The organism is Vibrio sp. 10N.222.55.C7, from assembly GCF_041473335.1.
GTDB classification, from domain to species: domain Bacteria; phylum Pseudomonadota; class Gammaproteobacteria; order Enterobacterales; family Vibrionaceae; genus Vibrio; species Vibrio crassostreae_C.
The window spans coordinates 1-44,046 of record NZ_JBFRSC010000057.1 but is presented as its reverse complement, the minus strand read 5'-3'; the positions used below and the strand labels follow the sequence as shown (position 1 = coordinate 44,046).

Annotated in this window: 42 protein-coding genes; 28 read left to right on the top strand and 14 right to left on the bottom strand. The window is 44.5% G+C overall.

Translation table 11 applies throughout. The features are described from left to right. The first annotated feature begins 436 nt into the window (after window positions 1-436). The 7 genes from AB4482_RS19505 (at window position 437) to AB4482_RS19475 (ending at window position 6,881) form a co-directional block, all read left to right on the top strand. Entirely contained in the window at window positions 437-2,182 is a 1,746-nt protein-coding gene (locus AB4482_RS19505) for an EAL domain-containing protein (protein ID WP_017066680.1), read from the top strand. Window positions 2,183-2,405: 223 nt separating this feature from the next. Next, window positions 2,406-2,777, top strand: a complete 372-nt coding sequence (locus tag AB4482_RS19500; protein WP_017060587.1) for a GntR family transcriptional regulator — start codon at window positions 2,406-2,408, stop codon at window positions 2,775-2,777. After that, the gene (locus tag AB4482_RS19495) at window positions 2,774-3,628 is read left to right on the top strand and encodes an ABC transporter ATP-binding protein (protein ID WP_102321049.1); all 855 of its coding nucleotides are present in this window, start codon (window positions 2,774-2,776) and stop codon (window positions 3,626-3,628) included. Before AB4482_RS19500 ends, AB4482_RS19495 begins: the two co-directional genes overlap by 4 nt. Continuing rightward, window positions 3,628-4,485, top strand: coding sequence for a hypothetical protein (locus AB4482_RS19490; RefSeq protein WP_017060585.1), 858 nt, complete (start codon window positions 3,628-3,630; stop codon window positions 4,483-4,485). Before AB4482_RS19495 ends, AB4482_RS19490 begins: the two co-directional genes overlap by 1 nt. A gap of 961 nt (window positions 4,486-5,446) precedes the next feature. Beyond that, the gene (locus AB4482_RS19485) at window positions 5,447-5,734 is read left to right on the top strand and encodes a putative quinol monooxygenase (RefSeq protein WP_017060584.1); all 288 of its coding nucleotides are present in this window, start codon (window positions 5,447-5,449) and stop codon (window positions 5,732-5,734) included. Next, entirely contained in the window at window positions 5,734-6,288 is a 555-nt protein-coding gene (locus tag AB4482_RS19480) for a nucleotidyltransferase family protein (RefSeq protein WP_372101046.1), read from the top strand. The genes AB4482_RS19485 and AB4482_RS19480 overlap by 1 nt, the downstream gene beginning before the upstream one ends. Before the next feature lie 155 nt (window positions 6,289-6,443). Beyond that, entirely contained in the window at window positions 6,444-6,881 is a 438-nt protein-coding gene (locus tag AB4482_RS19475; RefSeq protein ID WP_102394169.1) for a bifunctional diaminohydroxyphosphoribosylaminopyrimidine deaminase/5-amino-6-(5-phosphoribosylamino)uracil reductase RibD, read from the top strand. A gap of 17 nt (window positions 6,882-6,898) precedes the next feature. On the opposite strand, the gene AB4482_RS19470 is transcribed toward AB4482_RS19475, so the two are convergent. Continuing rightward, window positions 6,899-7,351: an NUDIX pyrophosphatase gene (locus AB4482_RS19470; protein ID WP_017060581.1), complete on the bottom strand. Its 453-nt coding sequence runs from the start codon at window positions 7,349-7,351 to the stop codon at window positions 6,899-6,901. A gap of 279 nt (window positions 7,352-7,630) precedes the next feature. Between AB4482_RS19470 and AB4482_RS19465 the strand changes: the two genes are divergently transcribed. From AB4482_RS19465 to AB4482_RS19445, 5 genes are all read left to right on the top strand, one after another. Then, the gene (locus tag AB4482_RS19465; protein WP_017060580.1) at window positions 7,631-9,343 is read left to right on the top strand and encodes an RluA family pseudouridine synthase; all 1,713 of its coding nucleotides are present in this window, start codon (window positions 7,631-7,633) and stop codon (window positions 9,341-9,343) included. 155 nt (window positions 9,344-9,498) lie between these two features. Further along, window positions 9,499-9,879, top strand: coding sequence for a hypothetical protein (locus AB4482_RS19460; protein WP_017060579.1), 381 nt, complete (start codon window positions 9,499-9,501; stop codon window positions 9,877-9,879). Between the two features lie 221 nt (window positions 9,880-10,100). Continuing rightward, window positions 10,101-10,958 (top strand): ABC transporter substrate-binding protein, encoded by an 858-nt coding sequence (locus tag AB4482_RS19455; RefSeq protein WP_102394170.1) that lies wholly within the window; start codon window positions 10,101-10,103, stop codon window positions 10,956-10,958. Then, on the top strand, window positions 10,948-12,441 hold the full coding sequence (locus tag AB4482_RS19450; RefSeq protein ID WP_372181453.1) for a methyl-accepting chemotaxis protein: 1,494 nt from the start codon (window positions 10,948-10,950) through the stop codon (window positions 12,439-12,441). Before AB4482_RS19455 ends, AB4482_RS19450 begins: the two co-directional genes overlap by 11 nt. 209 nt (window positions 12,442-12,650) lie before the next feature. Beyond that, window positions 12,651-13,811 (top strand): multidrug effflux MFS transporter, encoded by a 1,161-nt coding sequence (locus tag AB4482_RS19445; RefSeq protein ID WP_102428768.1) that lies wholly within the window; start codon window positions 12,651-12,653, stop codon window positions 13,809-13,811. A 201-nt stretch (window positions 13,812-14,012) separates the two neighbouring features. Here the strand turns inward: AB4482_RS19445 and AB4482_RS19440 are convergent, their stop codons facing one another. The 4 genes from AB4482_RS19440 to AB4482_RS19425 all read right to left on the bottom strand — a co-directional run bounded on the left by AB4482_RS19440 (window position 14,013) and on the right by AB4482_RS19425 (window position 17,362). Beyond that, a complete protein-coding gene (locus AB4482_RS19440; RefSeq protein WP_372181452.1) occupies window positions 14,013-15,371 on the bottom strand; it encodes a Na+/H+ antiporter NhaC family protein in 1,359 nt (452 codons plus the stop codon). A 189-nt stretch (window positions 15,372-15,560) separates the two neighbouring features. Further along, the gene (locus AB4482_RS19435; protein ID WP_372181451.1) at window positions 15,561-16,325 is read right to left on the bottom strand and encodes a hydratase; all 765 of its coding nucleotides are present in this window, start codon (window positions 16,323-16,325) and stop codon (window positions 15,561-15,563) included. A 205-nt stretch (window positions 16,326-16,530) separates the two neighbouring features. Further along, the gene (locus AB4482_RS19430) at window positions 16,531-16,836 is read right to left on the bottom strand and encodes a DUF3861 domain-containing protein (protein ID WP_372181449.1); all 306 of its coding nucleotides are present in this window, start codon (window positions 16,834-16,836) and stop codon (window positions 16,531-16,533) included. A gap of 34 nt (window positions 16,837-16,870) precedes the next feature. Then, window positions 16,871-17,362, bottom strand: coding sequence for a DUF2798 domain-containing protein (locus AB4482_RS19425; RefSeq protein WP_017081271.1), 492 nt, complete (start codon window positions 17,360-17,362; stop codon window positions 16,871-16,873). A gap of 97 nt (window positions 17,363-17,459) precedes the next feature. Here AB4482_RS19425 and AB4482_RS19420 point away from each other — a divergent pair, with 97 nt between their 5' ends. Next, entirely contained in the window at window positions 17,460-17,885 is a 426-nt protein-coding gene (locus AB4482_RS19420) for a MarR family winged helix-turn-helix transcriptional regulator (protein ID WP_017060573.1), read from the top strand. 111 nt (window positions 17,886-17,996) lie between these two features. Here AB4482_RS19420 and AB4482_RS19415 read toward each other — a convergent pair whose 3' ends face one another. After that, on the bottom strand, window positions 17,997-19,058 hold the full coding sequence (locus AB4482_RS19415) for an MBL fold metallo-hydrolase (RefSeq protein WP_372084341.1): 1,062 nt from the start codon (window positions 19,056-19,058) through the stop codon (window positions 17,997-17,999). Between the two features lie 187 nt (window positions 19,059-19,245). Next, complete coding sequence (locus AB4482_RS19410; RefSeq protein WP_102321058.1) at window positions 19,246-21,030, bottom strand: SgrR family transcriptional regulator; 1,785 nt, start codon at window positions 21,028-21,030, stop codon at window positions 19,246-19,248. 602 nt (window positions 21,031-21,632) lie between these two features. On the opposite strand from AB4482_RS19410, the gene rimK reads away from it, so the two are divergent. Both rimK and AB4482_RS19400 read left to right on the top strand, forming a co-directional pair. Continuing rightward, a complete protein-coding gene (gene rimK / locus AB4482_RS19405) occupies window positions 21,633-22,538 on the top strand; it encodes a 30S ribosomal protein S6--L-glutamate ligase (RefSeq protein WP_004740040.1) in 906 nt (301 codons plus the stop codon). A 32-nt stretch (window positions 22,539-22,570) separates the two neighbouring features. Continuing rightward, the gene (locus AB4482_RS19400; RefSeq protein WP_004740039.1) at window positions 22,571-22,999 is read left to right on the top strand and encodes a RimK/LysX family protein; all 429 of its coding nucleotides are present in this window, start codon (window positions 22,571-22,573) and stop codon (window positions 22,997-22,999) included. Between the two features lie 146 nt (window positions 23,000-23,145). Here AB4482_RS19400 and AB4482_RS19395 read toward each other — a convergent pair whose 3' ends face one another. Then, entirely contained in the window at window positions 23,146-23,934 is a 789-nt protein-coding gene (locus AB4482_RS19395) for an MBL fold metallo-hydrolase (protein WP_372181448.1), read from the bottom strand. Between the two features lie 202 nt (window positions 23,935-24,136). On the opposite strand from AB4482_RS19395, the gene AB4482_RS19390 reads away from it, so the two are divergent. From AB4482_RS19390 to AB4482_RS19360, 7 genes are all read left to right on the top strand, one after another. After that, the gene (locus tag AB4482_RS19390) at window positions 24,137-24,739 is read left to right on the top strand and encodes a 2OG-Fe(II) oxygenase (RefSeq protein WP_017071587.1); all 603 of its coding nucleotides are present in this window, start codon (window positions 24,137-24,139) and stop codon (window positions 24,737-24,739) included. A gap of 305 nt (window positions 24,740-25,044) precedes the next feature. After that, window positions 25,045-26,337 carry an extracellular solute-binding protein gene (locus AB4482_RS19385; protein ID WP_372181447.1) on the top strand — a complete coding sequence of 431 codons (1,293 nt, stop codon included), beginning with the start codon at window positions 25,045-25,047 and terminating at the stop codon, window positions 26,335-26,337. Window positions 26,338-26,579: 242 nt separating this feature from the next. Next, window positions 26,580-27,461 (top strand): ABC transporter permease subunit, encoded by an 882-nt coding sequence (locus AB4482_RS19380; RefSeq protein WP_372181446.1) that lies wholly within the window; start codon window positions 26,580-26,582, stop codon window positions 27,459-27,461. Between the two features lie 38 nt (window positions 27,462-27,499). Further along, complete coding sequence (ugpE, locus tag AB4482_RS19375) at window positions 27,500-28,342, top strand: sn-glycerol-3-phosphate ABC transporter permease UgpE (RefSeq protein WP_017071585.1); 843 nt, start codon at window positions 27,500-27,502, stop codon at window positions 28,340-28,342. Beyond that, window positions 28,332-29,642: a sn-glycerol-3-phosphate ABC transporter ATP-binding protein UgpC gene (gene ugpC, locus AB4482_RS19370; protein ID WP_372132555.1), complete on the top strand. Its 1,311-nt coding sequence runs from the start codon at window positions 28,332-28,334 to the stop codon at window positions 29,640-29,642. The genes ugpE and ugpC overlap by 11 nt, the downstream gene beginning before the upstream one ends. 56 nt (window positions 29,643-29,698) lie before the next feature. After that, window positions 29,699-30,418, top strand: coding sequence for a glycerophosphodiester phosphodiesterase family protein (locus tag AB4482_RS19365; protein ID WP_102398602.1), 720 nt, complete (start codon window positions 29,699-29,701; stop codon window positions 30,416-30,418). Between the two features lie 160 nt (window positions 30,419-30,578). Further along, window positions 30,579-31,316 (top strand): sulfite exporter TauE/SafE family protein, encoded by a 738-nt coding sequence (locus AB4482_RS19360; RefSeq protein ID WP_372181444.1) that lies wholly within the window; start codon window positions 30,579-30,581, stop codon window positions 31,314-31,316. A gap of 105 nt (window positions 31,317-31,421) precedes the next feature. Here the strand turns inward: AB4482_RS19360 and AB4482_RS19355 are convergent, their stop codons facing one another. After that, window positions 31,422-32,195: a murein L,D-transpeptidase family protein gene (locus AB4482_RS19355; protein ID WP_017067270.1), complete on the bottom strand. Its 774-nt coding sequence runs from the start codon at window positions 32,193-32,195 to the stop codon at window positions 31,422-31,424. Between the two features lie 2 nt (window positions 32,196-32,197). Beyond that, window positions 32,198-32,680 carry a GNAT family N-acetyltransferase gene (locus tag AB4482_RS19350; RefSeq protein WP_017064907.1) on the bottom strand — a complete coding sequence of 161 codons (483 nt, stop codon included), beginning with the start codon at window positions 32,678-32,680 and terminating at the stop codon, window positions 32,198-32,200. Window positions 32,681-32,899: 219 nt separating this feature from the next. Between AB4482_RS19350 and AB4482_RS19345 the strand changes: the two genes are divergently transcribed. From AB4482_RS19345 to grxB, 3 genes are all read left to right on the top strand, one after another. Then, window positions 32,900-33,880 carry a Gfo/Idh/MocA family protein gene (locus AB4482_RS19345; protein ID WP_017060561.1) on the top strand — a complete coding sequence of 327 codons (981 nt, stop codon included), beginning with the start codon at window positions 32,900-32,902 and terminating at the stop codon, window positions 33,878-33,880. Window positions 33,881-34,044: 164 nt separating this feature from the next. Then, entirely contained in the window at window positions 34,045-34,203 is a 159-nt protein-coding gene (locus AB4482_RS19340) for a hypothetical protein (RefSeq protein WP_004733064.1), read from the top strand. A gap of 347 nt (window positions 34,204-34,550) precedes the next feature. Next, on the top strand, window positions 34,551-35,183 hold the full coding sequence (grxB, locus tag AB4482_RS19335) for a glutaredoxin 2 (protein ID WP_102394180.1): 633 nt from the start codon (window positions 34,551-34,553) through the stop codon (window positions 35,181-35,183). A gap of 159 nt (window positions 35,184-35,342) precedes the next feature. Here the strand turns inward: grxB and AB4482_RS19330 are convergent, their stop codons facing one another. Next, complete coding sequence (locus tag AB4482_RS19330; protein WP_017060559.1) at window positions 35,343-36,176, bottom strand: pyruvate, water dikinase regulatory protein; 834 nt, start codon at window positions 36,174-36,176, stop codon at window positions 35,343-35,345. 178 nt (window positions 36,177-36,354) lie between these two features. On the opposite strand from AB4482_RS19330, the gene ppsA reads away from it, so the two are divergent. Beyond that, window positions 36,355-38,727, top strand: a complete 2,373-nt coding sequence (gene ppsA, locus AB4482_RS19325) for a phosphoenolpyruvate synthase (RefSeq protein WP_372181442.1) — start codon at window positions 36,355-36,357, stop codon at window positions 38,725-38,727. Between the two features lie 95 nt (window positions 38,728-38,822). Here the strand turns inward: ppsA and AB4482_RS19320 are convergent, their stop codons facing one another. Together AB4482_RS19320 and AB4482_RS19315 are read right to left on the bottom strand one after the other, a co-directional pair. Continuing rightward, the gene (locus AB4482_RS19320; RefSeq protein ID WP_372181441.1) at window positions 38,823-39,659 is read right to left on the bottom strand and encodes a hypothetical protein; all 837 of its coding nucleotides are present in this window, start codon (window positions 39,657-39,659) and stop codon (window positions 38,823-38,825) included. Between the two features lie 20 nt (window positions 39,660-39,679). Next, the gene (locus AB4482_RS19315; protein WP_108202781.1) at window positions 39,680-41,035 is read right to left on the bottom strand and encodes a serine hydrolase; all 1,356 of its coding nucleotides are present in this window, start codon (window positions 41,033-41,035) and stop codon (window positions 39,680-39,682) included. Between the two features lie 92 nt (window positions 41,036-41,127). Here AB4482_RS19315 and AB4482_RS19310 point away from each other — a divergent pair, with 92 nt between their 5' ends. Then, window positions 41,128-42,102 (top strand): AraC family transcriptional regulator, encoded by a 975-nt coding sequence (locus AB4482_RS19310; RefSeq protein ID WP_017071579.1) that lies wholly within the window; start codon window positions 41,128-41,130, stop codon window positions 42,100-42,102. Window positions 42,103-42,364: 262 nt separating this feature from the next. Next, window positions 42,365-43,699 (top strand): MATE family efflux transporter, encoded by a 1,335-nt coding sequence (locus AB4482_RS19305; protein ID WP_102321071.1) that lies wholly within the window; start codon window positions 42,365-42,367, stop codon window positions 43,697-43,699. A 141-nt stretch (window positions 43,700-43,840) separates the two neighbouring features. Here the strand turns inward: AB4482_RS19305 and AB4482_RS19300 are convergent, their stop codons facing one another. Beyond that, complete coding sequence (locus AB4482_RS19300; RefSeq protein WP_372181455.1) at window positions 43,841-44,020, bottom strand: phosphonate metabolism protein; 180 nt, start codon at window positions 44,018-44,020, stop codon at window positions 43,841-43,843. Between the last annotated feature and the right edge of the window lie 26 nt (window positions 44,021-44,046).

Here is a 44,046-nt window from a genome sequence, read left to right as displayed (position 1 = left end):
CACCAAAACAATACGCCACATAAATTATATTAATATCACATAAAATGACATAATTTAATTTTATCATGAAAAATTCTGATAAATCTCACACATCGATAAACCGAATGAATACCATCAGAAGCTACATTAGAAACCTCTAAATCCAGTCGCTAAACCTACCGCGTAGAAGCTGTGAAATGGATAAATACCAAAACAAATGGATAAATCCCCCTTACCCCTTGTAAATCATTGGCTTTCATTTATAAATTCAACTTTTGGGTGAACATCTCCATAACCTTTCATTAAAGCCCAAATTCTGCGATTAGTATCAACATCTTGAGATAAAATGGTGACATTTTGGTTATATTATTTAGATCGAACTCTTGTGTTGAATGAAAATCCCAGCCATCACATATCCATCACACAAATATAATAACTATCGCTTAGGAGTTAAGCTATGCACTGTTCTTTCAATATAAATAACAATAATGAGAGCTTGCAACTAATCTACAATGAAGAAAAAATATACATAAAAAGAGACAGTAATAAGATATCAGAGGAAACTCTTAATAGTAAAGAGAGTTTTGTTTTCAAATACCTTATTGAACACTCGTCAATATCAAACCCTCAATCTGCACGAGATGTTGAAGAATCTTTTAAATTACACTTTGACGAAGAGTTTAGCTTATACGCGTTAAAAAATATTATTGCTTCTATAAGAAAGAAATATCGAAGCTTATGTAAGAAAGCGAAGGTAGATAATAATAGCGAACTTATCTCTAACCTTTATAAGGTAGGTTACTTTATCGATCTCGATAAAAGCTCAACCAACCGTATCGCACCTAAGTACGACATCAACCAGTTCAAGCCCAGCCAGTTCGAGATGTTGAAACTGATGTTCAACACCTATCATCGAGAGCTGATTAAGGCTCTGATAGCCGTGTTCACCATCTCTTCCTTTTTCCTATTCGTTGTCTACTTTTCCCAAATCCTTTATACGACGAAGATTGCGAATGAATACAGTGAGAACACCAAACACATTGCCGCAGAAGTCATGGACTACGGTTGCGATAGCCACGGGGCTGTGCACTCGCTAAGGCACTCGCTCAACCTTGATTCTGTCGTCATGACCACACCTTATGACTCCTGCTATATCTCTAAAACACGTTCTAAGATGATAGAGCTCAATCAATTAGACGACTTCTACGATAGTGCTGACTTTGCCTATTCACGCTTCATGGATACCGAGCACGACATTGAGATGGTTGCTCGAATATCTAAACGATCTATCGAAGCTCGATACAAGAACTCACTATTGCCTCTATTAGTCGATTCGATTTCCATCCAGAAGAATGGTTACCACATCTTAAACCTTGGCGAAGAGAGTAAATCTATCTATCAAACCTCCCTACCAACGGGTGCAACCATCACCTTCTACAGTGACGACATTGTTGCACTATGGATTGCGCTTTCTCTGATACTCGCCACCCTGCTTTATCGCTCCTATATTCTGGGTTTCGTGATCTACCTGTTTCGTTGGAAACACATCTCCTTTGAAGAAGAGCCGATCATCAACACCGAAGACAACTGCGTTCTCTACTACGAGTTGTTATCTCGTGTGCGTAATGTTGGCGTTTTAAGCTTCATCAACACCATGAGACGCACCAATTTACTCACCTTTCATACTATTTTACTCATCGAGACAGTCAGAAAAGCGAAGTTAAACAACAGCCATGAGATCTATGGTGTCAACGTGTGTCCGAGTGCTTTGGTAGGGTCGAACTTCGCAAGGCTCAGAGAGCATTTAGCCGCGATGGAAGCGAATGAGTTTGTCGTAGAGATTACTGAATATTCGAACATTGGCTATGGGTGTGAGGTTATCGATAACATTAAGGATATCAAAAAGCTTGGTATCACTATCGCTCTGGATGACTTTGGTACGGGCAATAACAACATCGAAATCATCAATGTTATCTCTCCGGCCTATCTAAAACTGGATCGTTGCTTTGTTAAGGATATCGAGTCAGGAGAGCATCATCAGGGTGTATTGCTCAATATCTCGGAGATTGGACGCCTATCAAATATCACAATGATTTATGAAGGTGTCGAGACGCGTAGGCAGCAATATATCTTGTGTCAGTTAGGCTACAACTTACATCAAGGTTACCTATATAGCCGGCCTAATGACTCAAAGGAGCAATAGGCCCAGCCTAATAGAAATCTTGATCAGCAACCATTTCCTATTCAAATAATCATCGCTCATACAGCTGCTTGAGAGCCCACAAGGACGTAGGCTTCAAGTACCCTCCCCGCCAAACATGCTTTATCCAAATATAAAAATATCCGATCCATTTTCATAAAACCCTTGCCAATTCGAATAAAAAGGTTAGTGTTATACACATGTATATCACCATGCAGTTTTAATTATGACCGAATGGAAAGACGACCAACCGATCTTTAGGCAACTTGCCGCAAAGATCAGTGACCAAATTCTTCAGGGTGTTTGGCTAGAGCTACAAGCATTGCCCTCTGTGCGTGCGGTTGCCGCCGATCTCAAGATCAACCACCTTACTGTCATGAAAAGCTACCAGTTACTGGTGGATGAAGGCTTGGTAGAGAAAAAACGCGGCCAAGGCATGTATGTGGCCGAAGGGGCACTTCAAAAATTGAAAGAGTCCGCACACCAATCATTCATCAACACACAGATCCCAGCCATCGCTGAGACGCTAAGCATCATTGATATGAGTGTCGAAGAACTCGTGAAACAGCTAGCACAACATATAAAGGACAAGTCATGAGTACTTTACTTTCCGTGAAAAACGTAACCAAAACCTATTCAAATCAAGTGGGTGTCGAGAACATCAGCTTTGAGTTAAAACCGGGGCAAGTGCTTGGACTGCTGGGCCACAATGGCGCAGGTAAATCGACTCTGATCAAATCACTGCTTGGTGGACACAACTATCAAGGTGAGATTGAAGTAAACGGCTACCACCCTATCCACCAGCACGCAGAGCTCATGCAGCACTTGTCGTACATTTCAGATGTTAACGTGTTACCCGAGTGGATGACCGTTAAGCAACTGCTTAGATACACCCAAGGTGTACACCCTAGCTTCAACAAGCAAAAAGCAGAACAGACGCTAAGCAGCACCAACATCAAGCTCTCTTCGACTATCAAGCAGCTTTCTAAGGGAATGAAGGTACAACTTCACCTTGCGATCATCATCGCGACTGACACCCAAGTGTTGATCTTAGATGAGCCTACACTTGGCCTAGATTTACTGTACCGCGATACTTTTTATCGCCATCTACTTGAGTGGTTCCACGACGGCGAACGCGCCATGATCATTGCAAGCCATGAGGTTTCAGAGATTGAACACTTATTAACGGATGTTCTGATTTTAAAACAAGGCCATTGTGTGCTGCAAAAGAGCATGGAAGACATCGAAAACGACTATTTCATTATCGAAGTCGCAAACAACCATTCAAGCGAGATACAGAAGCTCAACCCACTGACCTCACAATCCGGCCTAGGCACCACTAAGTGGTTATTGGAAGGCCAATACAAAGCGCAGGTTGAATCACTGGGTAACATCTATAACGTTGGTCTCGCAGATCTATTCCTCGCAACACAGACGGAGAAGGCATAATGCATCCAAGTTTTTACATGCTAGAAAAAGAACTCATCGAGCACAAAATTAACACTCGATTGCCTCTGTTTGTCGCGTTATGTGGTTTCTTACTGTTCGTTAGTCTGTTCTTCAATGGCGCAGCGCAGCATGAGTTTTTCTTCGAAATGCAAGTGAACGGTGACGTGAGCGACATCCACAGAGAGTTCGCACAAGACCTCAACTCAGTGATCTACTTTGGCGCGGGCCTTATTTCACTGATCCTATCAACGCTTTACATCCCTAAAACGCTGCGTAAAGAGCGCCAAGAAGGCAGTTCGATGTTTTGGAGAAGTATGCCGGTATCTAACGCAATGACTCACGGTGTGAAACTCGGCTTCGGTTTAGTGGTTATTCCGGCTATCTGTGCATTGTTAGTGCTGTTCGCAGATTTTCTATTCTGGATATTGAACGTCTCAAGTGAGCAACAACTGGCGCTATTGGTTGAACAACAATCTCTGTTTTATGTGCTGAGCAACTGGGTCGTGTTTTTTGGACGAATGATGTTAGTTGCACTGGTTTTATTGCCACTGGCAACCGTCACTCTAGCGATTTCGCAGCTGGTAAACTCTCCATTGCTTGTCATTTTCATCTCAAGCTATGCGATTAAGTTCCTCTCTGTCGCAGTGTTTGGGTTCTATGGCATCAATGACTTCCTATCTCTCATCGCGTCATTACCAATGAATGTACTCATAGCAAGCAACCCATTAAGTGCGATTGCAGAAGCGCCGATTTTATCTTTAGGTATTTACGCACTGATCGGTGTTGGGGGCTATCTACTGAGCCTAAAGCTAAATAGAACGGACGATGTGAGCTTAAAGACGCTGTTCCAACGTTAACGCATTCGCTCCTGACGTTGGTGTTATCTCTCCCGAGCAGGTAACCACACCAGATATCAAAATCTAAATCAAAGCTTCTGAGAAATCGGAAGCTTTTTTTGATCACGACTTTGCGAATACAGATATGGGTAACAAGAACAAAGGTGCAAAGGTGCAAAGGTGCAAAGGGGTTTTAGTTAGGAGTAACAGAGTGAAGCAACAAGAGAATCTAAGCGGAGGTATAATGAGCTGACATTGAATTGCATTGTTGTTAATGCCTGCCAGCTCTTTGGGGATGATTTCTTTAGTCGCCGACCAGATGAAGGTCCTTGAGAGTGCTAATGAAATCAGTTTGTTGCGTTTTACATTTGATTAAGCTTTTCAGCTTTTAAAGCTCTACGATTAAAGCTTATTTCTTTGATGCTTCTTTTGACGTGTCTTTCCAGTATTGGATACGAACGCGATGAAGCTGTGCTCTTCTCATTTTTTTCATAAGGGATATTTCCTTTTCTTTAACTGCTCTTCATGAGCTATTTTTATTGCCAACCATTCGAATCTAACGGTGTTTGATGCCCAGTTCAATGATACAAATCACAAAATATATAGAGTTTTTAGTACCATTTACATCAAAGTATGACCTAGATATCAACTATAGCTCAATTCAATCCTATGAGCCGCTGTTCAAAATTAAGGTTAGTTCTCTCAGATGACAAATTCATTTCAGTATCAATACAGTTCAATGATACTAATTTAATAGACCGGACCAACGCTGATTTAGTTCCAGTGTCTTATCATTTGTTGATTACATCACCTTTAAAGTTACGGTGTAACTAAAAAATACATTCAATGTGAACTAATAATCGCCACATTAGCCTATACGTTACAACATCAAAATGGGATTATGTTTGTAACGGATAGAGCTTTTGATAGAAAAAAGCCGTAATGGACCAAATTAAATAGACGTAATTAAATGGACGTAATTATGAGTAAAGTAATTCTGCAAGGGCATATTCTAGTGCCAGACAACGACCTAGAAGCAGTGACACATGCCTTGGTTGTGCACAAAGAACTGACACTAGAAGAACCTGGTTGTATTGTGTTTCGAGTCAGTCAAAGCACGCTTCAACCTAATCGCTTTGAAGTGTATGAAGAATTCACTAGCCGAGAAGCATTCGAAATGCACCAACAGCGAGTAAAAGCCTCTGAATGGGGTGAAATCTCCCAGAACGTGACACGTCATTACCAAGTCACTGATGTTCCGACATCATAATGATACATCCGCTAGCCAAACGCATCGTCACGTTGATCAAACAAGATCCCTTACGAATGAAGGTTTTAGACTGTGTCGCTCAGTTGGATTTGCCGCAGTGTTATGTCGCTGCGGGCTTTGTGAGAAACCTCGTTTGGGATCACCAGCATGGTTATGCCTCCCCGACTCCATTCAATGATATTGATGTGATCTACTTTGATCCCATTGATACCTCTTACGAATCGGATCTTAGATACGAGGCTCAGCTTAAACAACGGTTACCCGAACTGAATTGGCAAGTTCGCAATCAAGCCTACATGCACACTAGAAATGGGGATGAACGTTACCAAGGCTCATTGGATGCGATGAGTTATTGGCCAGAGAAAGAAACCGCCGTCGCCGTGAAACAAAGCCTCCATGGAAACATCGAGTGTATTTCTGCCTTTGGCTTAGAGAGTTTGTTTGATTTGCAAATCACACCCAATCCAAAGCGTAGCCGAGATATCTTTGATCAAAGAGTGCAATCCAAAGGTTGGCTAACCCAGTGGCCCAAGTTAACGATGAGTCACAGTTAACTAGCAGTCGAATTCAAACGCTAAAACCATTGACTAAAAGTCCAATCAGATCGAACATGCCCCACTTATTAGCTTATTAAGTTAGTAATTAACCAACTCATCAACCACGCGTGGCGACTAGCTGCTACGCTCTCTCGTCATACTGAGTAACGACCATGAACCAACAATACATGCTGCAAGCACTCGAAGCTTCGCGCCAAGCCTTACCTGATTGCCAACCAAACCCGCCAGTAGGCTGCGTTTTGGTGAAGAACGATAAGGTGGTGTCTGTTGGGTACACGCAAAAAGTCGGCGGAAACCACGCCGAGGTTGAAGCACTGAATAGTTATAACGACAAAACGGACGGAACAATGGAGGGGGTTACCGCTTACGTAACTTTAGAGCCATGCTCTTTTGTTGGCAGAACTCCCGCTTGCGCCAATACATTGGTTAAAGCAGGTGTAAAACACGTAGTCGTGGCGATGCTAGACCCAGACCCTCGCAATAATGGTCGTGGTGTTGCGATCCTTGAATCGCACGGTGTGAAGGTAGAAGTGGGGTTATGCCAAGCGCAAGTGAGCGCCTTTTTAACCTCTTACCTTGGTAAGTCCTAGATCTTAAACAGCCAGTATTAGTTCAATTTCACTCGGTAAAGCGGATTGACTGGCTTATCGACAAAATACGACCAAATATGATCGTAGACGGCATGTTGGTTGGGGAACGGCGCTAACGCTTTTGCTTCTTCTAAATTACACCAGCGGTACTCGGTGTGTTCGTCATTCAGTTCAATCGCTTGGTTGGGTGGGCATAGCACCGCAAACACAGGGATTAGCTGAATCACATTCACGTGCGCCTCATAAAACTGCTCCAGAAACTGCGCGTTATACAAAGCTTCCACTTTAATTTGGGTCTCTTCTTCAAACTCGCGCACGATAGCCTGCCAGCCTGTTTCACCCGCTTCAATCGAGCCTGCGACGTGACACCAAAACTCACCTTTAACACGCTTCATTAATAGCATTTTCATTTGTCCGTCGCTCTCTGAAATAGCGACACCGGAAACAATCGAAGTATTGAGTGGAATCATAACGTTACCTTAGTTTTAATAAGAGGGCGGCAAGGCTACCACCCTTGGTTTGTTAAATTGTCTTCTATGATTAAAAACGAGAAGTTACTCATCAATTAATGGCGTTCAAGCCATAACTCATAGGCTCGTCGCTTGGCTACCCAGTAATAGAACTATTTCTTATTTGAGGCGCTTTTCGATAAAGAGTAGAATCGCCGCCTTGTACTGTGTTTAACGTCTCTGAACATACACAGTAGACTCACAACCATTTATCACCACGATATAAGTATTAATACGACTATGCACTCATCAAAACCAACGCACGACTCAGAAAACAGCCACACACCTGAGCATTGCTTCACTCGTTTTCAACAGCCGATCGAGTCATATTCGTTGCCTGAGCGTTTCACATTCCCGTTCTACTACGAACCGCACCCATTGTGTGAAATCGCTTCTCATCAGCTTCAACAATATCTAGAAACTCAAACCGACTGGCAGCATGACTTCGGACTTGATACTGACGCTGGTCGCGGCAAAATGTTTGGTGTGTTATTGGTGAAAAGCCCTGAAGGTGAATTGGGGTACTTCTCTGCTTTTTCAGGGAAAATCGCCGACCAAAACCTACTGCCTCACTTTGTACCGCCCGTGTTCGACATGCTCAGCAGCGACAGCTTTTTCCATCAAGACACAGCCGACATGATGGCTGTCAACGCTGAGTTTAAAGCGCTGCAAGCAAATACTGAATACCTTGAATTGTGCGAGCAACTGGCACAGCAAAAAGCGCAAGCCGAGCAAGAGATTGAAGCTCAACGTCTATTGATTATTGAAGGCCGAAAAACGCGTAAAGAACAACGTGAACAAGGTAAAGAAAACCTTGATGAGCAAGCTTTCGAACAGCTAAATAATGAGCTAAACAAAGCCAGTGTTGCCGACAAGAACCAGCAGAAGTACCTAAAACTTAACTGGGAACAAACCCTGCAAGTGTTGCAAGCTAAAGTTGATGTGTTCAACACTCAACTGGCTGAGCTAAAAGAGCAAAGAGCACACATTTCTCATCAGCTTCAACACAAGTTGTTTTCACAATACGCTTTCCAAAATGCGGAAGGAAACGTTGAAGACCTTAACCAAATCTTTGAAAACACGCCAAACAAGATACCACCAGCTGGCTCTGGTGAATGCGCTGCGCCTAAATTGCTGCAATACGCGTACTTACATGGTTACACGCCACTGGCATTGGCTGAATTTTGGTGGGGCCGCTCTCCAAAGTCGGAAATCCGCAAGCACAAGAAATACTACGCTTCTTGTCAGAGTAAATGTGTGCCGATTTTAGGCCATATGATGAAAGGCCTAGAAGTCGATCCAAACCCATTGCTAGAGAACCCAGCAGAAGGCAAAGAGCTGGATATTCTGTTCCAAGATGAGCACATCGTGGTAGTACACAAGCCAGCAGGTTTTCTATCCGTGCCGGGTAAAACCATCAAAGATTCCGCCTACACACGTGTTCAAGAAATGCATCCCGATGTTGAAGGCCCATTTGTGATTCATCGCTTAGACATGGCGACCTCTGGCATTCTAATCTTCGCTCTCACACGACGTGCGAACAAGAGCTTACAGAAGCAGTTCATTACTCGTGAAGTCGAAAAGCGTTACGTGGCAATGATTGAAGGCGTTCTAACAGAAAATGAAGGCTATGTTCGACTGCCATTGCGTGGTGATTTGTATGACCGCCCTCGTCAAATTGTCTGCTTCGAACACGGCAAGCCAGCAGAAACCAAATGGGAAGTGATTGAGCGAAACGGGCAAACCACTAAGGTTTACCTGCATCCTAAAACAGGGCGTACACACCAGTTGCGTGTTCACTGTTCACACCAAGAAGGCCTTAACATGCCTATCGTCGGTGACGGCTTGTATGGCAATAAAGCCGACCGATTGCACTTACACGCAGAAAGACTTGCGCTGCACCACCCAGTCACCAAAGAGTGGATGGAATTCCAGTTCGACGCCGAATTCTAAAACCTCTCATTAATACCGAGCTTTGATAAGGAGTCACAACCGCTTGTGGCTCCTACCTATTTTGGGTATATCTCCACGCTTATTGCACTACATCAAGATTCACTTTGTGGTGAAGAGTAGCATGCCCACCTTCTTCTCTCCTTGAGGCCTTTGATATGTCATCAGCTGCTTTGAATTTACAACCTAACAAACTGACTTCCCCATTAATTGCAACTCAAGCACCAAGCTTGAAGCCAATTACATCCAAAAAGCCAGACTTAAACTCGGCAATGCTCAACTTAATTGAAGAAGTTAAAAACGAACTCCCACTTTACGAGTCGGAGACGTTTATCTGTGGTCCAAAAGGAAATTGCTCGGGTTGCTCTAAGAAACTACTAGAGATGGTCGACAGTGAGTTAATGTATTGGGAGCACAGTATTTCCATTGGCCAAGGCCCTAACTTCGAAGAACTGCGCCGCTTTGGTAAGCTTTGCAGCAGCGTTCGACGTGGTTTAGAGCGTAACGGTTTAGTCGAAAAACGCCCAAAGAAAAGATAACAAGCCAAGTCGATAGTCATTACAATGTGTCGCTGGCGATTACAAGCTACCCTGATTGGGCTGGAAACCTATATTTACATGCTTATATTTCAGATCCGACCTTGCATTAAATTACCCATACAAAACGAGAGAAAAGTCACAATGTGGCGTTAATTTCGTATCAAAATAGCACACGGTAACCGATATTACCGCCACTTAATCACACGCCTATAGAACCAAGAATGTTTCGCTCCATTTTTACTTTTTTGATACTTATTTTTAGTACTTGCCAAATAACTTACGCTGAACCTTTAAGATTGCCAGGTAAACCGAATGACAAAAAACTGCACCTTACTTTGGTTCAAGAAATTGTTAATCGCTCGAGCCGATTCGATGAAATCGAGTTTGTCTATCAAGCAACAGGGGAACCTGCTCAATCAAGAGTTATGGCGGATTTAGAGTCGGGAGAGATTGACCTTTATTGGTCAGCGACCAGTCTCGACATGGAAAAACGCTTTGCTCCAATATTGTTCCCTATATATCGAGGAATGCTTGGTATGCGAATCGGATTAATTCATGAAAAAGATAAACAATTACTCGCAAACGTAAGATCTAAAGCGGATTTCACGCGCTTTAAAGTTTGTTCAGGGAAAACATGGCCAGACACATTCATTCTTGATGCCAATGGTATAAAAACCGCTAAATCGCTTAAATATCCAAATATTTTTGAGATGATGCTTGCTGGTAATCGGTGCCACTTGTTTGCTCGTGGTGTCATGGAACCATTTGCAGAAATGCAATCATACCCAGAACTACCTTTAGCTGTTGATAGTCATGTCATGCTCCGCTATCGCATGCCATATATGCTCTTTGTCCAAAAAGAAAACACAAAACTTCAGCAACACATCACAGAAGTGGTTGAAGAAATTTTCGCTGATGGCACCTATGAGAAACTCTTTTTCGAAGACTCCGAAGTAAGAATGGCGCTCTCACGGGCCAACCTTTCAGAGCGAACTATTATCGATCTTGAAAATCCATATCTGACCGAAGACACCCGCTCTATCCCAGAAAAATATTTCTTTGATCCGCTTGCCAACTGAGTACATTTTTATGAACCAAATAACAAAAAAAATGGTTTTACTGATCGCTGCAGTGATGCTTATTGTTGCTGCTATCGCTTTGCCAATCCAATTTATGATTAACCAATCAAACGTTACTGATAAATCTTCACAAGAAATCCAGCGTATAACCTCTGAATTAAGTGTGATATTGCAAGAACCTGTTTATGCATACGATAAGACACTGATACTTAATATCATTGAAGCGTATTCAAATAATGACGTAATCGCAAACATTCAAGTGCTCGATCAAAATAACAACATATTAGGTAGTGTTAATCCACGTGACATTGATGAATCCTCATCGATGGCTATTTCATGGGATTCATTGCCTATCGGTAAAGTTAATGTTGGTTTTAACCATGATGTGACGAATGCTAATTTAATGAACTCTATGCAACTTGCGATTAGTATTTTGCTTTGCATATTTATTGCTAGCCTGATTCTGATTTCCATAGTCCTCGATAGAAAAGTCGTCAGGCCCATCAAAAACATGGCTGATTCAATGAATGAAATTGCTTCTGGTGGAGGAGACCTCACTTCACGTGTTGCGGAAGTAGGCAATGATGAAGTCACATCACTTGCGAAAGCATTCAACCAATTCGTTGCTACTATTCAATCTATCATTCTCGAAACATCGAACACGACCAAACTGTTGGATAAGAGTGGCCACGGTATATCGCAACTACGTGATGAAATGAACCAACAAAGCCAACGACAATCTTTGTTAACTCAAGAAAGTTTGCACAGCATTGAGCAATTTGATTTAGCAACCAAAGAAATTGCTGTTCATACGGAAAATACGCTGTATCAATCAAATGATGCACTCGAGCTTTGTCAGCAAAGTGGTCACACAATCGATATCAATGAACGTAATATTGATGACTTGGTCGTAAGTCTGGAAAGTGCAGCGGAATGTGCGAATTCACTAAAAGTAAGCAGTGATGATATAGGTCGAGTGATTGTAGTCATCAAAGCGATTGCGGAACAAACTAATTTATTGGCATTGAATGCAGCTATTGAAGCGGCACGGGCCGGTGAGTCTGGCCGTGGTTTTGCGGTTGTTGCGGATGAAGTGCGCTCATTAGCGTCTAAAACCCATGATTCAACCAATGAAATTGAATCTATTATTGAACGCCTACAAAAAGAAGCAAACGAGTCATTTGTTGCAACACAGAGCTCGAAAGCTTTAGTGGAGCAAACAAAAGCCAGCGCAGATGAAATACAGCAAGCACTATCGAGCATTATCTCTTCCGTAACGTCCATCAATGGCATGGTAGATTCTGTTGCATCCGCCTGCGAAGAGCAGTCAAACGTTAGTTCAAAAGTCGCAAATGACATGCAGTCTCTTGATAGTAGTGCAAAAGAACTAGTTAACGTGAATGACGATTTGGCAAACGTATCCAATGATATCTTGACGCAAACTACTGTCCTCTCCACTCAGATTGCTAAATTTAAGTTCTAAGTATACCCTCAAGCCAGCATAGGTACTTGCTGGCTTGAACCTTTCAACTCGATGTTAAACATTTAGAGGTCACAAATCCTTGCTGATTTTAGAGCTTTGAGATAACTAATCATACAAAACCTAAAGATACTATCACACCAATTAAAAACCTATTTTGGACAACGGGAGCCACCTTGAAGAGACCACAACCAGTACTGGGAAAGACCGGTATGCTATTTTTTCTCGTCATAATAAGTGCTTTCCCTCCATTGACCATCGACCTTTACTTACCTGCGCTTCCGCAGATGGTCGAGGTGTTTAATACTGACCGATCAATGGTCAACCTAACCCTGAGCAGCTACTTCGTTACTTACGCCATCGGTCTTTTGTTCTGGGGGCCGCTCAGCGAAAAATTTGGTCGTAAGCCGATCCTATTAATTGGATTAGCGAGCTATATGGTCGCGAGCATATTGTGCGCGATGACCAATAGCATCGAACAGTTGATTAGTGCTCGTGTATTCCAAGCCTTTGCTGGCAGTGCTATCACCGTTATCGCTACCGCCATTGTCAAAGATCTTTATGACGGCCGAGAACGTGAAAAGATCATGGCGACTATCATGTCACTGGTGATCATCGCGCCAATGGTTGCGCCTGTATTTGGTGCCTTTCTACTGAAAATTGCTTCTTGGCGAATGATGTTTGTCACGCTCGCCATTTTTGGTGCATTTGCGTCAGTATTAGCTTGCTGCTACCGAGAAACACTCGAAAACAAATACCAAGGTTCTATATTCCGATCATGGGGAAGAATGGGCGTGGTCATGAAAAACCGCTCGTTCGTCAAGCTGCTGGTCATTTTCTCTATCATACCGATGGCGTTGATGGGCTTTCTTGCGGCGGGTTCTTATATCTACATCGATCACTTTGGATTGACCGAACAACAGTTTAGTTACGCGTTCGCATTCAATGCACTGTGCGCCTCATTTGGTCCAACAATTTACATGAAGTTGTCCTACCGAATGCCGGTTCAAAAGGTCATCTCAGGATGTTTTGCTTTATTAGCGCTTGCGGGAATCTTCACCCTAACCATTGGCGACCTGTCCCCTTGGTTCTTCATGTTCATCGCTGCACCAGCGACATTAATGGCGATCATCATGCGAGTACCGGGGACCAACTTGATGTTGAATCAACAAGATCATGACACGGGCTCTGCCGTCGCACTGATACAGTTCTTCAGCATGATTTGTGGCTCGCTTGGCATGGTATTAGTTTCAATCCGCCCAGAGTCACTGATTGAAAACCTAGGCTTTATCCAATTATCCATCGGTACGCTAGGCGGCCTGATGTGGCTAATGGTCAGAAACAAAGAGTTCGTGACTAATAAGCTGAATTAAAGCTCTCAAGCCTAATTGTCATTCACACTACAATAAACTTGAAAACCGCTATAACGAAATTAGAAACCGTCTACATAGGCGGTTTTCTTGTATTTGAAGACGTACATTGAATTTTCAAGCCATGAGTTTCACGCACAAAAAAGCTCCTATTAAGGAGCCTTCTTATCAGAGCCAGTGAGCACTCAGTTTGGTCAATTATTACTAAGCTTGAGCCACTTGACGTGCTGGGTGTTTAATAAACACAGCGACTACAGCCACGATTGCAAGCGCGAAACAGTAGTAAGAGTTAGACACGATCTCTAGCGGCGATAGGTTAAACACAGAGCCTAATAGCAATACCTGAGCACCGTAAGGCAGTACGCCTTGAATCACACACGAGAAGATATCCAATAAGCTTGCAGAGCGGCGTGGAGATACATCGTTCTCTTCAGCTAATTGGCGAGCCACACTACCAGAAACAATGATTGCTACGGTGTTGTTTGCCGTACATAGGTTCACCATTGATACCAAGCCTGCAATGCCTAGCTCACTTGCGCGGCCATTCGCTTGCTTAGAGTGAGAAGAACCAAATGCACGAATCAAACCGCTCACTAAGTTAGTCAGAAATGCTAATCCACCTTGGCGACGCATCAGCTCACTCAAACCACCAATCAGCATCGACAGTAAGAAGATCTCTTGCATGTTGCCAAAGCCTGCGTAGATATCTTGAGCGTAATCCGTCATACCGTAGTTCTCAATAGAACCTAGGCTCACTCCACCCGCTAGCAAGATACCAATCGTCAACACAACGAACACATTCATGCCCGATACCGCAAGGATTAGGATAGTGATGTACGGAAGGACTTTCAGCCATTCAATTGGGCCTGTTTCAGGAACTTGAGTTGCTGTGCTGTTGAAAGCAAAGATAACAATCGCGATAAGTGCAGCAGGAAGTGCTTTACGGATGTTCTCTTTAAACTTGTCTCTCATCTCACAGCCTTGCGAGCGAGTCGCGGCAATCGTGGTATCTGAGATGATAGAAAGGTTGTCACCAAACATAGCGCCACTTAGCACTACGCCAGCGGTTAGAGGAATACTCATACCAGCTGAGTCAGCAATGCCTAGTGCAACAGGAGCAACCGCAGCGATAGTACCCATAGAGGTGCCCATTGCTGTCGCAATGAACGCCGAAATAAGGAAGATGCCCGGTAGGATCATGCTCGTTGGGATAGCCGATAGACCAAGGTTTACCGTCGCGTCCACGCCACCAGAAGCTTTAGCCACAGCAGCAAAAGCACCCGCCAATAGGTAGATCATACACATTGCGATAATGTCTTTGTGACCCACGCCACCTAAGAACTGCTCAATCGCACGGTTCAATTTATCTTTGCTCAATAGCAACGCTAACATCACAGCAGGCAGAGCCGCAATCGGAGCTGGAAGTTGATAGAAAGCAAAATCGACGCCTTGTAGCGACAGGTATGTACCCACGCCAATAAACAGCGCAAGGAAAACGATCAGAGGGATAAGCGCCACTGCAGAAGGGGCAATTACCGCGTTAGAATTTTTTGAATTGGACATGGAACGACAACACAATAGAACAGGAAGGTGAGCAGACTAATGTCACACTTAGAACTTGTCAACGTCTAGACGTCTAAACGCCTAATTTAATGCAAAGTAATAAGAACCCTATTGAGCATCACGTAATAAAAAAGGCTATTTACTCATCAGTAAACAGCCTTTCGATAACAGATAGTGCGCCGCTAGAAGTTAGCGTTTCTGCTTGAACGTTATTTGGTATTCACCAATGCCTTCGTAGTGGAAGGTCGTTGGTTTATCGAATTCCATTTCCACGATACCGCAGTAAGAGCCCGTGATAATGGCTTCACCCGCTTGGAAATCAACACCACGACGCGTCATGTAGTTAATCAACCAGTAAATTGGGCTTGGTGGCAGTGTATTCGGGTGCTTACCGTCGAATGCTTGAACTTGCTCGCCTTGAGTCACTTCAATGCTGATCTCTGCAGAAGTGAACGCTTTTTCGCGATCAATCTCAGGGCCAATGAATAGACCTTGGTTTACTAGGCCATCGGCCAGTTTTTCATAGAACTCAGCGCCGCTGTCATCCGCAAAACGAGACTGCATTAACTCAAGTGCCATGTGGCAAGAACCAATCGCTTCGTTGATTTGCTCTTCGCTGTAGCCTTCTTGGCTTGCAGGCAGGCTCTTAGCAAGCGTAAATGCGATTTCAGGCTCAACGCGTACTACGCCGTTGTCAGCAAACAGTTCACAAACTTCGCCTTGTTGAACGCTGCCCGAGAAGATTGGCGCAACAACAAACTTGTCTTCAGCCAGAGGAAGTAAGCACTTCCAACCGCCGACTTTATCGCTTTTCAAATCGATCATTGAAGATTGGATCTTTAGCGCATCTTCCAAGTTATTCGGACGGTACTGTTCGTCCAATCTTGGTGCTTTGGTGCCAGCAACACGACGACTCAACAGTTCTTCAGCTGCTTGTTTAAATACATTTGTCATATAATACCACCTTTAGTTTTATGACCAGTATAATATCGGATTTCTTAAAGCTTGAATAGACAATTCAACAACGGTGCTACACCGAAAATTCAGCCATCAATTTTCGCATATTCTAGACGCAAACAACTGAAACTATTTTGATTTAAATGTAAAAAAGCCAGTAATTTGATTACTGACTTTTCGATGTATTACTGATGTTCAGGCTTTACTGCCCTTTCAACGTCTTCTTCAAATTCTGCATGAAGTTTCTGAAGTGAGGCATAAAATTAACAAACAGAGGGTGTTTTCTATCTTGCATCATCAATGGGCCTAACAAGCGAATGCTCACTCCTAGTCGCGCTGCTGATTGCTCGTCTAAGCCGCTGTCATGTTTGATCTTCTCAACAATCGCGAACATATCTTCTCTGTCTTCAATTTCAAACTGCATGGTTTGAAGTTCACGATCTTCTTTGATGTTCACTTCTTCGATAGTGATACGGTAGTTATTGTGTTTGCCTGTGAATGCTTTCATTTGGACCTCCTAAAATGCTTAAAAAGTGTTTTGGTTAGCTCTTCATGAATCGTTCGAGCTTAGGTTTAACCGTCATCGACATCACGACCATGATCGCAAGGCCAATGGGAAGTGCGGCAATAAATCCATTAAACCATCCACTGGTAAACGCCGATGTATCCGAAAATCCAATGTTATTTGCCGCTGTTACAAATGCCATCATGGACTCCATTATGAATGCCATGATCAGTCCTACGATCAGGTTGCGAACTTTCTCGCTATAAGTTGTGAACACTCTAGCAACGGCTTTGGTGACTAAAGCCATCATCACCGTGCCCATTGGCATCATGATCACGACAACAAGGGCTAACGAAGAAAGCCAGTTGCCAATAAATTCCTCGCCGAATCCGACATTCATGTAAGTCATCACAGCCGTTAAACTGCCGCCAATCGTCAGCATTAAGCTCATCATGACCAAAACTTTGTATAAAACCGGTGTGCCTTTTTGCTCAGGAAGAGTTGGCGTTAGAGTTGCTTGAATCGTCATATCTATTTCCTGTCTTGAATTTACGAACAATTAAGTTGATAATGTCAACTATAAATACAGTAGTTGATAATGTCAACTATATTTCTAAGGATAGTTTATGTCTGATAACACATCGCTAGAATCAATCTTTCGTCTAGTGCACTCTTTGAAACGTCAAATGAGCGAACAGATTGAGAGCTTAGACTCAGAGATCGCACCTATGAACATTCGTGTCATGAAGATCATTACTAAGAAGTCTCCATGTACCGCTATCGATATCGCACACTTCCTAGATCGTGATAAAGCACAGGTCACTCGGCTCATTAATGCCTTGATCAATCAGGAACTTGTGAAGAAGTCTCCGAACCCGGAAGACAAGCGCAGCCAGTTATTGGTTCTGACTGATAAGGGTCAAGAGATCATGAGTAAGGTCTCGGATATCGATCGAGACATGCTGAAGAGAATGACCAAAGGCATGGCCGAAGACGAGTTAGAACAATTCAGAAAAATTGCGAAGAAAATGGCGCAGAACTTAGAAAGCTGATCTTAAAAATAAAACTAAAAAACGCCACCGAATCGTAAGATCGGTGGCGTTTCGTGTATAAGTTGGGTTGTACAGCTTAGTGGTTTAGCTATGTCTATTTGGATGACAGCTCTAATTCGATGCTAGTTTCCACCATGCCTGAACAGGTACAGGCTCTGAGATCACCAAACGTTCACCCATCACCGGGCTTACCATTTGTACATCTCGCTCTTTGCTAATCGCCAGTGCTTGTTCCATTGGGTCTTGCCAATCATGCATAGAAAGGTCGAAGGTACTGTTGTGGATTGGCATCATCACCTTACCTTGCAGATCAATGTGTGCCTGAACACTCTGTTCTGGGAACATATGAATATCCGCCCAAAGTGAGTTATACGCACCCGTTTCAACCATGGTTAAATCAAACGGCCCAAAACGGTCGCCAATCTCTTTAAAGCCATTGAAGTAACCAGAATCACCGCTAAAGAAGACTTTCTTGTCTGAAGCGTTAATAACCCAACTGCCCCACAGTGTTTGGTCACGATCAAGCAAGCCACGACCAGAGAAATGCTGTGTCGGTGTCAACGTGAACTCAATGTCTGAGGCCGTTGCCGATTCCCACCAGTTCAATTCGATGATCTTCTCTTTATCCACGCCCCACTTTTCCAACAGTGCGCCCACTCTTAATGGCACTAAGAACGTCCCTACTTTGTCGGCTAATACCTTCACGGCACCTTTGTCTAAATGGTCGTAGTGATCGTGGCTGATCACCACCACATCAATATCGGGTAGGTCTTGCAGTGTGATTGGTGTCGGATGAAAACGCTTTGGTCCCATCCATTGCACCGGTGATGCACGATCACTGAACACAGGGTCAGTCATCACTAACTTGCCATCCAGCTTCATCATCACGCTTGAGTGACCTAAGCGGTAAGCAACGTCGTCTTGTTCTTCGATCAATTGCTCAGCTGTCATTGGAATCAAAGGCAATGCAGCGCGCGGCACTGGCTCGTTTCTTTCCACAGTCACGTATGCTTTCAAGATTGAAAAAATATCAGACATACCCGATTTGTATTCCAACTCACTGTTAGTAAACTTCTTTGGAAGCTTATCTAGATTGTCGTTTGATTGTGAACCTGTGCTTACGATAGCGACCACGGCAAGTACTCCTAAAATCGGTAATAGATATTTTTTCATTGGTATCTCTTTAACCGTTGGGATAGACCCAACACATAAACTACACCGATTAGTTTATATGCCAAAACCAAAAAGTAAACCACCGAGTGTAATTTTTAATTTATCTAGACGTAAGCGTGTCAAAGTCGATTTTGGAAAAACCAATTTTGGCAACGAGTTAACTTAGTTATTTAGCTAGTAAGAAAGGTTAATCAGCAGACCATACATTCTTGAAATCTGGCCATCCCCAGTTGGTGATGGCTACGTTTTTAAGAATCCCTTGGAAACGAACGGTCTGTAAGTGATGGAACATAGGCACTAACCAATAATCTGAGATCAGAGTAGACGCGATAGGTTCTAGCTCTGCCAAGTAATTAGGCAGTTCCACGGATGCTTTATGACTATCCAAGCGCTGCTTGAGCCAATCGCTGTTCATCTCTCCTAAAGCAGAGTGCAAAACAGGATCGTTCATCATCCACGAGAACAGCGAAGACGGAGCATTGTCATCGAGGTTCAAGTTACACAGCACCAAGTCCTCCTTTAACTCGCCACTCTGAGATAACTGAGCCAATTCTCGAAAACTGTAGGTGTTCACCTCAACTTCCACACCATATCGTTTGAGTATGTCAGATACGCAAATCGCACATCGATACAACGCATAATAATCGTAAACCGCTATACTCATCTTTTTCGGCAGTTGTGTCTCTTTCGAAGGCGTTCGATACAGCTTCTGCCAACTTGGCAGTATATTTTGAGCCAAAGAGACACTAAACAGACCTTTGTTATGTTCCAACTGAGACAAGATCGCTTGTGGGTTGGTCAGTTCTGAAAGGTATTTACGCTGCTCATTATTAAGCGGAGTTGCCCCAGAGTTTTGATTGAACAGGATAAATAAGCACCCATCCTCGACTCGGCTACGAAGGCCGTCTGTGTCTGCAGAAACAAGTTCCGTATCGCTTTTCCCTAACTGATGGAAACAAGAAGAATCTTCATAAGACGAGACTTGCATTTGGCTGTCATCAAACCGAGCACTGCCCGTCATTTGTTCCTCAAACTGCCAGATGGTCACCTCATCAGTTAACGAGCGACAACCATAATAGTGCTCAAATGCGGCAAGCTTGATTCGTTCATTATTGGTCTCAACCACTTTAAATGGACCGGTTCCAATAACAGCATGTGACACCGAGTTTAATGGGGACGGTTCACCAGTGACTTGTGCCGCGGGTTGAATCGAATATTTAACGCCAGCAAGTAAACCAGCAAAACCAGTATCTGCTTTGGTGAGTTGGAAGCTGATACTCAATGGTTGTTCACTGTAAATCGAAGCGACATGGCCCAGCTCTGTCTGATAGAAAGGTAGTAATTGTAAGGCAGTAAACAACGAAACTAGCTGCTTGGCGTCGACGGGGTTGCCATCGTGGAAAGTTAGACCTGGGCGTAAATAGAAAGTCCAAACCAATTTTTCAGCATCATATTCCCAATGGTGTGCCAGTTCAGCCTTCAACTTGCCCTTGCCATTACAAGTGACGAGGCAACTGAACACTTGCCTGATCAAAAATCGTTCGCTACTGCGGTGAATATGATGCGGGAAGAGATCTTCAAACTTACGTTTGTAGGTCAATTGGACGTGCAGTAACCCTTCGCGCATCGTCGCGCCAGAGGTTTCTTGGAGGAGAGAGCCAAATACAGCGCGGTCATCTTCCAAAATAGAGAGTGCTTTTTCGTATTTGCCCTGCTCTATCAATTTACTGGCAACATGTTGAGTCATTTCTTGATTACTAAAACGTAATGTCAGGTTAGAACGTTGATTCCGTCCCACTTTTGGCTCCCACACCACCCATTCAGCTTGATGCATCTTACCAAGTAAGGTTCGAGCGTGACGCAAGCTTGTAAACAGCATATCCGCTACTTCGGCTAGGGTGACTGAATGAGAAATGTTTGGCTCGAACGACTCTAGCCGCGTGTAGTAACGCATCATGTTTAGATCAGACAAATAATGAACCTTTTAAAGATAGCTCTTCCTAATTAAGCCCATTATAAAACACATTCATCAAAAAGTAGTGTAATGCGACCAAAACAGGAACAACCAATAAAAATAACATCTGTTTTTTAGTTCCTCTTAATTATCCATAATGAACGGGTCAGCAACAAACCATAGGTTGTAAATAAAGCCTAACCAGAGAGAGTAATGACCATGAGAAAATACTATCTTAACAAGCTAAAAAGCACCTGCAGTAAGCTCGAAAGAGAAGCACTACGAACACTTTTAGATCTATGTAACTGGCGTTATTAGTACACTTTTTAGCACCGAGTAAACGCGAGTTGGGTACAACCTAATATGCTCCTACCCCCAATATGAGTTAGGTCTCAACTCGCTTTTCCATTCCAATTCCCCTCTCAAGCCTGCTGTACCAATAGCTCACACAATCGATAAATTTCCGTTGTCGACTCGACAAATTTAATTCGTTTTCTTAGTTGAACGAAAAGCCTTAAGGTTCGCCCCGAAGCAAGCAAGGAGCCTCAGAAAAAACTGAAAGCTCAGCTAACAACTAATTTATTTGCAGTTACCAATCAGGTATTAACTAAGGAAACGCCATGCGTATCGCAATTCTTTCTCGCAACGAAAATCTATACTCTACCGCTCGTCTAAAGCAGGCTGGAGAAGCACGTGGTCATCAGGTCGATGTTATCGACACGTTGCACTGTGATATAGATATCGCGAGTAACAATCCGAAGATTCGCTACATGGGTGAAGAGCTACCTCAATACGATGCTGTTATTCCACGTATTGGCGCTTCCATTACCTTTTACGGAACTGCGGTTGTTCGCCAATTTGAAATGATGGGCACTTTTTGTATCAATGAGTCAGTAGCAATCAGTCGCTCTCGCGACAAACTGCGCTCACTACAACTGTTGTCTCGTAAAGGTATTGGCTTACCAAAAACAGGTTTCGCTAGCCGCCCAGACAAGATTCAAGACCTAATCAAAAACGTAGGCGGCGCGCCACTTGTGATCAAGCTTCTTGAAGGCACTCAAGGTATCGGCGTTGTACTAGCAGAAACAAACAAAGCAGCAGAAAGCGTTATCGAAGCGTTCATGGGCCTAAAAGCGAACATCTTGGTTCAAGAGTTCATTGAAGAAGCAAATGGCGCAGACATCCGTTGTTTTGTTGTTGGCAACAAAGTAATTGCTGCAATGAAGCGTCAAGCTGGTGAAGGTGAATTCCGCTCTAACCTGCACCGTGGCGGCACTGCTCAGCTGGTTAAACTAACCAAAGAAGAGCGCGCAACAGCAATCAATGCAGCGAAAATCATGGGATTAAACCTATGTGGTGTAGATATCCTACAATCTAAGAACGGCCCAGTAGTAATGGAAGTAAACTCTTCTCCAGGCCTAGAAGGCATCGAGAAAGCAACGGGTAAAGATGTAGCAGACATGATTTTCGAATTCATCGAGAAGAATGCAAAACCAAACGCTAACCGTACTCGTGGCAAGGGCTGATTGAATACCGATAACTCATGATTGGAAAGAAAATGAACAATAAAATGATCATAGGGAATACCGAAGCACTTTGCTTACCAGAGTTAGGGATAACTGGACTACATACACGTGTTGATACAGGGGCTAAAACCTCTTCTCTACACGTAGACAATCTACTATGTGTTAAATCAAATGGTGAGAAATTCGTAGAGTTCGACCTTCACCCAGACGTTTATCACCTAGAAGAGACGGTGCGCTGCAAGGCGAAACTGAAAACAAGTAAGAAAATTAAATCATCTAACGGCGAAGTTGAACACCGTTGCGTGATTGAAACCATGCTAAGAATCGGTGGCCAACAATGGCCGATCGATATCACGCTAAGCAACCGTCAAGACATGACTTACATGATGTTGCTTGGACGTCAAGGCATGAGTGACAAAGTGATTGTTGACCCTGCGGGTGAATTCCTGCTGACTCACTAATCCGAGTCATCGTAACCGCTCCACAGGTTATAACTAAAGCTACTCACAACGATATAAGGCCAGTCTCATGACTGGCCTTATTGCTATCTATTTTTCTATTTCTACTTTCAGCTCTGAATACACGACTTTGCATTCAAGCTTCTGATCTATTTCTTCGATTTACCATGAGATTGAAAACCAAATCGCCCAATCGATAAAAGTAATTTCTTGGTTTTGATTTTCGTCACTCGCCAATGTGTAACAGGCCTTCTTGGGGCACTCATCAACAGGTGTTCAAAAGCCTTCTGACTGAAATCGACTTGCCCACCATGCGCCACCAGCAAGGTATCGAGCTGCATGTCATAAATGCGCGATACAGACGCTCGATACTTATTAGGGTGAAAGATAGGAAATGGCGGAATCAGCTTCTTCTTAACCTCGACCATTAAATCGGCCACATAAGCCACGCTGTGTGATGGGCAATAGACCGAGAGATCACGGTCGGTATGGCCCGGTGTTTCAAGAACCAACCAATCATCAAACCCTGGAATACTATCCCCACCCGACAGCTTGTAATCCGGCTTTAACTTTCTTGAATACCATAGGTTTGCTTTAGGCTTGCCTAAGCGGTTCGCCATCCACCTAGCAAGCGCTAAGTCGGTCAGGTGCATCAAAATGCCATCGATGCCGTGATACCAATCTTTGTCTCGGTTTGCTGCCACCAAGTTACAGCTCGTGAGCTTTCTGAGCTTGTGCGCTGCCCCTGCATGGTCAGGATGCATGTGTGTCACCACAACCGTGTGGAGATCAGAAAAATCACGCATAAGTTCGGTTTCAATAAAAGCCTTCAAATGCGGAATATCGGCTCGACATGCGCCATCGAGCAACAGTAATTTGTCCGGATACTCCACCAAGTACATGTCTTGGATGTAACCTTTAATGGTATGCAGCTGCAAACCCACTCCTTGTGATAATTCAACTGGTCAGACCTACACCATAGCAAACTCACATTTATTTGTAACAAATTTGTTAACTATAAAATCACATCAAAGTACCATGCTCTTCCGCTCTTTTATCGTGACGACAAAGCATGTGATTTGTTGACCTGAGTTATTAGGACTATATATGCGCCTCTAATTTATTGTCTGAGTGCTATACATGAACCAATTAATCGATGCTCTTTCTACCCAAGGTTATTTCGTTTGGGATGACTTCTTAACTCAAGAAGAAGTGGTGGCATTGAGGGATTGCATTCCAGAGAACTGGAAAAAGGCTAGGATTGGCCGTAACGATGAAGTAACGCGAGAGTCGACCATCCGTAGTGACAAGATTCAATGGGTGCGCCGCGATATGGGTCAGCCAGCATCTCTGTTCCTAGACAAAATGGAACAAATTCGTTTAGCGGCAAACCAAGCGTTCTTTTTGGGTCTGTTCGAGTACGAAGCACACTTTGCTAAATACGAAAAAGGCGACTTCTACCAGAAGCACTTAGACTGCTTCAAGGGCAATGAGAACCGCCGTCTGACTACCGTGTTCTATATGAATGATGAGTGGACAGAAGAAGACGCTGGTGAGCTTGTGGTTTACGACCTAAAAGACAACCACATCGCGACCATTCCACCAAAGTCAGGCCGCTTATTTGTGTTCTTATCTGAACAGTTCCCACACGAGGTACTGCCGACAAACACAGAGCGATTCAGTATTGCTGGTTGGTTCCGCATTAACGGCGTAAAAGACAACCAACTCGATATCGCACACTAAAACAAAGCCGATTGTTACAAGCTCTAGCTTATTCAAAGCCTCTCCTTCGAGAGGCTTTTTTATTGAACAAATATTAAGCAAGCATTCAACAACAAACCTCTCAAAAACCACACGTGGTAAATATCAAAATCATCAATAACTTTTCTCTTAAATGAAATCGAAATGAATCTTTCATATCAGTGAAACGGTTTAGCCACTTAAGTGAAATACGCCCTGTTCAAGATAGCTTCAAACGACACCCCTTCCGTCTCGTTAACACTCTAATCCAATACCTCGATATCAATTTCATCCAAAAGGAAACGAAGATGAATAAGCTAATTTTGGCAGGCGTTCTTTCTGCGACAGCGGCAATTCCAGCATTCGCAACGACTCAAGTCACTTGGTGGCACGCAATGGGCGGCCAGCTTGGAGAAACAGTAAACAAAATTGCGACCGACTTTAATGCGTCACAAGATGATTACCAGATCACGCCAATCTACAAGGGTTCATATACAGAGACCTTAACAGCCGGTATCGCGGCATACCGAGCAGGTGAAGCACCCAATATCCTACAAGTCTTCGATGCAGGCGCAGCAACCATAATGAACGCGAAAGGCGTCGCGAAACCGGTACAGGATATTCTGGTTGAATCCGGCTACAACTTTAATTCAAACGACTACCTAGCTGGCGTTCGTAACTTCTATGCCGACAACCAAGGCAAGATGGTTGGTATGCCTTTCAACAGTTCAACACCGGTTCTTTACTACAACAAAAATCTTCTCGCGGAAGTGGGTGCAGACGCGCCTAAAACTTATGAAGAACTAGAAGTGGTTGCTAAGAAGCTGAAGGCAGAAGGACACATCGCGTTTTCTCAATCTCTCACACCGTGGATCATGTTCGAGAACTTTAAGTCTCGCCACAATCTACCGGTCGCGGACCAAAACAACGGCTACGATGGCTTGTCCACTAAGATCATGTTCAACACCAAAGACATGATGATGCACGTTAGCAAGATGAAAGAGTGGTCAGATCTCGGTTACTACAAGTATTACGGCAGCGACTGGGATGCAAACCAAACCCCTTTCGAGCGCCAAGAAGTGGCGATGTGGATGGGTTCTTCAGGCTCATTCGGTGGCTTACGTAACCGCGTACCTTTCGAACTCGGCACCACATACCTTCCATACTGGAAATCGGTTAACCCAGACGCAGGCTTAACCTTCATTGGCGGCGCAGCTCTGTTTGCACTCAATGGTCATGACCAGCAACAAGACAAAGGTGTCGCAGCGTTCTTTGATTACCTGACTAAGCCTGAAACTCAGGTCTACTGGCACAAAACCACTGGCTATGTACCTGTAACAACGGCTGCCTATGAACTAGCGAAAGAATCTGGCTACTACAACGAACAACCAGACGCAGAAGTGGGCGTTAAGCAGCTAAGCCTAAAATCGGGCGAATGGACTAAGGGCTACCGCTTAGGTTACTACCCTCAAATTCGTGAAGTGATGCATCGTGAGTTCGACAATATCTTCGCTGACCGCTCTAGCGTCGAGAATAGCCTAGATAAAGTCGAAGATGAGAGCAGCAAACTGCTGAAACGCTTCGCTCGTACGATGAACTAATTTGGCTTTTTAACCAAAGCAGATTACTGAGCTAAAGGCTTAACAAACCAAAGCCGTTCATTGCTCCTCACCACTTGTCACTGCGTCATTAAAAACGTAATGGCAAGGAGTGAGGAGATTCTTCACTAGCGCCATTTCTTGCTCCAAAAACTACAACTCAACTGGATGCATTCCTTTGCTATAGCGCTAGTGCTCACCGTAACTAACAGTGATAACAGTCACTAATTTTTGGGGATTACCCTGTGGAACGACGTCAGCAATTCTTTCACTCTCCGCTGCCTTACCTATTTTTGGCGCCTCAGATACTCATCATTGCAGTTTTCTTTATCTACCCAGCAGCAAAGGCAGTTTACCTGTCCTTCATGCTAGAAGACCCTTGGGGCACCTCTTCCATCTTCGTGTGGTTCGAAAACTATCAGATGCTATTCGAATCGAGAGAGTATCTGAACTCGATTGGCTTCACATTAATGTTCGCAATCGTGGTCTCTTTCTTATCGCTTGCCTTAGCGCTGCTGCTCGCGGTTAAAGCCGACAACATCATTCACGGACAAGGCGCTTACAAGGTCACTCTTACTTGGGTTTACGCGGTTGCTCCTGCGATTGCAGGCGTAATCGGTGCTTTCTTGTTTAACCCACACATTGGCGTGTTTACCGAGATATTTGCGGTTATAGGCTGGGACTTTAGCTTCCAAACCGACCCTTTAGATGCCACGTTTGCTCTGATTTTGGTTTCGGTTTGGAAACAGGTTTCGGTGAATTTCATCTACTTTCTGGCTGGGCTTCAATCGATCTCTTACGCCGTAAAAGAAGCGGCGATGCTCGATTGCGTCAGCGACTCAAAACGTTTCTGGACCATTACTTTCCCGCTACTCGCACCTACAGGCTTCTTTCTTCTGGTCATCAACCTCACCTACTCGTTCTTTGAAACCTTTGGCGTGATCGACACCATGACCAATGGCGGCCCAGGTGGCGGCACAACGTCGTTGGTGTACAAGGTGTATCGAGACGGGTTTGTTGGCGCAGATTTAGGCGGCAGCTCTGCGCAGTCAGTTGTGTTGTTGCTACTGGTACTCACTCTTACATTTATCCAGTTTCGCGTTGTAGAAAAGCGTGTTCACTACTAGCCCACCACAGCTAGGTTTTAACGCGACAGGAGTTATTTATGAAAAGTAATAAGGTCTATGACCACCTAATTCTAATTGCTGGGATGCTGTTCATGTTGGTCCCTATCTGGCTAATCTTCGCCAGCTCGACGCATAACCCGAACACCATTGTCAGCGAAGGCCTGCAATGGGTACCAGGCGATAACTTTACGGCCATTTATAGCGAAGCTTGGAACAAAAGCATGGGCTTCAGTGGCGAAGTCACCGCCAGCAAAATGATCGCCAACTCGATGATCATGGGGCTAGGTTTTGCGATCGGTAAGATCATCATTTCGATGATGGCTGCGTATGCTTTGGTCTACTTCAGACTGCCTTATGCTACAGCTTGGTTCTGGTTGATCTTCGTGACGCTTTTGCTGCCATTAGAAGTGCGCATTATCCCTTCCTATGAGGTTGTCGCTGGGCTTGGGCTTCTTAATAGCTACACAGGTTTAATTCTGCCTTTGATCGCCTCAGCCACCGCGACGTTCTTTTTTAGGCAGTTCTTCAAAACCATCCCCGATGAATTGTTAGAAGCCGCTCAGCTAGATAACGCAGGTCCATTTCGATTCTTTGTCGACATCTTATTGCCACTGTCTAAAACCATGATTGCCGCAATCTTCATCATCATGTTTGTGGTGGGTTGGAACCAATATCTGTGGCCAATCATGATGACCACGGACGAAGGCTACAACACCATCGTGATGGGCATCAAACAAGTACTCAACAACATCAATGAAACCAGTTTACCGCGCTACGACTATGTTTTTGCCATGGTAATTTTAGCTATGTTGCCACCCGTTTTAGTGGTGGTTGTATTTCAACGTTGGTTTGTAAAAGGGCTAGTAGAAAGTGAAAAATAATAACGACAAAAATCAAATGAACGATAACCGCATTCAATCACTCGCTGAGTACAAGATGTCTCACCTGCATTCTCACCAAGCTATCCACAAAAATACAGAGGACACCCCGATGCCAAAGTTAAAACAAACGTTAGGGCACACCCAAGCCACTCACAACCATACGCACAAAGCACCTACCATGTTAGGCATCAAAAACTTGGTAAAGACTTATGAGAACGGTCATCGTGCAGTGAAAGATGTCTCGCTTGATATCGAAAAGGGTGAATTTCTTGTGTTGGTTGGCCCATCGGGTTGCGGCAAGTCTTCTATCCTACGTTCAATAGCGGGGCTGGAAAGTATCTCTGGCGGAGAGATTCACTTAAGTGGCCGCCGTGTTGATAACGAAAAGCCAGCTCAACGAGATATCGCAATGGTCTTTCAAAATTACGCACTCTACCCTCACATGACGGTATACAAAAACCTCGCTTATGGTTTAAAGAACCGAGGTGTCAGCCAACACGTAATTGAAGAGAAGATTGAGAAAGTCGCCAAGACACTAAAGATCGAAGAATACCTAGATCGCAAGCCAGCCAAGCTTTCGGGTGGTCAGCGCCAGCGCGTTGCTATGGGACGAGCGATTGTACGCGACCCTCAACTGTTCCTGTTTGACGAGCCTTTGTCTAACCTAGATGCCTCATTGCGCGCTCACATGAGGTTAGAAATCAAAAAGCTACAACGCGAGCTAGGCGTAACCAGTGTTTACGTGACTCATGACCAAGTCGAAGCCATGACACTGGCAGATAGAATCGTGGTTCTCAACAAAGGTCAGATAGAACAAGTCGGCACACCAAGAGAAGTTTACCACCAGCCTGCCAGTACCTTTGTGGCAAGCTTTATTGGCAGCCCCGCGATGAACTTCCTAACTGCCACGCTCGATGATGGCTATCTTGAAATCGGTGATCAACAAATGTACCTGCCAGAGTACGCGCACGTTAAGAACGCGACTATCACGCTTGGCATTCGCCCTGAACACTCTGAGGTTTGTTCCGAATTAAAAATGAACACCTTGCCTCTCGAACTGCGTATCAGTGTGGTTGAGCCATTGGGGCCGAATCAATTGGTTCATGGCCTGGTGAACGACCAACCCTTTATCGCCGTCACGCCAGAAACGACACTATGCCAAGTACTGCCGCTCGGAGTAAGCATTAATAAATCCAACCTGCATATTTTTGACAGTCGTGGGAAGCGTATTCAGCCGAATAACTTTACTTCACAAGAGTCACGCGAAGAGACGACAAGCATAACGACGGCTCTCGCTTAATCGAGTACACTGATATTTAATGCGTTTTTACGGTGCGTCTTTAAGAAGGATTAATTATGTCGTCTATCATCGTAGGTCATCGGGGTGTAGCAGGTACTCACCCAGAAAATACCAAAGCAAGCATTGAACAAGCCGCTAAACTCGGCTTGAAATGGATTGAAGTAGATATTCAGCCAACTCAGGATGATCAACTTGTGGTTTGTCACGACCACACCCTTGAGCGCTGCAGCGATGGCAAGGGTCGTGTCGACGAACACACCCTTGCAGAACTGCGTCAGCTCGATTTTGGCAGTTGGAAGTCTGAGCAGTTCGCTGGTGAAAGAATATTGACGTTGGAAGAGTTGCTCGCGCTTGCTGAACAGCATGATCTCAGCGTGAACTTAGAGATCAAAGTCGACAGTCGACATCAAGCGCCTCATGTCGTTGATTTGCTGCATACCGAGTTGATTCGTTCAAATCTAGACACCGACAGAGTGCTGCTTTCAAGTTTCAGCCATCAAGTCGTTTCTGAAATGGCTCGTCACCTGCCGAGATACCGCGTAGGTCTGATCACCGAGCAACTGACTCAAGCCGACTTGATGTTGATTGACGAGGTTAAAGTGTTCAGCTGTCACATGAACTACGAGCATGTGAATCAGAGCGATCTTGATACACTGAGTGAAGCAAACATTCAAACTTGGTGCTACACAGTAAACGATCCGTCTCACTTCAAATTCATCTCAAAAGTAGATGCCGTATTCACTGATTTTCCGAATCAATTTACCTCTATAAATTGACCAAACAAATACCGCAAAAACAACCCCGAGAGACTTTAAAATTAACTCTCGGGAAACCTTAAAATTAGGTAGCAAACACAAGTGAGTAGGAGTACATTCCGCTACTCACTTGGTTTCATTAGCTCGCTCTATACAGACAGCTTCATTGGTTACTTAATTTATGGATCTCATTTTTAGTCCAACCTTCCCAATTTTGGGTGCAATCTTCATTTTCGCCGCTATTGTTCGTGGCTTCTCAGGTTTCGGTTTCACCTTAGTGGCATTGCCATTAAGTGCGTTATTCGAGCCTGTTATCGAACTGGTTCCCGTCTTCATGTTGATCGATCTCCTAGGCAATGTTCAATTACTGCCTAAAGTTCGAAAGCATGTTAACTGGCGCTGGGTTTTAAAGGTATTTATCCCTTGTTTTGCCTTCACACCAGTCGGCTTACTTCTGCTTAAATCCGTTAGCCAAGACACGATCATCTTGATCATAAGTGCCTTCATTTTTGCGTCTGCACTTATGATCTACAAAGGTTTCCAGTACAAAAGCGAACCTAGATTTACTCCCTATATTCTAGGAAGCCTTGCGGGTGTAATGAACGGCGCGGCTTCGATGTCAGGGCCTCCAATTGGCACTCATGCATTAGCAAGCCCAGTCGCTCCGCACATTGCCAGAGCAGGCCTGATAGCCTTCTTTGTATTGGCTGATTCCACTGCGTTTGTTTCGGCATCTATCGCTGGGTTAGTCGACCGCGATGTAGTTTGGCTGACTCTCGCGCTTCTACCAAGCAGCATGTTTGGCGGTTATGTGGGTTCTAAACTGTTCGAAAGATTTGGTGGAGCGAAGTTTAAGCCAGTCACCATTGCATTGCTGATTGTGATTGCAATATTCAGTGCAGGTCGAGTCATACTGTAACTGGCTTTAGCGGTTAAGTTTGGAAGTTGCTTTTACGAATTGGTTTCGCGAATTGATTGCGCTAATTGACTACGGAAAATGATTAAGAAAAGTGGGTACCTATGACTACCATTCAATATGGATAGGGGTACCCATTTTTACAAGTTGGAGAAACTCATCCATATCTTGATTGGTTAACGCGATACAGCCATCCGTCCAATCAAAGCTTTGAATAAAGCTCGGCGAACGACGCTCGCCGTTTTTGATGCCATGGATTTTGATGTTCCCTCCAGGGTCTACATCATTTTGCTCCGCCCATTGCATATCCGAAGGTTGCGGGTAGTTAATGTGTACTGAACGATAAAAGTCTGACTCTTCCATCACATAATCGAGCTGGTATTCCCCTTCCGGTGTTCGGTTGTCTCCTTCAAAGCGTTTATGCCCTTTCGGTTGTTTGCCTAGCGCAATACGAAACTCCTGAATCACCTCTTCACCTTTTAGCAGATACATCCTACGTTTCGATTTATCGACTTTAACTAACGTAACCACTTGCGACAGCGAATCTATCTCAGATGCGCTATCCGGTACGTTGTAAAACTGTCGAGAGGAACTTTGAGGTGGACGTTTCGATGACCCTTGAGAAAGCTGAGCTACCTTTTCATCAGGGCTACTGTTAAGAACATCATCCACAATAATCACATGCTCGGAGTTTGAGCTCGTGGAAGAGGTTGAGTTAGATGAAGACGTTGAGACACGTTGAGAATGAGCCGGTGCAGACTCGAATACGATGGTTTCGATAGCGGTCGCGTCAGAGACTATTTTCTCGACCACGACTTGCTCAGCATTCGCGTTCGAAGCCACAAACAGTAAACACAGTGATAAAGGCAGAAACAGACGCACCTTTAGATCTCCTCAAAACGCATGGACATGGTTCGTGACTGAGTTTCCATTCCTAACGACTCATAGAAACCCTGAGCTTGTTGGTTAAACTCCATTACCTCCAACCTAAGTTCTATCGCTCCTCTCGCCTGCGCCCATTGATTAAAAGACTTCATTAACGCTCGACCAGCACCTTTGCTCTGAACCTGATCGTTCACCACAATCGTATTGACCCTTGCCACCTTGTGCGGCTGAATAAAACTGACGCCTTTGTTCTGCGTTACCTTACCCGCTAAAAAGCCAACGACTTGCTTGTCGTCTACTGCAACCAAGAAAGCGCCAAGTGGGTCAAGCATCAAACCTAACCAATACTCTTCACTGTCGGCCAAGCCTTGTGACGCTGGTGCAAATACCATAGGCGCACCAAGATGATGTTGACGGTTTATCTGCTCAGAGAGCGCTAAGATCGCGTTAATATCAGTTACCTTGGCCGTCCGGATTTGCATATCATCACCTTGTTTGAATTCAATAACACCTTAGCAAAAATGGCTTAGTTGTGCACCGTTACACTGGTCAACTCAGACGCTCTGTGAAGGCTGAACATTAATATTAGGCACTATGTTTAGGGAAATTGTTCCGTAAATCTCAGGCACATTGCCAGCCGTTGAGTGCTACTATCTCTGCAGAATCAATATACTAACGACGACTAACGACTGGATACCTATATGATTAAGTTTGCTGTAATTGGAACCAATTGGATTACACAAAAGTTTGTTCAAGCTGCGCACGAATCTCAATCGATGCAACTTGCTGCGGTTTACTCTCGAAATCTAGACAGCGCGGCACAGTTCGCCCAAGAATTTGACGTTGAAACCACGTATGACTCACTCGACGCATTGGCCAATGACAACACTGTAGAAGCCGTGTACATCGCTTCCCCTAACTCACTGCATTGCGAGCAATCTATCTTCATGATGGAACACGGCAAGCATGTTATCTGTGAAAAGCCGGTTGCATCAAATATTGATGAAGCAACACGCATGTTCGAAGTCGCTGAGAAAAACGGTGTGGTGCTGTTTGAGGCGTATAAATCTCAATTCCTACCGAACTTTAAGCAAGTTCAACTTGGGTTAGAAAAGATTGGCAAGGTACATAAAGCACACATCAACTACTGCCAGTATTCATCGCGCTACCAAAAATACCTAAACGGCGAGAACCCAAATACCTTCAACCCAGCTTTTTCTAACGGCTCATTGGTCGATATTGGCTTTTACTGTGTTGCCGCGACAGTCGCGCTATTTGGCAAACCTGAAAACGCACAGGCTTCTGCAAAGCTACTTGATTCAGGTGTCGATGCTCATGGCTGTGCGATCTTCCAATACCCTGAGTTTGATGTGACCCTTGCGCACTCCAAAGTCAGCGACTCTTATGCGCCAAGCGAGATCCAAGGTGAATTAGGGGCGATCATCATCGATCACATCGCTGAATGTACTGACGTTAAGATCCGCTACCGCGATGGCACGGTAGAAAACCTTACTCAAGCACAAAGCGAAAACTCCATGAGTTACGAAGCGCAGGCCTTTGCTAGCTGCATTGCTGGCGACAACGCAACACAAGCGCAGGCCCAACTGCGCGCTTTAACGGTTGCGAAGTTAATTACAGAGATGCGCCAACAAGTTGGTGTAGTGTATCCAGCGGATAAATAACGTCACAGCGTAAGTTAACAAACTGATTTTTAATACATAATTATTTATACATAACTGAATTTAATCTTTACGACAAATAACCGGATTAGTTGATTGAGGTCCCATCTGTTTAAATCCGCGTTCGATATCTATCGTATTTATTTAATTTATTGAAGGTGTGTAAAGTGTTTTCAGTTGATGATCGCGTTGTAGCAACAAAAGGTGTTGAACTAGGTGAAATGGTAGTAACTGGCCTAAGTGCTGGTGGCGGCTACGTTCACGTTACAACGGTAGAAGGCGCAATGACGCTTACTTACCCAGCGCAAGATCTTAAAAAAGCATAGTTTAACCACTCTGCCCTTTTAGTAGTCACTCTACTAAAGGTAACAAAATTGAGGCTTTGGCTGACTTCACTCTTCTGCATTAGAGTAAGCAGCCAGAGCCTTTTTTATGCCCGTCATTTACCCACCAGCTTTCTCATTAGCTTACTCGTTACAATAAAACCGCACTCAACTGACAATAGAATTAGGCAACGAGTTTCTACACTAGGTGCTTATTCTCATCGTTCTCTTGATATTCCCGTGCACTTAATCGCAGTGAATAGTTCTTGTTAACAAAGGCTTATTGTCTGCGAAAGTTTCTGGTACATTAGCATCATCTTATACTAAGAAAGACCCGAATGAGGGAAGCTATGAAGCTTTACATTTACGATCACTGCCCTTTCTGTGCAAGAGTCTCCTACATTGCTCAATCGCTAGGCTTGAACATTGAGCTTGTTTCTGTCGATTATGATGATGCCCAAACCCTTATCGATCTGATCGGTAAAAAGATGGTACCCGTCTTACAAAAAGACGATGGCTCTATCATGGCAGAGAGCCTAGATATCATCGCGTACTTCATGGACTTGAAATCAAGCGATGAGCAGCGTGTGCCATCTGAGCAAGTGACTGTGTTCCAAACTCGCGCATTCCCTCTTACTCAACAGATTGGACGCCCACGTTGGTGGAACCTCGACTTGGCTGAATATCGCTCTGCTGGAGCCAAAGAAGCTTGGCGTGCCAGTAAAGAGACCGAAGGTTTTAACTTTGAAGAACTGTTAGAAAAGACGCCTCAGTTCGTTCAACTGATTAACCCATTACTGAAAGATGCCGAACTCTTACTGGATCTAGAGAATGGTGAGTCATCACTGCCTCTAGTCGATCAAGCGGTGTATTTCTCGATGCTTCGTGGCTTTTGCGTAGAACCAAGCATCACATGGCCACCAGCACTTGAACGCTGGTTAGAAAAGAAAAGTGAAACGCTAAAGCTGTCTTTACTTCGCTAGAAAGCTATCTCGATTAAGAAAGCAAGCTCTGATTAAGAAAACAAGCTCTGACTCGCAAGCGACTACAACGAGCACAAACAAAAAATCGAAGCTCTCAGGTGTAAACTGCGAGCTTCGATTTTCTTTTATCTGGCCATTCTATTTCTCTAAGGCTTTGTCTTACAGCAGACGCCTTCTCAAACCTGTTCGCTCCAAGATTCGTGTCGAAATTTCTTCAACCGATAGTGAAGAGGTGTTGATGTAAGGTATCGCTTCTCGACGGAACATCGCCTCTACCGTTTGCAATTCATACAAACATTGTGAGTCACTGGCGTATTCGCTGCCTGCTAAGCGGTTCTCACGAATTTCAGTGAGCCTTTCTGCATCAATGGTCAAACCAAACAGCTTATGTCGGTAAATCTCAAACTCTGGCAACAGCTTTAAGCGTGCCAAGTCATCGTGGATAAATGGGTAGTTTGCTACGCGTAAGCCAAACTGCATCGCCATATACAAACTTGTTGGTGTTTTGCCACTTCGAGAAACACCCAACAAGATGATGTCGGCTTCTTCCAGCCCTTTTAGCGTGATGCCATCATCATGCGCGAGCGTGTACTCAATCGCAGCAATACGGTCGAAATACTTCACCGAGTCCTTGTTTACACTGCGTGAGCGCTGCAACTTAGGAACAGGCGCCATCTGAATGTCATCCTGTACTTTCTGCACGATGCTCTCTAACACGTCATAACAGTGCGCGGGCGCTTCTAGCAATTTGGTTTTGATATCAGGTATCACAATCGAAAAGAACACTAGCGGTTCTAATCCGGTATCACGATACGAAATTTCAATCTCTTTTAATAAATCAGAAAGTTTGTCCTCACTTTCCACAAACGGAAAGGTTTTTTCATTGGCTTTAAAAGGGAATTGACCTAGAACAACATGCCCTAAAGTCTCACATGTTATGGCCGTTCCATCAGAAACATAGAATACATCACGACTTTGGATATCAATTTGCATTTTTTATTTAATGTTTAAAATTATTTTGAGTAGGATGGGAACCATAATATATATAACGAAACCCTGCTGACTATTACGTCCCCCACAGCTTTAAAAAATAATTTACATTTTTTTAAACTGATACGTAATCGTTTGCCTTTAAATCCCTACAATGCTTGCTATGTTTCTGGAGAAATAAATGCAAAATAATACCCTATGGTTCAATGGCCTATCCATGGAAGATGTCGACAAAGTCGGCGGTAAGAACGCCTCACTGGGCGAGATGGTTTCTAACCTGTCCAATGCTGGTGTTTCTGTACCTAATGGTTTTGCTACCACCTCTTATGCGTTTAACGACTTTCTTGACTACAAAGGTCTTGATGAGCGCATCCACCAACTACTTGATGAACTTGATGTTGAAGACGTTGACGCACTGCGTAAGACAGGTGCAACGATTCGACAATGGGTTCTAGACGCACCCTTCCCAGAATCACTAGAGCAAGACATCCGTGATAACTACCGCGAGCTAATCGAAGACAACGAAGAATTGTCTGTAGCTGTGCGTTCATCTGCAACCGCAGAAGACCTTCCAGATGCTTCATTCGCAGGACAGCAAGAAACCTTCCTTAACGTGAAAGGCATCGACGCGGTACTCGAAGCAACCAAGCACGTTTACGCGTCACTGTTTAACGACCGCGCTATCTCTTACCGTGTACACCAAGGCTTTGACCACCGTGGCATTTCATTGTCTGCGGGTATCCAGCGCATGGTTCGCTCAGACAAAGCCTCTTCAGGTGTGATGTTCACGCTTGATACTGAGTCTGGCTTCGACCAAGTGGTATTCATCACCTCTTCTTGGGGCTTGGGTGAAATGGTTGTACAGGGCGCAGTGAACCCAGACGAGTTCTACGTTCACAAGCCAATGTTAGAAGCGGGTCACTACCCAATCGTTAAAAAGACGTTTGGTTCTAAGTTGATCAAGATGATCTACTCGACCAATCAAGAAATCGGCAAGCAAGTCGATATCATCGACACCGACACTCAAGAGCGTAACGAGTTCTCACTCAACGATGAAGAGATCAAAGAGCTAGCAAAACAAGCGATGATCATCGAGAAGCACTACCAACGTCCAATGGACATTGAGTGGGCGAAAGATGGCATCGACGGCAAGCTTTACATCGTTCAGGCTCGCCCAGAAACCGTATGTTCTCAAAGCGATCAAAACGTTATCGAGCGTTACGAGCTAAACAATAAGGCGGATGTCTTGGTTGAAGGCCGCGCTATCGGTCAGCGTATCGGCTCTGGCCCTGTTCGCTTAGTTGATTCTCTAGACCAAATGTCACTGGTTCAAGAAGGCGACGTGCTGGTAACTGACATGACAGACCCAGACTGGGAACCTGTGATGAAGAAAGCGTCTGCGATTGTGACTAACCGTGGTGGCCGTACTTGTCACGCTGCGATCATTGCTCGCGAGCTTGGTATCCCAGCGATTGTTGGTTGTGGTACAGCAACAAGCAGCCTAAACGATGGCGATACCGTGACAGTGTCATGTTCAGAAGGCGAAACAGGCTACGTTTACAACGGCGAACTCGATTTTGAAATCAAACGTTCTGAGGTTGATGAGCTACCAATGCTACCAACCAAAGTAATGATGAACGTGGGTAACCCAGATCGTGCCTTCGACTTTGCACAAATCCCGAACGAAGGTGTTGGCCTTGCTCGTCTAGAATTCATCATCAACAAGATGATCGGTATTCACCCTAAAGCGCTGCTTAACTTCGATGCACAAACGGATGAGCTAAAAGCGGAAATCAACGAACGTATTCGTGGCTACAAAGATCCTATCGATTTCTACGTAAGCAAATTAACAGAGGGCATCGCGACCATCGCTTCTGCATTCTGGCCTAAGCGTGTGATCGTACGTATGTCTGACTTTAAGTCGAATGAGTACAGCAACCTTGTAGGCGGCAAAACATTTGAACCACATGAAGAGAACCCAATGCTGGGCTTCCGTGGTGCATCTCGTTACATCTCACCAGTATTCGAAGACTGTTTCGAGCTAGAAACTCAAGCGATCAAACGTGTTCGTAACGAGATGGGTCTTAAGAACGTTGAAATCATGATTCCATTCGTTCGCACGCCAAGCGAAGCAGCATCGGTTATCGACATTCTGGCTAAGTTCGACCTACGCCGTGGCGACCAAGGTCTGAAAGTCATCATGATGTGTGAGCTACCATCGAACGCAATTTTGGCTGATGAGTTCTTGAAGTACTTCGATGGCTTCTCTATCGGTTCAAACGACATGACACAGCTGACGCTTGGCCTAGACCGAGATTCAGGCGATGTGGCACACCTCTTCGATGAGCGTAACCCAGCCGTGAAAGCAATGCTGAAAATGGCGATCGATGCGGCAACCAAAGCGGGTAAATACGTGGGTATTTGTGGCCAAGGCCCATCTGACCATGACGACCTAGCAGAGTGGTTAATGGAGCAAGGCATCAGCTCTGTTTCACTAAACCCGGATACGGTTATCGATACGTGGTTGAAGCTAGGTAACGTTGTTAATAAATAAGTAAATAAGTAACGCTTCACGCGGTACCTTAACGACAAAAGCCAGTCGCGTTGACTGGCTTTTTTAGGTTCTTTCCAAATTAGCTGGCTAGAGCGCTAGAAGTAGTATCTCACACCAACCCAAGCTTCGGTTTGCCAACCATTCGGCATTGACACACCTTTCACATCAACATCCGCTTTGGTAATGTCATAGCGCGTATTCAACCACCAAGTTCTTGCAGTGTTCATCGGCACATTTAACGATGTTTTAAATGAGAAGTTTTGCATGTCGATATCATCACCAGAAAGATCTTGCCACTCAGGAACCAAAGACACATAAGCGCCAGAGTCACCGAGATGCTTCGCGGTAATCAAACCAAGCGAGTACCCCGTTAAATCATCTTTAGATGAAGTGACGCCATGGATCTCCATACTACCAGTCATCAGTCCTGCTCTTGGAAATACCAGGAATCCACCGGTATAAGCTGGATTAATCGCAACAACACCGCCAACCGACAATAAGTCATTTTTAATACTGTTGCGCGTATTAATATAATCTAATGAAAGACCCACTTTAGGCGTAGCTTTCGTCCCCGTTTCAAAGACGTGGAAGTACTGAATTCTAGAGTTGCTGTACTCTGTACCGAATTTGTCTGGATCGCGAAGCGCTGTGTTGCTTTCATCGACAAACGTCCCTTCGGCCAGTAGGGCAAACTGCTGACCGTTTTCTAAACCGCCAGAAACTTGCCCTTGAAATTGGATATCTGAACTACCATTCAGCATCAATGCAGCTTGGGGATAAACTTTAGTGACATCAGCAGGATCGATAACACGTTCGGAATCTGAATCGGCATGTGCAGGAAGGGCTAGACCTAAACTCAACGGGATTAATAGAGCAAACTTTTCATTATATCTCTCGAAAGTCGTTTGCTTCCTCCTTGAAGCCTGGAACATCCTGTTAGGTAATAAATAGATTACTTGTCAGCAAGTAGTTTTGCTGCCGAACGCATTAGTGCAGGGCCTTTATTCTCACCAAAACCTGAGTGGTATGGGTTGGTTGAGAACATCACACCCACAAAGTCACGCGCCGGATCGATGTAAATAAATTGGCCTAGGTTGCCGCTTTTCGACATCGCACCATCGTTGAAAATGAAATCAAACTGGTATGCGTTGTAGTCTGCTTTTTCGTTGTATGCGTGCAGTGAACTGCTCTCTTTGCTAGTACCTACGAATGCTTTTGGATCACCGCCGTTGCGGATACGATCAATCACAGCTTGTGACACCACTGGCTCATCAGCCACCGCTTTCCAGCTAGGTGTAAATAGTGTTCCCCAGCGAGCCATATCTTCTACCGTTGATGAAACCAAGCCAACCGCGATCGCCATGCCATCTGGCGTCAAGTTGAATTGCATTGGTTGACGTGCGTGCACTTTTGACCAAACACGATCTTCGAATACTTGAGTCCAAGTTTTGTTTTCAACGTTTTCAACTAACTTAGTCAGCACCATGGTGTTGATAGATGCATAACGGAAGTGGTCACCTGCTTGTTCACCTTCCAGTTTCTGTGCACCTTGAGCCACTTCCATCCAAGTTTCCATTTCACCCGTTTTTGCACGAGGTGAGTTGAACGATGCCGCGAAGAAGCGCACCACATCAGAGTCTGGGTTCAAGATAGACTCTAATGTCTCTTCATTGTCTAGAGCGGTCGACATGTTCAGAACTTGGTGTACTGTGATACCATCCCAGTTCGTTCCTTTCAATTCAGAAACATACTCAGCGATCTCTTTTTCAGGGTCGACTTTGCCCTCTTCCACTAACATTGCGATCACTGTGCCAACCGTCGTTTTTGCTGTAGATGCCCAAACGTGCGTATCTGTCGGCTTCATACCTGGGTAAGCTTCGTAAACGATCTCCCCTTTGTGAATCAACATAAAGCCTTGGGTACGGAACTGTTCATCCGCCAAGTACTCATCCATTGTCAACTGACCTTTGCTTTCAGTATCAACTTTCAGTGCAGCGAGTCGTGGGTCGATATTTTTGACTAAAGGCTTGTACTCTTCGTTTGGAGCCGCCAGTGCCGTTGGTAGAAACTCACTCATGTGCATGTTGTAGTAAACGCTGTGGTCGCCGCCCATCTGCCAATGAAAGTTATTGAATAACTCACGAGCTGAGTCAGTAAAACTTGGGGTAAATGCTGTGCTCGCCTCTTTCACGGTCAAGGTAACTTGAGCACCTTCAACTTTCAGAGCTTCTTCAACTGGGTTTGCTGCAAGAGCAAATGATGATGCGGTCGCTAACGATACTAGAACGGCATTGTGTTTAAGTTTCATAATTGTTCTCCTTTTTGGGTTAGGAAAAGTATAGGGAGATGCGCTACACTTAATTAGGTCACTTGATGACATTTAATGGTAGGCACAAAACAATGAAAGCATCATCGAACACCACCAGCATACTGCTCACTTCGACCAGTAACATTGCTCCATATATTCAGTATTGTGACAAACATAGACTGGATTGGCGCACCGTCGCCGTTGCGTGCGGTCTACCCATTGAACTGACACAATCCAATCAATGGCTTCCTACACAAGACGTGATTCGCTTCATTCATGGCCTTGAGCGTAAGTTTGGCTATTCGATAGGGATTGAGGTTGGACGTAAGGCCTCTCTAGAGCAATTGTCACCTGAGCTAGACCGAAAAATTGAACAATGCACTTCTCTCGAGCAAGCGGTACGCTGCTTGATTACTGAAATATCGACCTTAAGTAATCACGTCACCATATGGACGGAAAAAAGCGATGGATTGTGGTGGCTGTGTCATCGAAGTTGCTATCACCCATCGACCTCAGGTTTTGAACAAGCAGAATGGTTTCGCGCCCTGACCGTGATTAGCCTATGCCGTAAGTTCATTGACAGTCGCTGGCAACCATCACACGCCAAGTTGGTCTCTAAGAACAACAGCGCACGTAAATTACCTAAGCATTTCTTTGATTCTGATATTCAGTTTGAAGAGCAATACGGTGCGTTCTCGATTCCGCTGCCCGATGATTATCGTGCCATTTCAGAACGAAATAGTACCCAAGATTGGCATCACGCTGTCGAGATATTAATAGACACCTATGCGACTCTACCTTGGTTCAATATTGAGTGGTTTGCGACCATGCTCGGCATGACAAAACGAACGCTGCAGAGAAACCTGAAGAGCAAAAACATTCTCTTTAAACAAGCCAAAGAACAAGTTCGGGAAGCTAAAGCAAAACAGCTACTTGAAGAGACCAACCTTTCTGTTCAAGACATCAGTTGGCAAGTGGGTTACAGCGACTTGAGTAATTTCAATCGTGCATTCAAAGGTTGGGTTGGAGTCACGCCACCAAGTTATCGGGATAAAGCGAAACATTAGAAATAGTCGAATGGAAAACCTTTAGACCCAATCCGCTAATATAAAACTCAGAAACAAGATACGACACCTTAAATTTCAATAAGCGAACGCATAAAGTTGCATTGCACAATGCTCACATACCGATGAAACTGTGCAAAGGTAATATCGATAGATTTAATGACATTTATTGGTATCGAGCTAACGTTACGTTATCCTTTACGCAATTCTTCATTGAATGGATTGTCACTACGACAAACCTACCTTCAAGACTGATAAGAGTGTTATGAATTCTACGACCGCAACTCCCTCGCCTTCTCTTGGCCGACAACTCTATACAATGACATGGCCAATGCTGTTTGGGGTGCTCTCCCTGATGAGCTTCCAACTTGTAGACAGTGCTTTTATTGGCCAGTTAGGCGTACTGCCGCTCGCGGTTCAAGGCTTCACGCTACCAATTCAGATGATCATTATCGGGATTCAAGTCGGACTAGGCATCGCGACAACGGCTGTGATCGCGAGAGCTATTGGGGCTAACGAGATACGCTATGCCAAACAGCTCGGCGGATTAGTCGTTGCGATGGGCAGTGTGAGTGTCGCGCTGTTCTCGGTCATCATCTATCTGTTGCGTGGTCCTATTTTACAACTCCTCGATGCACCACCGACGGTACTGCCGATCATTGATTATTACTGGATCTATTGGCTGGTAAGCTCTTGGACAGGCGCACTGCTCTACTTTTTCTACAGTGTGTGTCGTGCCAATGGTAATACCATGCTGCCCGGTTCGATGATGATCGCGACCAGCATCATCAACTTGATATTGGACCCGATTTTCATATTCACGCTCGACATGGGCATCAACGGAGCCGCGATTGCGACCATCTTGGCGTTCGGTGCGGGTATCTTTATCGTTGCTCCTAAGGTAACTAAGAAGCATTGGATGACATTCGACTGGCACGATCTTGATATCGGCAAGAGTATTCGTTCTATAGGAAACATCATGGGGCCTGCGATGATCAGTCAGCTACTGCCACCAGTCTCTTCGATGCTCGCCACCAAACTGCTTGCAGGCTACGGCACAGCAGCCGTTGCAGCTTGGGCGCTAGGTTCACGTTTTGAGTTCTTTTCGATTGTTGCAGTGCTTGCTCTGACTATGTCGATGCCACCTATGATTGGCCGAATGTTGGGAGAAAAGAACCTAGGGAACATACGTAGTCTTGTGAAGATTGCCGTGATGTTTGTATTAGGATTCCAATTGGTGATCGCACTGGTAACTTGGGTGTTCTCTGGCGGGTTGGCAAATCTCATGACCAGCGAAGACGAAGTCTCGACCATTTTGAACTACCACTTACTTATCGTTCCTATCAGTTTAGGGCCGTTGGGTATCTGTATGCTGATGGTTTCTATCTCGAATGCGCTTGGTAAGTCTTATACTGCCTTAACGATATCAGCACTGCGCCTGTTCGCCTTCTTCTTGCCTTGCTTGTGGATTGGTTCGCAGCTTGCTGGTATTGAAGGCCTGTTCTGGGGTGCCATGGTGGGTAATGTGCTTGCCGGTACATGTGCTTGGTTTATGTACCAACGCGCACTTGGGCAAGTCGAGGCTAAGCTTTCTAATTAATCAGTTAGCGAACTAAACGGCTTGCCAGCTAAACCGCTATAAAGTTATTAAACGAAAAAGCAGCCACTTAGGCTGCTTTTTTAGTTTCAGACTTAAAATATATTGGGGTTAGACTTGCTCAAAGTAAGCCAAAAACTCACCTCAATCTTTTTGGAATGGTGGCAATATTTCTGCTAGTGTTTCATCATCCCAATGCCACCATTCAAAGCTTTCTAATCGCCCGGCATAGCTAGGAGCATCAAACCGAGGACGCAGTAGCCAAACGCAATCGAGTATGGCGGTACGCCTTAAGCAGCGGTTGCCAACGAAAACAATCAACATAAATGAGTTATACCAATTAAAGTAAA

Bases quoted from the DNA above. Each gene is read 5' to 3' on its own strand.
- AB4482_RS19505 (WP_017066680.1), top strand. From the start codon at position 437: ATGCACTGTTCTTTCAATATAAATAACAATAATGAGAGCTTGCAACTA.
- AB4482_RS19500 (WP_017060587.1), top strand. From the start codon at position 2,406: ATGACCGAATGGAAAGACGACCAACCGATCTTTAGGCAACTTGCCGCA.
- AB4482_RS19495 (WP_102321049.1), top strand. From the start codon at position 2,774: ATGAGTACTTTACTTTCCGTGAAAAACGTAACCAAAACCTATTCAAAT.
- AB4482_RS19490 (WP_017060585.1), top strand. From the start codon at position 3,628: ATGCATCCAAGTTTTTACATGCTAGAAAAAGAACTCATCGAGCACAAA.
- AB4482_RS19485 (WP_017060584.1), top strand. From the start codon at position 5,447: ATGAGTAAAGTAATTCTGCAAGGGCATATTCTAGTGCCAGACAACGAC.
- AB4482_RS19480 (WP_372101046.1), top strand. From the start codon at position 5,734: ATGATACATCCGCTAGCCAAACGCATCGTCACGTTGATCAAACAAGAT.
- AB4482_RS19475 (WP_102394169.1), top strand. From the start codon at position 6,444: ATGAACCAACAATACATGCTGCAAGCACTCGAAGCTTCGCGCCAAGCC.
- AB4482_RS19470 (WP_017060581.1), bottom strand. From the start codon at position 7,351: ATGATTCCACTCAATACTTCGATTGTTTCCGGTGTCGCTATTTCAGAG.
- AB4482_RS19465 (WP_017060580.1), top strand. From the start codon at position 7,631: ATGCACTCATCAAAACCAACGCACGACTCAGAAAACAGCCACACACCT.
- AB4482_RS19460 (WP_017060579.1), top strand. From the start codon at position 9,499: ATGTCATCAGCTGCTTTGAATTTACAACCTAACAAACTGACTTCCCCA.
- AB4482_RS19455 (WP_102394170.1), top strand. From the start codon at position 10,101: ATGTTTCGCTCCATTTTTACTTTTTTGATACTTATTTTTAGTACTTGC.
- AB4482_RS19445 (WP_102428768.1), top strand. From the start codon at position 12,651: ATGCTATTTTTTCTCGTCATAATAAGTGCTTTCCCTCCATTGACCATC.
- AB4482_RS19440 (WP_372181452.1), bottom strand. From the start codon at position 15,371: ATGTCCAATTCAAAAAATTCTAACGCGGTAATTGCCCCTTCTGCAGTG.
- AB4482_RS19435 (WP_372181451.1), bottom strand. From the start codon at position 16,325: ATGACAAATGTATTTAAACAAGCAGCTGAAGAACTGTTGAGTCGTCGT.
- AB4482_RS19430 (WP_372181449.1), bottom strand. From the start codon at position 16,836: ATGAAAGCATTCACAGGCAAACACAATAACTACCGTATCACTATCGAA.
- AB4482_RS19425 (WP_017081271.1), bottom strand. From the start codon at position 17,362: ATGACGATTCAAGCAACTCTAACGCCAACTCTTCCTGAGCAAAAAGGC.
- AB4482_RS19420 (WP_017060573.1), top strand. From the start codon at position 17,460: ATGTCTGATAACACATCGCTAGAATCAATCTTTCGTCTAGTGCACTCT.
- AB4482_RS19415 (WP_372084341.1), bottom strand. From the start codon at position 19,058: ATGAAAAAATATCTATTACCGATTTTAGGAGTACTTGCCGTGGTCGCT.
- rimK (WP_004740040.1), top strand. From the start codon at position 21,633: ATGCGTATCGCAATTCTTTCTCGCAACGAAAATCTATACTCTACCGCT.
- AB4482_RS19400 (WP_004740039.1), top strand. From the start codon at position 22,571: ATGAACAATAAAATGATCATAGGGAATACCGAAGCACTTTGCTTACCA.
- AB4482_RS19390 (WP_017071587.1), top strand. From the start codon at position 24,137: ATGAACCAATTAATCGATGCTCTTTCTACCCAAGGTTATTTCGTTTGG.
- AB4482_RS19385 (WP_372181447.1), top strand. From the start codon at position 25,045: ATGAATAAGCTAATTTTGGCAGGCGTTCTTTCTGCGACAGCGGCAATT.
- ugpE (WP_017071585.1), top strand. From the start codon at position 27,500: ATGAAAAGTAATAAGGTCTATGACCACCTAATTCTAATTGCTGGGATG.
- AB4482_RS19365 (WP_102398602.1), top strand. From the start codon at position 29,699: ATGTCGTCTATCATCGTAGGTCATCGGGGTGTAGCAGGTACTCACCCA.
- AB4482_RS19360 (WP_372181444.1), top strand. From the start codon at position 30,579: ATGGATCTCATTTTTAGTCCAACCTTCCCAATTTTGGGTGCAATCTTC.
- AB4482_RS19350 (WP_017064907.1), bottom strand. From the start codon at position 32,680: ATGCAAATCCGGACGGCCAAGGTAACTGATATTAACGCGATCTTAGCG.
- AB4482_RS19345 (WP_017060561.1), top strand. From the start codon at position 32,900: ATGATTAAGTTTGCTGTAATTGGAACCAATTGGATTACACAAAAGTTT.
- grxB (WP_102394180.1), top strand. From the start codon at position 34,551: ATGAAGCTTTACATTTACGATCACTGCCCTTTCTGTGCAAGAGTCTCC.
- AB4482_RS19330 (WP_017060559.1), bottom strand. From the start codon at position 36,176: ATGCAAATTGATATCCAAAGTCGTGATGTATTCTATGTTTCTGATGGA.
- ppsA (WP_372181442.1), top strand. From the start codon at position 36,355: ATGCAAAATAATACCCTATGGTTCAATGGCCTATCCATGGAAGATGTC.
- AB4482_RS19320 (WP_372181441.1), bottom strand. From the start codon at position 39,659: ATGTTCCAGGCTTCAAGGAGGAAGCAAACGACTTTCGAGAGATATAAT.
- AB4482_RS19315 (WP_108202781.1), bottom strand. From the start codon at position 41,035: ATGAAACTTAAACACAATGCCGTTCTAGTATCGTTAGCGACCGCATCA.
- AB4482_RS19310 (WP_017071579.1), top strand. From the start codon at position 41,128: ATGAAAGCATCATCGAACACCACCAGCATACTGCTCACTTCGACCAGT.
- AB4482_RS19305 (WP_102321071.1), top strand. From the start codon at position 42,365: ATGAATTCTACGACCGCAACTCCCTCGCCTTCTCTTGGCCGACAACTC.
- AB4482_RS19300 (WP_372181455.1), bottom strand. From the start codon at position 44,020: ATGTTGATTGTTTTCGTTGGCAACCGCTGCTTAAGGCGTACCGCCATA.